We start from the raw sequence: 55105 nt of genomic DNA, 5'->3' as shown, positions 1-55105 counted from the left end.
CCCTTTTTAAGGGGGATTTAGGGGGATCTGATCTCGGCTGTAATCACGGGTTTTCGGCTTAAGTTGACACCGATATAAGGGAAGTCCCCGCAACCAATCTGGGTTAAAAATTATTAATAACAGGGCTTAGTTTTGAGCGGGAGGAATCTGTTTAATTTCTTCAAAATTAGCGGGTTTAATACTTGATTTTGCTTCTAAATTTTTAACTTGGTTGGATTTTAGTCCTTCTAGCCAATTGACTAAAATCGATTCTACATCATCAATAACTTGTTCTTTCCTTAATTCAATGCGTAATTGATCTACAAACTTCTGAGTTAATTGTTTTTGTAATTGCATCGCTATAAAGTCTGGCGGTTTATTTTTACCTGCTTCTAGGGATTTTTTGGGGTTTTCTGAAATTGCGATCGCAATTTTTTTAGCCACACTATTAGCAACTTGTTGGGGAAGATGACGAACACCAGGAATTTTACTTAATCCTTTATAAATAGGAGATTGATAAATTGATTGAGTAACTTGATAATGTAAATAAGCTTCTAATTCAGCATGAATTGTGGGTAAAACCTGAGTAATTGTCAGTTCAATAATGCGATTAGGAATTCCTGGCGGTGCTTGCGATTCCTGAATCAGGTCTACAAGATCGAGGGATTGATAGGAGGAGGAAGGATTGACAATTAGCTTTTTAATCGTTCCTTTTTTAACAAAAGATTGAACTTGATTAAGCCCTTGATTCACCAAAACTTGAATTAATTCTTGAGCAAAGCTATAAATAAATTTTAATTTTAAATAATCAATTGTTGGTTGCAAACTAGGGAAATTAGCTCGATTCAAATGATAAATTGCTGAAATAAATCTTAAAAACAATAATTTAGGAATTAACAAAAAGAAATAATACCATAATTTTAAAATAGCTTCCTTTAGGGTTAACCCAGGTTGACGACGGCGAAGGGCGTATATTTCCATTAAAAATATCAAGAAAAATAAGGTAATCCAAGGTAAATCAATTAACCAAAATCGATTAACAAATCGGCCATCTATACCTAACTGTCGAAAATAAAATGATTCCATTAAATCTTGAATTTGATCTTCAAAAAATTGAAATTCTGCTTCCCATCCATATTGTTTTAAATTTTCAGAACTCCAAAAAGTATAGAAAGCTTGTTTAGAGGATCGATCCGACCAAATTAACTCCGGGGCTAAAAAATTTAAGAGTCTAATTTTATATAAAAATTTGAGGGTCGGTGTGAGTCGAGTTGTGAATTTTGGATCTCGACTATAAATATGATCAATAACTCGATATTTAATTTCTGTTAAGCTTCCTAGATTATGTTGTAATTGTAAGAAATAATTTCGATCAATCATATTAGCACTTAATTGTCGAAGTTCTTTCAATAAAGCCTGGGCTTTGGGTGTATCTAAATCGTTCTCTTTTAAATAAAGTTTTAATTCTATAACTTTGATTAAATAATTTTGAGTCAGTCTATCCGGTTCAATTCCTTTAATAATATCGTAGGTTAAACTCGGTTCATGAAATAAAATTAAAAACCGAATATCTTGATTAAAAAAATCTAACTCTTGTTTCCAATTTTTGGGATTAAAAGAATCAGGACTCCAAAAGGTTTCTAAAGCTTGCTGAAAATTATTGGTTTTGAGATGACCTTGAAACCGCTTTTGAATTTCTGCTAAAGTTCCATAGGGATTGAGAACGCGAAACGGAGGATTTTCAATCAAGAGATCTAAACTAGATTTCTGAATATTATCTAATGCTATTTTAACTTGCTGAGACTCAATTCCAAATTGATTAATAGTTTGTTCAAGTTGATCAACTTGCTGGATATATTGATTTTTAGGTGTATTTGGAGATTGCTTTTGATGTTGGCTGAATTCTAAATAATATGGACGATTTCTTATATAAGTTAAATCAAAGATCACCAAACAAAAATTAGCAGTAACCACGAGAGCTAAAATTCGAGCGGTGAGCAGAGATAAGCCAGAGTTTTGAGCAGATAATGAACTTTTGTATTTTACCATTATAATCACCTAAAATCAATGATATTATCGCTGTTTTTTAAGTTCATGAATTCCCAGTAATAAGGTTGCAATAATCAGGGGAAGCAGGTAGTAAACGGCGCGATAGGCTAATAAAGCGGCTAAAACCTCTGCCGGATTTGCTTCTGGGGAAACTAAGGTTAAAACAACGGTTTCAAAAACCCCTAAACCTCCGGGAATATTACTAATCATACTGGCTGTCATTGCCAATAAATAAATACTAAAACAACTTAAATAAGAGGAGGTGCTCCCTGCGGGTAACAACAAATATAAAACGCCTCCAGCCGCCCCCCAATCTACGGAAGCAAAAGCAATTAAAGCCAGGGAAAGACCAACAGTAGGAAAATTTAATTCCCATTCTCCAACTTTCAACGGTTGATGATTGAAACTACTCCAGAATAGATAAGCAGCAATCGCCAGGAGAAAGATAATTCCTACTGGACGCACAGACACAAAGGGTAAATCTAAAATACTCGGAATTTGTAACGGTGTTAAGATAAAAACTAACCCACAGACTCCAAATAATCCTAACCAAAAGGTTAAGTTAGCAAAGGCAATCACTTGAGCAATTACACCCGGAGGAACCCGCCATCCTGAATATAACCGATAGCGAACTGCACTCCCGGTTAATAGCGACAAACCGACATTATTACTAATGGCATAACTAATAAAAGCACCCAAGGCTACTTTGCCATAATGAAGTGGAAAACCAATATAACTAAATGCTAGAATGTCATAACCTGTTGTCATTAAATAACTCATCAACATCAGGAAAATTGCCCCGGATTGATGACTTTTAGGAATATTAGATAAACTGATTAAAACATCATCAATAGAATAGCGTTCTAGTTTTTGGCTAATTGCCCAAATCGAGATAGCAAACAGCAGAAAACCCAGAACAGAAGGCCCTATCTTACGCATTCGATTCATCTGGAAATTTAACCCTGAACTGGTGGACATCAATTGTTAACCTCGTGGAAAGCTGTTGACTGGTACGGGCGAGGTGACCTCGCCCCTACGACTGTTAATGTTAAAATCAAATTGGGTGTAAGTTGTGTCTATTTTGGGAAAAAGATATAGCAATCCGTGTAGGATTTATGAAAAAGTTTTGTAGGGGTGGCGTCCCTCCAAACCCAGGTACAAAGAGGGTTTGGAGACCAAACCCCTACGATAAAATATTACAACCTATTTAGGAATGCTATATATAACCCTAGAACCAAAAATACTGTTTAGCTCTAGGGATGGAATTGAAACTCAAACCTTACTTAATTTCAGCCAAATAGTTTTGAAAGTCTTGAACTCTTTGTTGAGTTACTTTCGTTAAACACTGGGTTAAAAATAAAGGTTCTGCTGACCCTCCTAAAACTTCACTGGCTTCAAAACGACAGGTTTTGTCTCGAAAGGAAATCCAAGCTCGTTGAGCTTCAATTAATCGTTGTTTGCGTTCTGGGGATAATTGACCAATGAGTTTTTGATAAGTCTGATTGAGTTTTTTATCCGCGATCGCATACTCATCGGCGGCACATTTTCTCATTTCTAAAGTTGTGCCATCAGGCTTACATTGAATATTTTGAGTAATGACAGTTTGGGCGACCGCATGACTGGGAGATCCAAAAACTGTAAAATTAGCTAGTACAAAACCCAGGAAAAAGACTTGTAATAATCGCTGCATATATTTTAAAAAAACTCTAACTTAAGAACAAAAAACATCAAATCTATTCAATACACCCTACAATGATCAACGGTTAAATTTTTTAAAATTTAATCCTCTGTCGGTGGTTCGCTACCGATTGTACAATGCCAATGGCAATCCAATTACTCAGTAATGCAGAGCGACCATAACTCAAGAAAGGTAAAGGAATTCCGGTGACGGGTGCTAAACCAATATTCATGCCAATATTAACAAACACCTGAAATAACAGCATACACAATACCCCAATGACAATTAAAGACCCAAAAGAATCTTTAGCAGTTTGGGCAATGATCACTAAGCGTAAACAGATAAACCAAAACAGGGCTAATACTGCAATACAACCGATAAAACCCAATTCTTCCCCAACGGCTGAAAAAATAAAGTCTGTATGTTGTTCAGGAATAAAATTCAATTGAGTTTGAGTTCCTTGATAGAGTCCCCGACCATATAATTGTCCCGAACCAATTGCAATTCGAGACTGAATTAAATGATAACCACTACCTAAAGGATCTTGTTCAGGATTCAAAAATCCAATTAACCGTTGCTTTTGATAATCTTGCAATACATTCCATAAAATATGGCTTAATTGTCCGGCTCCTAAATTTGCTAATAGAGCTAGAGGGCCAGTTAACCATCGTAAGGGAAGACTCCACCACCCGACAAAACCCATCAAGATCGCCCAGACAATTCCCGCCGGGAGAGACACATTAAAAACAATCGCCGTGATTACCGGAGAAACCAACAAAATTAACCATCCCGGATGAATATTACCCCAATACATCATGCCAACGGTAATCGCACCAAACACTAAGGAAGTTCCTAAATTTGGCTCAATAAACACTAATCCCCAAGGAACCGCAGCGATCGCTAAAATCCGAATCATATCCCCCAAATTTGGGGATCTTAACTCTTGAAGTAACGCCGCCAGGGTAATAATAATTCCGACTTTGGCAAATTCCGAGGGTTGAACATGAAACCCGGCAATATTAATCCAGCGTTGTGCTCCTAATGCGGTTGTTCCAATAATTTGTACTGCAATCAAAGATAGATTGGTAACGCCATAAATTACCCATTTCCACTTGACCAGACGTTCATAACGACAACGGGAAAAAATCAGGGCTAAGATTAAACCCACGGCTCCTGTAACCCAATGTTGCCACCAATCCGTTAATCCTTGATTTAATTCCACACTGCGGATCATAATTCCCGCAAATAAGGTTAGGCTAATACAGCTAACCATTAACCACCAATCCACCTCAGCCCAAGCATAAAATAGCGAACTCCGGCGATTTACCAGTCGGATTTTTTGAAACATAGTTTTTCAGAATTGATCAGAGCCAAAAGTTATTTCTGTTAAAACTTTCTGCACTCAGGTACTGGGTTCATACAGATATTCAAAGCCATTTCCGTCAGGATCACGACCATAAAAAGAAGCCGTACCATCCCGATGTTCATGAAGGTCACTCACGGGAACACCTTGAGCTTTTAAGGCTTGATAGGCGCTTTCCATCTCGCTGCGATCGCTAAAAACAAAACCAAAATGGGGGCCAGCTTGATCGTAACCCGGACTCAGTAAAGCCAATCCATCCTCACCCGCTTTTAAATACGCCCAGTCCGCATCCTTCCAGACCAAGTTCATGCCTAAGTTTTGATAAAACACTGCTGATGAGTCAATATCATTCACACAAATGGCAACATGGCCTAAACGCTTCAGGTTCATCATTACAAAAATTAAGGTTTTTACTCCTTTCTATTGTAGGAAATTAGTTACTCGATTCTGGAGTAGATGGCTGAGGTTTAGGAAGCTCTGTCGCGGGTGCGGATTCTGTTTGGGTATTATTCGGAGAAACAGGTTCACCCGACTTAGCCGGAGCAATACTACCACCTGCTTGTTTTTGAATTTGATCTTTATAAACCGCCGGAGCTAAATCAACAGCTTGAGCAAATAAAGCTTCAGCTTCTTCTGAATTCCCTTGTTGTTTGAGAATCAAAGCTTTTGCATAAACAGGGCGAAAATCTTGGTCGTTATTTTTAATGGCTTCATCGTAAATCGCCATCGCTTCCTCATAACGTTTGTCTTCGGCGTAAACTTGACCTAAAATCAACTGCACTGACATTTCATCAATCGTACCCGGTACGGTTTGATTGGCATTCGCAGCCGATTTGAGCGTATCCTGTAATAATCCAATTGCTGCTTCAGGACGTTTTTGTTCTAAAAAGAGATTCACTAAACCTTGTAACGCTTGAATATCTCCCGGTTTACTCGCTAAAACCGTGCGATAGGTTTGGGCTGCTCCCTCTTGATCTCCGGTATACGCTTTCGCTTGTGCCAACAGCACACTGTAGCGCGTATCTTCAGGATGTTTTTTCGCCAGTTTCTCTAAGGGTTCGATCACATCCTTAATCTCGGCTTGTTTAAACCGAATCAGTTCTAACTTAGCTTGCAATAAACCCTTCAAGGCGGTTTCATTATCGGGTTCTCGCTGCAACACCAACTCATAACCGCGAGCTTGAGCTTGTAAATCCGATTGCTGACTTGTTTGAGCCGATTGCGTCGGTGTTGGAGCGGGTTGTCGTTTCGACTGATTGTTTTCCACAATCCCACTAATCAGTGGCCCCATAGAAAATCCCACAAAGGCGATTACAGCTAACACCAACACCACACCAATAAATCCACGACGTTTATCTACCATGAAACCCAATCCTGCCCTAATGAGGCCAATTTCCTTGCAGCTTATATGTTAACAGAACCCGTACAGACTCAGTATGTTTAGTTCTGTCCAGGTTAATTACCCGAACAATAACAGTTGATGTAGAAAGCCTACGGATTTGCCTGTTCTGCATTGGGATTCAGTAGAATAGGCTGTGATGGCAGCTTAAGCACTCAAATCTGGATCACAACATTTTCTGACATCATTGAACAATAAGCTACGGTTTCTAAGTAGGGGCAAATTTATCCAGGTTGTTTGTAAGAACACTCTCGGTAAATGCGCCCGTACAGCTTCCTCTTCCTTAAGAAGGGGTGCAAATCTTGAAATGTCCTGATAGTGTTGATCCGTGACTTAAGTTTAGTGTTAAGCCTTCACCTTTCCTAAATTTTAGGAAAAAAGGGTTTTTACTAGCCATGTCCTCGCTCCCTATAGGGATGTGTCTCCGCTAAGAGGTGTTATGAGTCCTTCTCCCAATCGATCCAAAGCATCAAAACGTTCTTCCCGCTCAACTCCAGCCAACTCGCTGGCCGTGAATATGTCTAAAGATGTCCCCCTAGATTCACCGAACGAAAGTGAAAGTGTAATCTTAGAAACGCCAGAAACGCCAAAAACACCAGAAACGCTAGAAACACCAGAAACGCCAGAAGCACCACCAGAACCAGAGAGTGCTTCAGAAACGCCTCCTGTTCCCCCTAGTGACGATCAGACATCTCCTGATGTCTCTGGTCAGACTGAGATGGCTGAAACCGTAGAATTAGAGGCGGAATCCTCTGAATCTGTAGAGCGGCTTTGGCAACATCCGATTCCGCCCCCCAGTGAAGCCCGTCAGTATCGAGCAATTGGATTAGTTCATGGCCGATACATCGCCTCTGCGGATCAATTTACCCAAGGAACATTAGTCACCAGTGAAGGAAAACTTCTGGATGCGGTGTTATTAGGTCGAGTCATGAGTTTAGTGAAAAAACATATTGACTTAGATCAAGATCATCTTTGGGTGGTTTATCCGCGTACACGTCAAGAAGAGGGTAATTTACACGTTCAAATTATGGGGGTTTGGGAACCCGAAACCCTCAGATCTGATGAATCCGAAACCGATAGTGAATCCTCACCCGATACTGAAGATTCTACTCCCGTTGCTTCCGAACCTAAATTAGCAGAATCATGGGATAAAACTGAAGCGTTACCGAAAGTTCAGCAGGGCTATTTTTCGATTCGGGGTGAGGTTGTTTATCAATCTCAAGAGGCTGAGAAATATGTCATTGTTAAAATTCGCCAAGCTCCGCGTAAAGATAATGACAAACCCAAGTTTTTTAAACTGAAACTGATAGGAATTGCTGGGATGAGATCCGTCGGTCATTTCTGGGATTTACACGTTCAGTTGCAAGAAGATTATTTGGTAATTCAGGAAAGTCATGATATTGGCATGATCCCCAATAAAAGACGGAAACCCCCGTTCCAAAAAGGTGGCCCCAGAAGACAACCGGGTCAGGGTTACTCTAACACGGGATCTCGTCCTCCCTATAAACCCAAATTCCAATCGGATCAGGCTCCGCCCCCTCCCCGTCGAGAACCCATTGCTAAACCGTTAAAACGGAAATCTTCAACAGAAGAAAGCTAATTAATTACGAATTACGAATTACGAATTACGAATTACAAGGGAATATTCGTAATTTTTAATTCGTAATTCAAAGACAGTTTCAATCTAAACTTATTTGAGAACCCCAAACATTTTGGGGAAGAAAAGATCGATCTTGGGGAAGGCTGGCAACGGGTTCTGTCAGGGTAAAAGTACCCGATTCAATCCATTTTTTTAACTCTTGGGCAATTTCACGGGAACGAGAAATACTGACTAAAGGTGCAGTTCTCACCATTTTTCCTTCGATGGAAATTTTGCCTTTTTTCAGTTGACTGTAGGTCACTAAACCAAAGGTAGGGCGAACCCGTCGAGGAATGGAAAAATCAATCACAGGAGCGACAATATCTTGATCGGAAACTGCACAATGAGTAATGACATCTTCATTTAAAACAGGTAAAGGAATTCCCACCCCTAACATTAATGAAGGGCCATAATTTTTAAAATAACAACCCCGTACCCAATAGGAATTCATTTGTTTCGCATCTCCAATTAAGGCTAAAGTCGCCGCAGGGCCGATAGGAGTGCGATTTTCTAACCGTTTTTGCAGGGGAAAATGTTGGGTTCCTTCCCAAGTAATATAGCCAATTCCTCCCCCCATAAAAATTTTAGTACCAATTCCAATCAGTTGTAAATCAGGATCATTAAATAACGGGCCGATAGCACCGGGATTAGAATAAACGGCATTTCCTAAATAGGGTTGTAGAGGGCCCAGATAAGTATAAAGCGGGTGATCGCCTCCATTGACTCCAACAATAAAATTTTGATAGAGATTTCGAGGATTAAATAAGTAAAATTGGTTAATCGTATCACGGGTAATTGTGGTTTCAAAGGAACTCCGAGGATAGCAGTCAGAAACAACTCCTGATGCTTTGAGATTAATCGATTTTCCGGCGATTAAATCTTCAATGACATGACCTCCACCGCGTTCACAGGGCTCTTCCGAGTCTTCAATCATTTGAGTCGCACCCAGATAAAGATCAACAGCCCCAAATCCACTATAGGCGGGAACCCCATCTAACCAACAGGTTTTAATATTAATTGGGGGATCGGTATGACCTAAGTTAATCACAGCGCCGGAGGCTTCCATCGGTTCAAAGGTTCCGGTGGTAATTACATCGATCTCTTGAGCCAGTTGGGGGATATTGTCGGGGGTGACTTTGGATTTTAATTCTTCTACCGTCCAAACAACTGCACGATTTTGAAGAATTTTATCGTTAATTTCAGCAATGGTTTTCATCAGTTTTTAACAAGCGGTTTTAGAATATTTTCTGTATTTTTTACCCTTTCTAAATTGTAGAGACTTATTGTTCCCAACGATCAAGAATATCTCGAATTAATATTTCTTGGACTAGGACTTGTCCCACAACGGTTAAAGGTAAAGCTAAAAGTAAACCTAAAAACCCGAAAAAGGTGAGGAAAAATCCTTGAGACAGTAATGTAATTGCGGGTAACAGGGAAACCTGTTGCGCCATTAAATAAGGCATTAAAAAATTGCTCTCGGCTTGTTGAATTAGAAAATATAAGATAAAAACAAACCCCGCTTTCCAAGGATCTTCTAATAAAGCAATTGCCATCGGCGGAATCACACTTAAGGTGGGGCCAATATTGGGAATAAGGTTGAGAAATCCGGCTAATATGGCATTCGCAAAGGCTAAAGGAACTTGTAAGACTAAAAGCCCCGTTAAACTACAAACTGCCACAACACTCATATCAATTAATGCCCCAACAACCCATAGGCCTAACGCCACTTCACATTGATCTAAAATCCCCGTCATTCGTTGACGGTAAAATGAAGGAATAAGTTGAATAAAGGCTCTGCGGTAAGCCGGAGGATCAGCTAATAACATGATCGTTAAAACTAGAACTAATAAAAAGCTGAGAAGTCCGCCTAATGTATTTCCTACAAAAGCCCCAACGCCTCCAATTAAAGGATTTCCTATGCGTTGTAATTGTTGAATTAGGGAGTTAATTTGTAAATCAACTTGAAATAAATCTTGCCAAAACTCACCTGGAAGATTAGTTTTTAAGTAATTAATCCAGAGATTTAGCCGTTGTAATCCTCGTTCTAACCCTCTAGGAACTCGTGTAGCAAGTTCTTGTAATTGGTCAAATAAAGGAGGAACAACTAAGAAGAACACTGTTACAAATACTAGAATCAGTAAACTAAAAGAAAACAATACAGCCCAAGAGCGTTTAATTCCAAAACGTTGTATCCATCGAGCTAATTTATTCAGGGCAGTTGCTAAAACAATTGCAGCAAAGACAAGTAACAAGGCTTGTCGAACTTGCCAGAGAATATAGATGGCACAGAGAATTGTGCTAAAGCCGAACCATTGACCTAGTGTCACAGGATAAGTACCGATGAGATTGAGCTCTGATCAATTATGATCGATTTAAGTCAAATTGAAGTCTCAGGAATATTAATAACCTGTTGAAGTTGAGCGATCGCATCCTTTAAAATTTAAGATGCGATCGCTTTAAATTTTAGGTTTAGATGGGGGTGTAATCTTGAATTTATTTAAAATATCATCAATTTCTAATAATAACTCAAAGTCTTCTTGAGGCAATAAATTATTATTACTATTTTTTTCTAAAAAATTAAACGCCTGCCGAAATTGGTTCGGTGTTGCCCTAATTGGGGAATCAAAATGACAAGGAATAATCCGGTTAAAATCCCATTCAGATACTTGATTTGCCCAAATTAATGTTTCTTCGGGAGCGCGATTTAAAATTAAAGTTTGTAAAATGGGGGCGACAAATAACCGTCCATTTCCCCTTAACGCCTCAAAAGATTGTTGCCAATTCGGTTTCCATTTAAACGGATAAATCCCAAAATAAGCTTTTTTAGAACGGTCGGGTGCTTGCCAAGATTCTCGAAACGCATCACGCAATTCTACGGTATCTAATACACTGGGACGAAAATAAAAGGAAAATAACGAGATTCTGTGCCATCCTCGGCGACGGGTGGTTTCATTATTTTCTACTTTATGAAAAGTATCATCTTTCGCATGAAATAGTAACGGATAGGGATCGAGTTGTACAATAGTTGGAGGAGTGTCAGGAATAGAAACAATAGTATCGGTTACTAATAGCGTTTGCGATCGCCGATGGAAAAAAGCCACTTCTGCAAACCGTCCAACTCCTAACGCTAACGGCCCTAAAATTCGATAGTCAAATTCATCAGCAAAGGGCGTTTTTTGACTATTCTGGGGCAGAATATAAGTCCGTTTTAACGGTAAACCTAACCAACTTAGAGGTAAATTAATCGGAAAACTCCACTGTCCGGGGGCTACAAAAACTTGAGCTTGGGGAAATTTTCGAGCAAAGGGGCCAACAAAAACCTTATGTTCAATTCCTGAAATAGTTGGCAGAATAATATATTTTATATCCCCATATTCAGCAATTAATTCTCTCATTAAACGAAGGCATTCTGCGGTAGGAGCAACGGGAGCATAAACCAACAAACCCCCCTGGTCAAGTTTCACCACCGTCATCCGAATGGGAACCACAACATACAGAATTCCCTGTACTTGCTCAAATGTCCAAATAGTATTGGGAACAACTTCTGTGCGGAGGGTTCGCCGTTGACCGTAGGGATAAATGGGGACAACGGGCCAAAAGGGCCATGAACACTCCCGAAACGAAAGATTTTGAACAGGTTCTTCTTGGGTTTTCCGATGATATTCCACTGTTTCCTAACTCCTGTTTTTTGTAGCAATCCTAAATCAATTGTATAATTTTTAGTCCTCTTGACCCCACCCTAGCCCTCCCCTTACTAAGGGGAGGGTTGGGAGGGGTTCTATATTTTGAACAAATCATTTATTTAGGATATCTGAATTTGTTCTAAACTTTCATATTCATCTAAAATCCCTTTGGGGGCTTGCTCTCGATGCACTAAAATTCCGCGTATTCCTAGAGCTTTTGACCCTTGATAATCGGCTTTTAAACTATCACCAATATGCCAAGCTTCTTCCGGTGAACATTGATGTTTATTTAAAGCAATTTTAAAGATTTCAGAACTGGGTTTTGCGGCTCCTACTTCTGTGGAAATTGTCACAGTTTGGAAAAAATCAGCTAAATTTAAGGCTTCTAAAACCGGATATAATCGAGAATCAAAGTTGGATAATACCCCTAATTCTATTCCTTGTTCTTGCCAATATTTTAATTGCGGTGGAACATCAGGATAAACAAACCAAGGTTTTTCGGTTTCAAAATAACTGTATAAGGCTTGAAAAAAAGCGGAAAAGTCTGTAAAATTATCATAGAGTCCAACAATTTTAAAGGTTTGTTCAGCGATCGCTTTCCACCACTCAAATTCTAATTGTGGAATTTCACCCGGATCGGCTCCTGGAAATGCCATACTCGGAGAAGCTAAAAAACATTGAAAAAAGACTTGATCTAAAATTTTGGCTTCGGCTTTTACCCCAAATTGATCAGCAATAATTCGGTAAGCTTCCCCTACACTATGGCGGACTCCAAATAACGTACCAACAGCATCTAAAAAAATAACACGGGGTTTTTCCATTGTAGAATTCTGCGAATTAGTCATATTTAGGATTGCTATAAGCTCTACTGCTAGGATTGCTATATTTATTATTTAATCATGGAATAGCGATCGCGTATTATCAAAAATTCTGATGGAAAACATTCAACGATTTGAAATTTCACCCTTGGAAGCTCCCGAAACTATTTAGATTGAGTTATAATGGAATTCGGTTTGGTGGTATTTTAATTATGATTGTTAATCCTTCTGATTATAAAATTTCCCATGAAGATTATCTCGAAGGCGAAAAAATTAGCCCGATTCGCCATGAATATATTCGGGGAGAAGTCTATGCAATGGTGGGGGGAAGTGATGCTCATGATACGATTTCTGGGAATTTGATTGCTTTATTTAAAAATCACTTACGCGGTCAAGGATGTCGTGTTTATACGGGAAATATGAAAGTTCATATTAAAACTGCCGATAGTTATTATTATCCTGATGTTATGGTAACTTGCGACTCCCGCGATCGAAATAATGGTTATTTTAAACAATATCCCAGTTTAATTATTGAGGTATTATCTCCGTCAACGGAAGCATTTAATCGGGGGGATAAATTTGCCGACTATCGACAGATTGAAACCTTACAAGAATATGTATTAATTAGTCAAAATAAAATTAATATAGAATGTTTTAGACAAAATCAAGAGGGGCGTTGGGTATTGTTTACCTATCAACAAAATGAGCAAATACAATTAGAAAGTATTAATTTCACTTGTCAGGTATCAGAAATTTATGAAGATGTTTTAGATTTCAATCACCCGTAGGGTTAGGCGAAATATTAATAACACTCATATTCAGTGAAAATACTGATGCAATTCTGGAACGGTTGAGTTAGAATAATCCTTAATAAAGGATTCGACCATCACGGATTAATAATTATGGCACTGACCAGGGGTTTTGATTCACTCGCCCATCTATTAACCGGAAGCGCTACCGTTGCGGCTATTGTTATTAGTCAAAGCGTGGCGGTTCATGCTAAAACGGGTGAGGAAGTTTACCAAATTGCTGTTCCCGTTACCGTCCAAATTAATAGTGATAGCGGTGGCGGAACTGGGGTAATTATTGCGAAAGATGGCAATACCTACACGGTTTTAACCAATCATCATGTCGTTTGTGGGCGCGAAACTTTTGTTAACAATTGCAATACTAACCGATCTTATAATATTACCACCTCTCAACGCAAAACCTATACCGCTAACTTTGTCCAACCCTTCCAAACTAACGAGAGTAGCCCGGATTTAGCAATTCTAACCTTTACCACTTCTGATAACTATTCCGCCGCTATTTTAGGCGACTCTAATCAACTTATCGAGGGAACATTTATCTGGGTTTATGGATTTCCGGGGTTAGGTGGACGTTCAGGAGTCGAACGAGAACCCCAATTTACCCAAGGGGCAATTACCAGTATACCCCAACGCAAACCCGGCGGCTACACCATCAATTATAGCGCCTTAACATGGTCTGGGATGAGTGGTGGCCCTGTATTTGATAGTGAAGGGCGAGTGATTGGAATTCATGGACGGGGGAATCCAGAACCGAGTCCGGTTTATGATAGTAATGGTCAACCTACGGGACAATTTATTTACGTCAAAACGGGGATTAATTCTGCAATTCCGATTAATACTTTTATCGCCCTCAAACCCCAAATCCGTCAAGGAAATACAACGGTTACGGTTAATAATACGGCTAAGAGCCGAGTTGCTAACCTGAATAATCCTAGCACGGCTGATGATTACTATGCTAGAGGTGCTGCTAATTTTAGTCAAGGCAATTATCGCGCTGCTCTTGATGATTTTACTAAGGTTATCAACGTTAATTCTGATAACGCAAATGCTTATGTTTATCGGGGTCTTGTTCGCGATAATTTAAAAGACTATCAAGGGGCGATATCTGATTACGATAAAGCTCTTAAAATTGCTCCTAATTATGCTATTGCTTACGTCAATCGGGCTGCTGTTCGGTATGATTTAAAAGACTATCAAGGGGCGATATCCGATTACGATAAAGCTCTTAAAATTGATCCTAATTATGCTAATGCTTACTACGGTCGGGGTCTTGTTCGCAGTAATTTAAAAGACTATCAAGGGGCGATATCTGATTACAATAAGGCTCTTAAAATTGATCCTAATAATGCTTATGCTTACGTCAGTCGGGGTCTTATTCGCTATAATTTAAAAGATTATCAAGGGGCGATATCTGATTACGATAAAGCTCTTAAAATTGATCCTAATAATGCTCTTGCTTACGTCAGTCGGGGTGTTGTTCGGTATGATTTAAAAGACTATCAAGGTGCGATATCTGATCACGATAAAGCTCTTAAAATTGATCCTAATAATGCTCATTATTACATCAATCGGGCTCGTATTCGCAATTATTTAAAAGACTATCAAGGGGCGATATCTGATTACGATAAGGCTCTTAAAATTGATCCTAATAATGCTTATGCTTACACAGGTCGGGCTGGTATTCGCTCTGATTTAAAAGACTATCAAGGGGCGATATCTGATTACGATAAGGCTCTTAAACTTGATCCTACTAATGCCAATTATTACGTCAATCGGGGTATTGTTCGCGTTCATTTAAAAGACTATCAAGGGGCGATATCTGATTACAATAAGGCTCTTAAAATTGATCCTAATAATGCTCTTGCTTATATTCATCGGGGTAGTGCTCGCTATAATTTAAAAGACTATCAAGGGGCGATATCTGATTACGATAAGGCTGTTAAAATTGATCCTAATAATGCTTATGCTTACACAGGTCGGGGTAATGCTTTCTATATGGTTGGAGATAAACGAAAAGCGAGGGGAGACTGGGAAAAATCGGCGCAACTGTTTCGACAACAAGGTAATGAGGATGGGTATAAAAGCGCAATGGATAATATTAGAAACTATAAGTAGGATAAGTAAGCAACGCGCACGCACCAAACCCATTTTTAAAAGGGTAAATACTCAACCGTATTTATCCAAGCTTCAGATTCACCAAACAAGGGCAATTAATTCTAATGCGTTAACAGAATTAGAGAAGTTTTTAGCTCAGGAAAAAGAAGTTGTCACTCAAAGTTAATTAGGGGTAAGCCGGGTTTATTATTGACGCAGCCGAAAACCATGCAGCTTTAGCTCATGGATGAAGGCAAGCAGCGCTTTTAAGCGCCTGTGTGTTAATGCGTATTGTGATGAGGATCGTTAATATATTCCATAATAACTTTAGAGCTAACACTACCAGCAGTAGTATGAAAATATGAGCGAGTCCATAGACTAGGAAGTTTTAACAAATGAGGAAATTCTCTTCTTAAATAACGTGATGATCTCCCTTTAAAAGCTTGCACAATCTGACTAATGGCGTAATCAGGTTGATGGCAGATAAACAAGTGAATATGATCAGGAGCTATTTCTAATGCTTTAATTTCCCATTCTTTCTCAATTGCCAATTCATAAAATATCTCCCGACAGCGTGTTGCTACATCTCCAATTAGCACACGCTTTCTTCTTTTTGGAATCCAGACGATATGAACACAAGCCAATCCGACTGAATGGTTGTAATGCTTGTAATCTATAGCCTTTAGCTTCATTTTTGGTTGTTTCCTTGTTTTAATCGACAAAATCAGTTTACTGTGTTAAGGTTGATAGTAGCAAGCAAACAACCCATTGAGAGGTCGAATCAATGATAGTTCTCGAATACAAAGTTAAAGCAAAGCCCCATCAGTGCAGAGCGATTGATGAAGCGATTAAAACGGTACAGTTCATCAGAAACAAGTCAATTCGTTACTGGATGGACGCACCTAAAGATACCAAAATTGATCGATTTGCTTTAAATAAGTATTCTACAGAACTTCGTTCGGAGTTCACTTTTGTCAAAGACCTAAACTCAATGGCAGTACAAGCTGCTGCGGAACGAGCATGGTTGGCAATTTCTCGTTTTTACGAAAATTGTAAATCCAAAAAAACTGGAAAGAAAGGATATCCTCGTTTCCAGAAAGATTGCCGTTCTGTTGAATATAAAACGTCGGGTTGGGTGCTTAATCCAACTAAAAGACGAATCACGATAACTGACAAAAAAGGGATTAGTGAGCTTAAACTTCTGGGAAAATGGGATATCCATCAATACCCAGTTAAGTCTATTAAACGAGTTAGACTTCTCCGTCGTGCTGATGGATATTACTGCCAGTTCTGTCTTAATATTGCCGTCACCGATGTTCAACCGAAAACTGGAAAGGAAATTGGACTTGATGTTGGCATAGAATCTTTCTATACAGATTCTAACGGGTATCAAGAACCCAATCCTAAGTTTCACCAGAAAGCAGAAAACTCTATTAAAAAATCTCAGAGAGAAATTTACAAAAAGGTTAAAGGTTCATCGGGAAGACGGAAAGCCAGAAAAATTTACGCCAAAAAACACTTAAAAGTAAGTAGACAACGGAATGAACACGCCAAGAGAATTGCGCGTAACGTATGCACATCAAACGATGTAGTCGTCTACGAAGATTTAAGTGTTAGAAATCTGGTTAAAAACCACTGTTTAGCTAAGTCAATTAGTGATGCAGGATGGTATTTGTTTCGACAATGGATAGAATATTTTGCGGCTAAATTTGATAAATTAGCGATTGCTGTTCCACCCCATTACACTTCGCAAAAATGCAGTAATTGTGGGGTAATCGTTAAAAAATCTCTATCAACTCGCACCCATATTTGTCGTTGCGGGTGCGAACTTCATAGAGATATAAACGCTGCTAAAAATATTTTGAATTCAGCTAAAAATAGGGAAGGGCATTCCCGAATTAACGCTACAGGAGTTGGAGTCTCTACTCTAATTGGTGAAAACCTGTTAGAGCAAATTCTGACGTAGAATGTAGAATCCCTGCCGCTTCAGCGCAGGGAGTGTCAAATAAACCCGGTTTGTTGGTGTAGAATATTAAATTTAAGATGCGCTCAAGCGCAACAACGGAATATGAGTTATTCTCTATCTCCCATTTTTTGATCCATTGAAATTAATAAATCCTGTAACGGTCGCGTGATCCAATTAACCGCAACTCGAATTTGATGATCTAAGGTTGGGAAACGATATAAATACATTAACCGTCGGGCTAAATGGGCAAATTGACCGTCTAATTTAATCCCTAAACCTGTTAAGGTGGCGTTATCAATTCCTAATGTCATCATTTCCCCTAAATTAATATATCGGAAGGGTAATAACGGTCTTTTTGTTAATAATGCCCACAGATTCCACCCGGTATAATCTGCTTGTTGAAAAGCGGCTTGGGCTGTTGTTGGAATGGTTTGACCTTCTGCATCTTTACAATCTGCTAAATCACCTAATGCAAAAATTTCAGGATGATCAATCACTTGTAAGGTTGATGTGGTGACAATTTGACCCCGTTGATTTTGTTTGAGAGGAAGCGATCGCACCACAGGAGAAACTTTTGTTCCTACCGTCCACAATACAATATCAACCGGAATCTGATCAATTTGACCTCGATATTCCAGAGAAATATTATTCTCTTCAATTGCTGCTACAGTGGTTTCTAAATCAATCCAAACTTGGTGATCAGACAAGGCATTTTGAGCCGCTTCTCGATTAAATTCGGGAGAGGTTTTTAAGATTTCCTCCGCTTGTTCAATAATTCTAATCCGGGCTTTTGTTCCTAAGCGATCAGCTAATTTACAAGCTAATTCTACGCCACTATAACCCCCTCCAACAATTGCTACCCGAATTTTATCTTGATCCGAGGTTTCTAACCGTCGCAACTGTTCTTCTAAACGATAAGCATCCGCAATAGTTCGGAAGGGAATTGCATAGTCTTTGGCTCCAGAAACTTGATCTAAAGGCGTTTCTCCCCCCATAGCCAAAACTAAATAATCATAAGAGATGGGCGGATTATTTTGCAGTTTAACCTGTCTAGTTTCAATATCAATTTCACTGACAACACCTTGACAAAACCGCACATTTGTATCTTTTAACAGATCTTCAAAAGCTGGAGAAATTTCCCAAGCTTGCAATTCATCCGTTAGCAGTTCATACAACAGAGGTAAAAATAAAAAATGGTCATTCTGATCCACCAGAACAATTTCCGGTTGTTGCGATTTTTCCCAAGGAAGTTGACTCAAACGTAAGGCGGTGTAGAGTCCACCAAAGCCTCCACCAAGGATACAGATGCGGGTTTGCTGTTCAGTCATATTAAAATCTATGGTTTCTCGGAGTCGGGCCGTTTCTTTAAACTAGGATAGCAATTTTAATCAGAAAATGTTAAGTATTGCTACAAGGATGAAAATGAATTCCCGTTGTTTGGTACAACATCTTAGCTATAACGATTAATTTCCATTGGCTACAGTTTAAAAAACTTTAGGAGATATTTCCATGATGCTTTTAGCCGCCGCTACTAACACTCCCGTTACTCACGCCTGGAGTCCCACTATCGCCATTGTAATGATTTTGTGCAATATTGTAGCGATCGCCATTGGTAAATTCTCCATCCAACAGCCTAATGCTGGCCCTCAATTACCCTCATCGAATATGTTCGGTGGGTTTGGCTTACCTGCGGTTTTAGCAACCACAAGTTTTGGTCATATTTTAGGGGCGGGTGTGATTTTAGGATTATCCAGTTTGGGAGTCATTTAACCCCTTTTAAATGTAGGGTGCGTAAGCAAAGCGCACGCACCTTAAACTTGATTAAATAACTGTTCCCTGTTCCCTGTTCCCTGTTCCCTTGCGCGTAGCACTATAACAATGTTGGTTTGATTAAATAACAATATTGATGGTGCGTGCGCTGATCGCTTACGCACCCTACAATAATTGGTTTGGTGTGTTTAATCATAATCCTGTCCTGACCCATATTGCCAAGCTTCTAACCAACGATCATAATAGTATTGAGAAGAAGGTGGTAATTTTTGGAACGCAGGTTTTAGGGTTTTTGCAAACGGATATAAACCTGTATAAATCCCTAAATTCCAGTAGTGAATTGTCCAATCAATTAAACTAATTAATCCCACTTGGGGAATAATTTTAAAAATTAAACCGGGATGATTAATCGCCGTTTTGGATAAGGTTTGAGTTAAGGCGGAAAACCTCACCACATCTTGCAAGAAAGGCTTTAAAATCGGTTCTCCCAATTGTTCCATTTCTTGGAATACCGTTGCTAATAACTGATTAATTTGTTCCGGGTTAATGGTTTGTTCAACCCCCACACTCATCGACCGTTGAAATAACCAAGTTACCGATAAACTCGGTTGATAGGGTTGTAATAAAGATAAAGCATTTTGACTTAATTGATCCGTTGTTAACGCTTGATCAATACCATTCGTTAACCGTTGTAAATGACGCACCATCGCCCCAAATCCGCCAAAACTTAACGGAGATTGATTTCCGCTACTATCTCCAATGGCAAAAACACGATTCCAAGGCATTTTTAACGGGCTATTTTTATAACAAGGAAAAAACCCAAATAACGCCCGTTTAAAGGTTAATTGATTCAGTTGAATCTGTTGATATTGGGGTAACAGTTTAAAATAATCTTCAAACAAACATTCTAAACTAAATCGTTGCGGGTCAGCATCTAAATAGGTAAATAAATAAGTTGTTCTCCCGTCTCTGGCGGGAAAGGCTTCCCAGAAATATTGACATTGATTTTCTAAAGGAGTGAAGGAGGCAAAAATATCGCCAGTTTTATTATTAGGATAACCCGTTGCACAGGTTCCCACTACTAAACACACTGCATCGGGTTTTTGTCCTTGTCTGGCTTGTCGAACTATGGGAGAAAAATGACCCATTGCATCCATTAATAAACGGGTTCTTAAGATGTTTGACCTCTCCCCTAACCCCTCTCCTGTAAGGCGAGGGGAATGAATTTCGGTTACATTTACCGCCACGCCATCAGGATGAATAATAGCCGATTTATAAGCGGTATTTTCTAATAAAATTCCTCCAGCTTCTAAAAACCGATTTTTGAGGGTTTCTAATAAATAAACGGGATCAACCCCAATATTAAGAACATCTTTAACCCAAATATCATCAGCATTCTGAATGCTCAAACGGGCGGGGTTATATTCCGTTGCGATCGCTGTTTTTAATTCTACTTCAGAGAGTAAATTTAAGTCAATAAAAATCTCTAATTCCTTCCGAGAAATATTCCATTCTTGTTCCCGTCCTCGCAGTTTACCGCGTTCTAATACTGCTACTCGCCACCCTTTCATCGCTAAGGTTGTACCGATTAAAATGCCTAGAGTTCCCCCACAAATAAGAACATCATAATCCACCGTTTCCAACTGTTGAAAGTCTTGTTTAACGGTATTGGGAAGGGGAAGACTATTATTTTTTAACCCCGTCCACAGTTCATCCGCTTTTCGCAGACTGTTGAAAGGGTTTCCAGGGATTTGAGATAAATTTTTTTCAGTTATAGACATAACAGTAAAAACTGGAATAGGGAACAATACTATCTCAAACATAGCTGAATTTGGAAAGAGAAAAAGTGATTTTAGAATTTATCCCCAAAATCAGCATGAAATGATTAATTTAATCAGGGCTGTTGAAATCTGAATTTAATCATTGTGGAATCAGAATTCTTCCGTCCTCTGCTTCTCGTGCCACATATATTAGCTTATGTTATTTATTTATACAAATAATAAACAATATATTATCTAAAACCCCTAGACAAACTCTAAAGAGCAAAGTAATATAACTATATGGTTGTAAAACCAAGCAACCATATATCGAACCTCGACAAATACATACGCAATACATAACTCCGATGACAACTACGATTCAACGTCAGTCACAAGGAAACTTCTGGGAACGGTTGTGTAACTGGATCACCAGTACCGAAAACCGCTTATATGTAGGCTGGTTTGGCGTTCTGATGATTCCAACCCTACTAACTGCCACCATCTGTTTCATTCTCGCGATCATTGCCGCACCTCCGGTTGATATCGACGGTATCCGCGAACCTGTTTCCGGTTCACTGCTATACGGGAATAACATCATCACGGCGGCGGTTGTGCCTAGTTCCAATGCGATTGGTCTGCACTTCTATCCTATTTGGGAAGCCGCTAACTTGAATGAATGGCTTTATAACGGTGGCCCTTACCAACTGATCGTCTTCCATTTCCTGATCGGTATCTTCTGCTACATGGGTCGGGAATGGGAACTCTCCTACCGTTTAGGGATGAGACCTTGGATTGCTGTTGCCTACAGTGCTCCTGTGGCGGCTGCTACTGCGGTGTTGCTGGTTTATTCCATCGGTCAAGGTTCTTTCTCGGACGGTTTACCCCTGGGAATTTCCGGCACTTTCAACTTTATGATCGTCCTGCAAGCCGAACATAACGTTTTAATGCACCCCCTACATATGTTGGGTGTGGTCGGTATTTTTGGTGGCGCTTTGTTCTCTGCGATGCACGGCTCGTTAGTGACTTCTTCTTTAGTTCGTGAAACGACCGAAAACGAATCTTTAAACTGCGGTTACAAATTCGGTCAAGAAGGAGAAACCTACAATATCGTTGCGGCTCATGGTTACTTTGGACGTTTAATCTTCCAATACGCCAGCTTCAACAATAGCCGTAGCTTGCACTTCCTCTTAGGTGCTTGGCCCGTGGTCGGCATCTGGTGTGCATCCCTAGCGGTGGCTTGCTTCGCTTTCAACCTGAACGGTTTTAACTTCAACCAATCCTTACTGGATGCAGAGGGTCGAGTGATTAATACCTGGGCTGATATGATCAATCGCGCCAACTTAGGGATTGAGGCAATGCACGAACGCAACGTCCACAACTTCCCGTTAGATTTAGCTTCGGGTGAATCTATTCCTGTAGCTTTAGTTGCTCCTAAAGTTAACGCTTAGTTCTTGACTTAAATGATTAAAACGCTCTCCAAAAGGAGGGCGTTTTTTTGTGTTTTCATTATTGCCTATTGCCTATTGCCTATTGCCTATTGCCTATTGCCTATTGCCTATTGCCTATTACCTGTTCCCTGCTATAAATACTTAAATAGAAAAATAGTAAAGCCCTTAATTATCAAGGGAAAAATCCACATATTTAAACTTGGGTTATAATAAATTAGATAGTTAGGCTAAGTTCTATTCATAAGTATTCTAATTTATATTATGACTCAAACAATCACTCAAGCAGAAGCCATTATCGAGATGATTAAAACCTTATCACTTCAACAACAGGAGGAAGTGATTAGTTTTATTGAATTTTTGCATTTTAAAGCCCAAAAACAAGAAATTCAACATCCAGAAGAAGAACAACAACCGATTTCAGCCTATGAAGCTGCTCAAGAGTTTGCAGGTTGTTTAGAAGGTGGCCATTCTGACCTTTCTACCAATAAAAAGTATTTACAGGGGAATTGGTAAAAAATGAGAAATAAGATCTTATTGGATACAGGGCCATTAGTATCTTATCTAAAACGCCAAGATCAATATCATAGTTGGGCAGTGGCTGAAATCTAAATTTAATCATTTTGTTGAGTTTCGTTTTTTAACACAACTAATAGCGATCGCATTTTCACCAAAAAGACTATAAATACTTAAATTGATGATTAAGAATTAACTGTCTAATTCCCTCAGTATCTAAAGGACGAGAAAAGAAATATCCCTGTCCATAATGACAGCCTAATTGCTTTAATTCTAAGATTTGTTCCAAGGTTTCCACCCCTTCAGCAACCACACTCATTTTCAAATTCACCGCTAAATTAATAATTGTTTCTACAATTTCTCGATTTTCAACTTTACTTCCTAATGGACTAACAAAAGAGCGATCAATTTTTAAAATATCAATGGGAAATTGTTGTAACCGACTTAAGGAAGAATATCCTGTACCAAAATCATCAATCGATAATTGAATCCCTAAATCTCGCAATTCTTGTAACTGAGTAGTTGCTGATTCAAAATGCTCCATAATCACCCCTTCAGTAATTTCTAATCGCAAATTTTTAGCCTCTAAACCTGTTTCCTCTAAAACTTCTTGAATCATATTAACGAGTTTGAGTTGAGAAAATTGTCGGCCAGCGACATTCACACTCATGGTTACAGTATTATTAATTAAATGCTCAAGTTGCCACTGACGCATTTGTTCACAGGCAGTTTTTAAAACCCATTCTCCAATAGGAACAATTAACCCCGTTTCTTCAGCTAAAGGAATAAATTGTACGGGAGAAACTAAACCCCGTTGCGGATGATTCCAACGGGCTAATGCTTCAAATCCGGCAATTTCTCCCGTTACTAATGAAACAATTAATTGATAATTTAATAATAATTCTTTCCGTTCAATTGCCCGTCTTAAATCCGTTTCTAATTGCAATCGACTGCGGAAATTTTTCTGCATTCGTTGATCAAAAAGTTGAGGAGATCCCTGTCCTAAATATTTGGCATGACGCATCGCTGTATCGGCATCTCGCAGTAATTCTTCAGCAGATTCATAGAGGCGTCCGGTACTTTGAAAATTAAACGTAATCCCAATACTAGCACTGGTAAAAACTTCCTGTTGTTCCAGTTGAAAGGGTTGGGCTAATATCATTGAAATGCGTTCAGCAATTTGAGTAGCGTCTTGAACATCTTGAATATCTTCAACTAAAACCGCAAATTCATCTCCATTTAAACGGGCGACCGTATCCCCGTCTCGGACTGTATTCATCAGTCGTTGACCTAACTCGACTAAGAGTTGATTACCAACGGCGTGCCCTAAACTATCATTGATCACTTTAAACCGATCTAAATCAATATATAAAACAGCAAATAAAGCATCAGAACGGCGTTGAGCATGGGCTAAAGATTGTTGTAACCGATCAATAAATAAAGATCGATTAGGTAAGGTCGTGAGTTCATCATAAAAGGCATTATAAAGTAACTTTTCTTCGGCTTGTTTCCGTTGGGTAATATCTTCTATCGTTCCTTCATAATATAAAATATTGCCGTGATTATCATAGACAGAATGACTATTTTCAGAAATCCAAATTACCTCCCCATCTTTGTGATAAACTTGATATTGAAATCCCGAAATTTGACCTTGTTCTGTCATGATTTTGCAAAATTCTTCCCGTTGTTTCGGATCAACATATAATTGTTCTGAGATGTTCGTAAGCTGTTGGATTAATTCTTCGGGAGAATCATAACCATAGATTCTTGCTAAGGCTGGATTAGCACTGAGATAATAACCATCGGGTGTAGTTTGAAAAATACCTTCAATTGCATTTTCAAAAATACTTCTATATTTAGCTTCTGCTTGTTTTTGAGCTTCTTCTGCTTGTTTTCGTTCTAATTCTGCCGCCACCCGTCCGGCAAAAATATGAATCATAGATTGAGTTCGGGCTTCATTTTTGATCGGTTGATCATGGAGTAAACATAAATGACCGATAATTTTGTCAGAACGTCCAAACAGAGGTAATCCGATATAGGCAACAACATTCAATTCTGCTAAAGATAAAATATGGGGAAATATTTCTTGAACTCGGTCAGGATAAAACGTCAAGGATCGAGTTTGATAAACCTGTGTACACAGGGTTTGATCAAGATCATATTCGGCATTTTCTAAAAAGCGATCGCCTCCCCAAAAAGCTAAAGTTCGGACTCGTCCCGGTAATTCTGGAATAACTTCTGTGACAATCACATAGCGAACTCCTAAAGCCAGAGATAACTGTCGAGCTAAGGCGGGAAAAAATTCGACTCCGGTTACGGATGCAGTCTCTAAGATTAAACTTTGTAAAGCAGTCTCCGCTTGTTGACGTTCTTGATTTTCTTGATCTAATAAAGCGTTGATTTCTGCTAGTTCTAATAATCGTTGTCTTAACTCACTTTGAGTTGTTTTTAAAGTCAAAATTAAGCGATTATTTTTATCTGTTGTCCTTCCCAATAAAATAGCCGTGATAAAAATCAATAAAATCACGAAACTAAGCTGAATGGGTTCCAGAATTAAAATAGTAGGAAACTGTTGCGCCCAAGCTGCATAAATAATATAAATAGAAATAACACCAGCACAGGTTAATCCGTTGTTTAATCCCCCTAAATTAGCACATAACATCACCGTTAAACCCAAGAATAAAAAGGGAACAGGAACCCGGAAACCCCAATGTTTTAAAACTTCGATTGTACCCACAATCAACAGTCCCATTAATCCACCCGTCCAGAACGGAGCTTGATATAAAATTTTACGGATACGATATCGCATAAACCTCAATTCCACTTTAATCTCCCGGTTAGACTACCCATTTTATCTGTAAACAACTCCTGTTTTCCTAACTAGATTTTTAAGAGGATAAAACATCGTTGCATAGTGTTTAATAATAATAGCGTGTTAAACAGTATCCTTCGACAAAAGTAAAAGTTGTGATTCAATAGGGTGAATATGGATAAATTTTTACAACGATATCAACAGTTTGGCATTCATTTAGGTTTACAACGCATCCAACAACTCCTCGAACGCTTAGGAAATCCTCACCTGGATGTTCCTATCATCCATATTGCAGGCACAAATGGCAAGGGCTCAGTCTGTGCTTACTTGTCTTCTATTTTGACACAGGCGGGTTATCGTGTTGGACGCTACATTTCTCCTCACTTAATAGATTGGACGGAACGCTTATGTATTAATGAACACCCGATTTCAAAAATCGATTTTTTACAAGTTTTACAACAAGTCGAAAACGCAATTTCACCCGATGAACTTCCCCCAACTCTGTTTGAAGTGGTAACGATTGCAGCTTGGTTATATTTTGCCCAAAAAAAAGTAGATATTGCTGTGATTGAAGTGGGATTAGGAGGACGTTTAGATGCCACAAATGTTTGTGATTATCCTTTAGTGAGTGTGATCACTTCCATTAGTTTAGATCATCAAGAATATTTGGGTTCAACCCTTGCAGAAATCGCCTTTGAAAAAGCCGGAATTCTTAAACCTAGATGTCCGGTTGTGGTGGGTATTTTACCACCTGATGCAGAAAAAATTGTTCAACAACAGGCGACGGAATTTAACTGTCCGGTGACTTGGGTTAAACCTGCGATTTGGACAAAAAATCAAAACAGTCTCCAACAAGTGGCTAAGTATCAAGGTTTAGAATATCCTTTACCGCTATTGGGCGAAATACAATTAATCAATTCTGCGATCGCGATCGCAACATTACAAATTCTCCGTCAACAGGATTGGAAAATTTCACAGGAGGCGATCGCTAGAGGGATGGAAAAGGCTCAATGGCCCGGACGATTACAATGGATAACCTGGCAAAATCAGCGCTTATTAATTGATGGCGCCCATAATCCAGCAGCCGCCGTTGCCTTACGTCAATATGTCGATAGTTTATCGGAAAATAGGGTAAGTTGGGTGATGGGAATGTTATCAACTAAAGATCATACTAATATTTTAAAAGCTGTATTAAGACCCGGTGATCGATTATATTTAGTCCCCATTCCCGATCATCCTTATGCCGATCCAGAACAGTTAGCTACCCTGGCAAAAACGTTGTGTCCTAATTTAAACCATTGTCAAGTTTATCTATCATTAATCCCCGCCTTAGAAGCTGTTACAGGAGAGAAAAATACCTTACCTGTTCTCTGTGGGTCATTATATTTATTAGGTTATTTTTTTCAACTTCTTGAGAACAATTGAATTTTTTCTAACTTCTTTGTGTCTTTGTGCCTTTGTGGTTAAATAATATAAAGAGACGCGCCCTAGCACGTCTCTACTAACTATTTGCGGCACATAATTAACGTATTAGCCGAGATAAATCCTTCCAGAGGTTCACTAATTTCTACCCAATCTCGTTTTTCGCCATTAGTATCAGGAATTAGCTTATAATTCTCCACCAATCTTACTCGCCCTCCTGAGACAACACCCCCAACCCGTTCAGAGAATCGAGAGGGTTTTTCTCGCACCACAACCCCTCTGGGTGCAGCATATAAATCAACTTGACGACAAAGACTCGCGGGTGTTGGTTTAGGATTTTCAGCTTGATCACCACAGTCTAATAAATTTCCCGTTGCATCAGGAAAACCATTAGAAATATAACCCTTTACAGGGGCAGTAATTTCAATCCAATTTCGACCATCGGGGCCGCGAGTGCCTGTAGAATTATTGGCTAAGGTGACTTCCGTTTTAAAACCCACTCCACCGATAACCGGAGAAGTCGGAGTTGGTCGAGCATGAACGGCTAACCCCTGGGGTTCACCAATTCGACGGCACAAACTGGAACGACTTTGAGCCATTTGTGCTTCCGAATTCGAGGTCTGAGGTTTCGTTTGAATATTAGCTAAAGTGGGTAATTGACTTCCCATTACCGCTAATACAACTAACGTCAAAACCCGAAAAGATTGACTCCTTAATCCCAAATTATTCATGAATTTCACTCCTCATTAAATCCCACACAATTTTAACCATTAGAACTGACGTAAAAAGCGTAAATCGCTGGCATAAACTCGCCGAATATCATCAATTTGATGCAGAACCATCGCAAACCGTTCTACTCCAAAACCCGCCGCAAATCCCGTATATTTTTCGGGGTCATATCCCGCCGCTTTTAAAACATTAGGATCAACCATGCCACATCCTAACACTTCTAGCCATTTTCCTTGCCATTGTAAATCTACTTCCGCCGAGGGTTCGGTAAAGGGGAAATAACTTGCTCGGAAGCGCACAGGTAAATCCCCAAACATTTGTCGCAAAAATTCTTTAATAGTTCCTTTTAAATCCGTAAACCGTAAGCCTTCTTCAATGGCTAATAGTTCAATTTGATGGAACACCGCCGCATGGGTCGCATCAACAGTATCCCGACGATAAACCCGACCGGGCGCCACAATACGGATAGGGGGTTGATGTTGTTCCATGTAGCGAATTTGTACCGATGAGGTATGGGTTCTTAATAAATTACCATCGGGTAAATAAAACGTATCCTGCATATCCCGTGCGGGATGGTCAGGAGGGGTATTTAACGCTTCAAAATTATAATAGTCCGTTTCCATTTCTGGGCCAGAAGCAACGGTATAGCCCAACCCCACAAAAATATCTAAAGCCCGATCAATAATGCCATTCAGGGGATGAATTCGACCTTGGGAATGATAAACTCCTGGCATGGTCACATCCAGGGTTTCAGACTGAAGTTGAGCTTCAAGTTGAGCCAGTTGCAGGGCGGTGCGTTTTTCCTCTAAACCTGTTTCTAAGGCTTTTTTGACGTCGTTGGCTAACGCTCCAATAGCGGGCCGTTCACTGGGGTCAAGTTTTCCCATTCCCCCTAGAACAACTGAAACTTTGCCTTTTTTGCCTAAATAGTTAATTCGCAACTGTTCTAATTCATCTAAGGTTTGACAAGTTGCGATCGCCGTTGTTCCTGCGGCGCGTAAGTCTTCCAGTTGAGTTTCTAATTCACTAAGTTGAGTTGCCATATTAGGATTGAGAATAGACCGCTTAAGTCGGGTAGGGGGATGAAATTTGTCCTGCCTTTGCTGAGTTTAGCGTAATTTGCTCCCCTTCTGAGATCAGGCTTTTGTTAAAAAAGCGGTTCAAAAAATAGAAAATTATCTTCAACTTTTATTTTTTGCCTAATGATACTGACAATAATTTTGAAAAAATCCCTTAAACAAAGGGGATTAAAACTACGGCTTTAGGTCGGATTTTAGCTTGATATTTCTCTAATTCCTACAATTGCTAGAAGCAGAATTTTGAGAAGGAGATAGAGTTACTTCCCATCCCGATTGATTCCACCAATTTATTCGTTTATTCGGCTCTATCCAAAAATCCAGTTGTTTGATTAAACCATTTTCAAATACAAGTTTTGGCAACATTGGATAACTACTATCTTCAGTTTCGTTATAGTTTCGTCCTAAAAAATTCATGCAAACTGTTAATCCTTGATTTACCCCCAATTCTTCGACCCCACTCCCTGTTAATGAGGAATCATCATAACTAAAAGTACCATTAAATGATTTACCCGTCAACGATCCAGCCCTTACATTTACAGTAAAATCATAGGTCATGGTAGAAGCTTTGGCTTCACCACTAAAAATGGTACTCCCAATCAAAACTGAGCCGATTAAAAATTGCTTAAGCATGGCAAGATTTACATTGAATAATAAATATCGAAAATTAATTCATTGCTTCTATAGTAAGTCTAAATGGATTGTAACTCCAAATAATTCTGATATTAATTCTAACCACAAGGCGAGATTCCCCGGTCAGGGCGAGGAGACCTTGTTCCTACATTCAAAGGATTTATACCCATGATTTAGACTGGCTATATTTAACCCATTTTTAGGAGAAACTGCTATAATACTCAAAATTGTCAATCATAAATCCCATGAGTCAGGAACAAAACTTATTAGAAAAATAGCGTTCTTTACCTCTATATAAACAACAAGAGGTGATTAATTTTGTAGATTTTTTGACAACCAAAACTCATCCTATCAAAGCCTATTAAATTCTGGAATTATGGAACAAGTAGAAACGCCAAAAACCTTATCAGATTTAGGCATAAAATTACAAAAAATCCGAGAAAAAATTGTTGCTTCTGGTGTTATTTTGTTGAGTGCAGAAGACATTGAACTAGAAAAAGCCAAGCGACGAGGGGGATATCAAGAAGCCGAATGACTAAACTAACTTTTATTGATAAAATCTTAGAAACAGGTGATCAAATTGTCCCGAAAGTTCTTCTACCTTCTCTTAATTAATTTAACTCAATGAAACTGTTAATTAGCAATGATGATGGGGTTTTTGCCCAAGGAATTCGCAGTTTAGCCAACGGTTTAGCCCAAGTCGGTCATCAAGTGACAGTGGTTTGTCCCGATCAAGAACGCTCGGCAACGGGTCATGGTTTAACCTTACATCATCCGATTCGGGCTGAACAAGTAGAGGATATTTTTGCACCGTCGGTAACTGCTTGGGCCTGTTCGGGAACTCCGGCGGACTCTGTAAAAGTGGGACTGTTTGGGGTGATGGACAGTCCTCCCGATCTCGTGTTAGCTGGAATTAATCATGGGCCGAATGTGGCAACGGATATTCTTTACTCCGGGACAGTCTCGGCAGCTATGGAAGGGTTGATCCAGGGAATTCCCAGTATTGCTTTTAGTTTAGGCAGTTATGCGTCTCGTGAGTTTCAAGGGACGGTTGAATTTGCTCAACAGTTAATTCACACCCTAGAAAAAAATCCCTTACCCGAAGCTATGTTACTTAATGTTAATGTTCCCGCCCTTCCCCCCGAAGAAATTCAAGGGGTAATGATCACTCGTCAAGGTATTCGTCGTTATCTGGATATTTTGGAAAAACGCCTTGATCCGAGAGGAAAAACCTATTATTGGCTTGCCGGAGAATTAATGGAGGATGTAGAACTTTTAAATGCACCCTCAGAATTAGATGAGTTTATGACTGATGTTCATGCGTTACGTCAAGATTTCATCACGATTACCCCCCTCCAATATAATCTCACCCAGGTTACGGAATTACAAAAGTTACAAACCTGGTCACAGACGTTAAAAATTAAAATCTAAGCATGGGAAGTTAAGACAGTTGTTGATGGGTGCGAACTTCATGCCTAAGAGGTTCTGCTCTACAAATGTTAACGTTTCTCAACGATAAACTCTCTCTCCTTAGAGGTAGACTAGAAGTAATAGAAAGCAGAAACACGTCCCCCTGCCCAAGCTCTTGCAATCTTCCTCAATTTCGATGAACCCTTAGTTTTCTACGTTTGAGTCCAGCCGTTATGAACGCAGATACCTTTAATACTCATTCTGTTACTTGCCCAATTTGCCATCATACTAGCATTTTGCCCGCCGTCGGAATGTTAGGTGGACTCTTTACCTGTCCTCACTGTCATACCCATTTTGTCATGAGTCGAAGTGGTCATTATGTGCGAGATCCCTTTTGTCTTCAGCAGTGTGCCGTTGCCCAAATGCTTCGACGCCAAAGCCATCCTTTTGCCCGAATTCGACGAGATTTAAGCTTAACTAAAGGATTACCGCTTTTAGCTGTTATTAGTAGTCTTTTATTTCTAGGAATCGCCGTTACAATTAATGATAAATTAAACTTAAATAATCAAACTTTTGAGCATCAAGTCGAATCTTTGCCCAAGCCTTCTTTATCTTCTCCTGATCAATAATTACTCTAACAACTATTTTTAAGATCGGTTGACTGTCAACTGTTAACAGTTGACAGTCAACAGCTAACCGTTAACAGTTATAGCAGTCGCGCCTGGGGTGTTAGGACATAGACTGATGCTAAAACCGTGCGCTGTACACCCCTCTTTTCCTGCCTGTTCCCTGTTCCCTGTTCCCTGTTCCCTCCCATAACATTAAAAACTAATCGTTAAATAACCGTTTTGGAATTTAGCCCCAGTAACAGGTTTTCCAGTTAAGGCAGGGGGGAGGAAGATATTTCGCCGTTGATCTCCGGCTTCTATTGTGACTTCTGGGCCGTATTGCGTGAGCTTGACTTGTGTTTTATCAAAACTGGGCAGAAACAGGCTAACCTTTCGTTGTTCCACATTAATATTAATCGGTTTGGGAGCTAATTGAGCCTGGGTAAAATCAGGTAAAGCTTCAATGACAGGTTGCCAGTTTTGACCTGAATATTGAGGAATAACACTGACCTCTAAAGGAACAAATGCTTCTGCGATCGCTTCTGTCAGTAAGCTTTGGTTTAGCAATACGCCGCCAACGGTTAACCCGACCTGTTGAGCGCTACCCCATAAATAGCGGGTGGTGGCGATCGCTAATTCATCCTGGGTTGTGACTAAATAAGCCGCGACTCGGTTAGGATCAGACACTGCGGCTTTCCCTTGATCCAAGATATTATTCATCTCTTGAGTCGGTTGAGCAAAGGTATCCCCAGAAATATCAATATTGAGAATACTACTGGCGATCGGTTGCACAAAGGGAGATAAAGTTTTCCCTAAGTCCGACTCCATAAACACATTACGAAAACGGCGAAGATACCAGCTTAAAATTTCTGGCATTCCCAACATTCTCAGGGTATCTTGACTGGCTAACCCGTCATAAATAATCACATCATAATCACCACTAGCATCATATTGACGAATGGCATTTAAAGCTAGAGCGCTGTCCATCCCCGGTAAAACCCCCAATTCCTGACCATAAACGTTCCTAAAAAAGGGGGTACGAACATATTGGTTTTCTAGCTTTTTCACCTCTTCCCAACTGCGTTCGAGTAAAACCGCACTTTTGAGTTGAACCGCTTTTAAATGGGGGGTGATAGTCGTAGGATCACAACCCACTTCCGTTTCTAGCAAAAGGTTACAGGCGGGACTACTATCTTGTCCCACTAACAACACCCGCTTACCACTGGCCGCCAATTGTTTAGCGGCTGCGATCGCCAGTGTTGTCCGACCTGTACCACCTTTACCTAAAAATGTTAATGTCAGAGCCATTTATTATAAGAAAAGTCTGGGAGATTGAAAACTCAGTGGCTTTAGCCCTGAGATGAAAAGCGACACTTCGGCAAGCTCAGTGACCGCTCAGGGGAATTTATTCCCCGTGAATATTCTCATGATTTATGTTAACACAGTATTAGGTCGAAAAAAGGAGATTTTTATGATAGTTCTGGAATACAAGTGTAAAGGCAAACCCAATCAATATAAAGCGATTGACGAAGCAATTCGCACCACCCAATTCATTCGCAATAAAGCGATTCGGTATTGGATGGATAATTCAAGAGAATCAAAAATTGATAAATTTGCATTAAATAAGTATTCTACAACTCTCAGAAATCAATTCCCCTTTGTTGCCGACTTAAATTCAATGGCAGTCCAATCCGCCGCCGAGCGAGGATGGACTGCCATCAGTCGTTTTTACGACAATTGTAAGAAAAAGATTTCTGGCAAAAAAGGATATCCCCGATTCCAAAAAGATTGTCGTTCCGTTGAATATAAAACATCGGGATGGAAACTACACCCCACTAAAAGACAAATTACCTTAACCGATAAAAACGGGATTGGTAAACTCAAATTATTGGGTAAATGGGATATCCAAACCTACCATGTTAAAGACATAAAACGGGTGCGTTTAATTCGTCGTGCCGATGGATATTATGTACAGTTTTGTCTGAATATTACCGTCACCGATATTCAACCCAAAACCGGAAAGGAAATAGGACTTGATGTTGGTATTGAGTCGTTTTACACAGACTCCAATGGATATCAAGAAGTTAATCCTAAGTTTTTCAGAAAAGCGGAGCAATCCATTAAAAAGTCTCAGAAACAAATCTATAAAAAAGTTAAGGGTTCATCGGGGAGACGGAAAGCCAGAAAAGTTTACGCTAAAAAACACTTAAAAGTAAGTAGACAACGGATTGAACACGCCAAGAGAATTGCGCGTAACGTATGCACATCAAACGATGTAGTCGTTTACGAAGATTTAAGTGTTAAAAATCTAGTTAAAAATCACTGTTTAGCTAAATCAATTAGTGATGTTAGCTGGTATTTGTTGAGAAAATGGATAGAATATTTTGCAGCTAAATTTGATAAATTAGCTATTCCGGTTGCACCCCATTACACTTCACAAAAATGTAGTAATTGTGGGGTAATAGTGAAAAAATCTCTATCAACCCGCACCCATATTTGTAATTGTGGATGTGAATTGCATAGAGATACAAATGCTGCAATTAATATTCTAAATTTTGGTAAACAAACTAGGGGAGGGCATCCCCAAAGTAACGCTAATGGACTGGAAACCTCTACTCTGCTTGGGGAAACCCTGGTTGAGCAAGTATCCAGGTTGAAGTTAGAATCTCAGTGTCTTCAGACCTGAGAGTGTCAATACTTCCTAATCTCGCTCAGGGAAACATAACTTTTTTGAAAATTGACACTGACCCCAGGAATGATCAGCAACAAAAGACTTAAGAGGGTGAGCCGCAACAGCTTTCAGTTACACTTGCGAATCATCCCCTTAGAATTGTCCCGCAATGCGGAAGAGTCTTAAAGAGAGGCTTCTAGTTCATCTTCAAAGAACCAGGTTGATGCTTTGTTATCGAGTTGGACAATAAAGCCAACTCCATTCCCATCAACCACTTTAAAGTCTTTGACAGTTCCATAAGGATTTTGCTTTAACTGATTGACGATATTGTCAGGTACCTGCTGTTTGATTCCGCGAATCTTGACTCGTTGACCAATTTCGATTTCCACGTCCGGTGTTCTCCTTGGGCTGATTAACCTATTTATTTAGTTTAATATGTTGTTGCTCCACATCAAACACCCCGATCTATTTGTTAGATCAGGGTGTTTACAGAATCTCAAATTTGAAAAACCGAATTAACCTTAAGGGGGAGATTCCGAGGAAGGATCAATCTCTTTGAGCCCAGACAAGTTAATATGAATCTCTGGCGCGGCTCTTTCCAAGTTGGAGTTGACTCTATTTTTTTTTGAGAGATCGGCTAATGACCACGTTAAACTTAAGATGGCCAGTTTAGCGATCGCATCTAATTGTTTGTCTTGAGATTCTTTGATCGGTTGGGCTTTAGGATCTGAGTTATTGGTATTCATAAAATTGTATTGTTTAGAGAACCTATTACAAGTATTCCAGATCTAGCCCAAGCTTTCCGCAATGTTGATCAATTTTTTTTGTGATAATCCTTACTAATTTATGTGATTAATCTCACAATATTTTCTGAACAGTGCTAAATGCCGAAAATTAAATCCATGACGGAAACCACATCCGTATTTTCCATTGTAGAGGGGACAAAGGCAGACCCAAATATAGCGGCATCCAATACAAAAAACCGAATAAAACCAGGAAAATAATCGTACCTCCGAGCCACCGAAATCGAGTTTGCTGGCTATATAACCAGCGTTCTAACCACCAAGCTAAGGCCATACAGCTAAATACAAATCCCGTCATGTAGTGGTAAATAAATAAACAGCGAGTGACTTTAACCCAAGGTAATAAATTAGCCAACCAATTCAAGGTGAGAAATAGCGTTAACCACAGTTCTGGTGTCGGTGGAAATTGTAGGGATAATTGGGGTTTTAACTGGGGAAATCGCAGCGATAAATCCATCCAAACTCGTTGAATTAACATCCAACATAATAAGAGACTAGCTAAGGTTGATAACCACCATAAAAACGGATTTCCCATCGCATGAACAGCATAAATTATCGGGAGTTGATCAGGATGATGTAAAGGTAAAATCGGATTAGGTGGGGTTGTGCTATCTACTTTTGTGTAAAAATAAGCAATCGGTCTTAACATCAAAATCCAACTGTACCATTTTGAACAGTAGGGATGAACTTTCGCGCCATCTCCTAAGTCGTGATGATAAGCCCACATTTTGGCTTGAAGTCCCCAAAGTCCCGGAGTCGGATTTTGTTGTAAATGGGGAAGCCAAGCTATACAATAAACCAGAATCGGAATCAGAATTAAACTAACTAAAATTAAAATAGGGGTGAGTTGATTCAGGTTTTGTAGGGGAGATTTAAAGGATGTTTCTGGGGTTAATTGTTCAGAGTTAGAGGTAAAATATTGAATAATTCCATTAACAATTAATATTAAATAAATTCCTAATAAAAATCCTAGTCCATTCCATTTTGTAACAACGGCTCCCCCTAATCCTATCCCGGCTAAAATCAACCAAAACCAACGGTTAACGCCTTTTTTTTGTAACGCTGTTAAAAAGAAAAGTTGTCCTAATAATCCAAAAAATACAATATAAATATTACTCAGCGCATAGCGAGATTCAACGATAAATAATCCATCTATTGCTATTAAAAAGGTAGCAATTAAGGTATAGCTGCGGCGGTGAGTAAGTTGATAAGCGATCGCACCAATAATTAAAGGAATAAACGAACCGAATAAAGCATTAAACCATCGATAACTCCAGGTTGATAGGCTAGAACCTGTTAAATTATTAACGGTTTCTTGTCCGAAGGGGAGTTGAGATCCTAACCAAATTCCGAACGCAATTAAATATTGACTGAGGGGAGGATGGGAATTAAAAAAAGGAGTATGAGTTAAATAATTATTCCCAAATTTAGCATAATAAACTTCATCAAATACTAAAGTATTAAATCGGCTTAACCCCCAGAATCTTAAGATAACAGACCCTATAAATATTGCGATCATCCCCAAGGTAAAACCAGAGATTTTGAATAAAGATCGAGATTGTCTATGCTTCATAATTGTTAGCGAGAAGTCCTATAGCAATTCGTGTAGGATTTGTGATCACAACCTGTAGGGGTTGGGTCTTCCAACCCTCTTAACACCTGGGTTGGAAGGGACGCCACCCCTACTATAAAATAGTACAACCTATTTAGAATGGCTATATCAGTTTTAAAAACTTATTCTATAATATTTTTTATGATCTATAGCAAGATTGCTTATTTTATAATTAAATCCCTAACTCTTTACAAATAGGAATTTCTATAATAAACTCAGAGCCTTCTCCTAATATTGATTGACATAATAATCGCCCTTTATGGGTATCTTCTATAATCTTTCGACTAATAGATAATCCTAGTCCCGTTCCTTTTCCGACAGGCTTAGTTGTGAATAAATAATCAAAGGCAGATTTTTTAGTATCCTCCGACATTCCCGTCCCATTATCCTTAACAGAAATAGCAACAGCCCGACTATTAGAAACTAAATAAGTAGAAATTGTAATTTGATTAGGACGTTGAAGTAACTCCTGATAGGATTTAGTTTGGCTGGATTCATTTAAAGCATCAATAGCATTAGTAATTAAATTCATAAAAACTTGATTTAATTGCCCTGGATAACACTCCACTAAAGGCATTTGTCCATATTTTTTAATAATTTTAATTTCAGGACGATGATCCGTTGCTTGTAATAAATGTTTAAGAATTAACAGGGTACTTTCTAAACCTTCATGAATATTAAAAGCAACTTGAACTTTAGTATCACTTCGAGAAAAAGTTCGTAAACTGGTACTAATATTAGAAATTCGATCCGTTCCTAATTTCATAGAAGAAATCAGTTTAGGAAGATCTTCAATTAAATAATCTAAATCAATTGAATCTGCATGATCAATTAAAGAAGGATCGGGATGAGGATAATAGTTTTGGTACAGTTTTAAATGCTGAATTAAATCATTAATATAAATAGTGGCGTGATTCAAATTGCCAGCAATAAAGTTAATCGGATTATTAATTTCATGGGCAACTCCTGCAATTAAATGCCCTAAAGTTGACATTTTTTCGCTTTGTACCAGTTGCATCTGAGACTGTTTTAAATCTTCTAAAACTTGAGACAATTCAGCAGTTCGTTCCAAAACTCGTTGTTCTAATTCTTGATTTTTTTCTAATAATTGTTGAGTCAGAGAGTTAATTTTTAAATGAATTTTAATTCGAGCAACAACTTCTTCAGCTTGAAACGGTTTAGTAATATAATCAACGGCCCCAATAGATAAGCCCCGAACCTTTTCCAACTTATCCGTCACGGCGGTCATAAAAATGATCGGAATATCATGGGTTGGCGGGTAATTTTTCAGGTATTTACAAGTTTCAAAACCATCAATTCCCGGCATCATTACATCTAACAAAATTAAATCAGGTTGCTCAATTTCAGCTATTTCAATCGCTTGATAACTATGAGTTGCAATTAAAAATTTCCAGCCACAATGCTCAATGAAACCCGACAATAAATTAAGGTTTGTTGGGCTATCATCAACAATTAATATGGTCGTTTTTTTAAATGAGTTAGAGTTCATATCGAGTGGGATCTATGATTTATGGATCAATCAGGATTGTTCCAGCAGAAATAAAATTCCTATCTCAACTCAACCCTAGTATAAATGTTAACGACCATTGATAAACGGATTGATTTTGAAGGCTTCCAACAAAGGAAACAAAAACCACAAGACTTCAATAATAATTTTGTTCACGATTTTTATAGCCGCTATGGGACTTAACTCATTCTATGGGGCATCATCACAATTTGACAGTGATACCTATCACAAATAATAAGGAACGCGCAAAAAAAATACCCCATGATGGGGCAGGTATTCCCGGCATTTTTAAAATATTAACCCAGCTAAACCCGCCCGCATCAGCTATCAATGCACCGACAAAGAACTAGCGTAATTTCAGAATTTGAGCCGTCAGACTCAGACTTTCTTCATAAAGAACATCCCGTCCCCAACGTTGTAACTGTTGAGACATCAAAGACTCCGCTTTTTGATCTGTAGCCGCAATCACTTGTTCAGTCCGACAAGATTGGGCACTTCCTCCGGCTTCCATCCGCATACATCCGGTGGTTTCTGAACATAAAATTGTGCAGCAGTTGGCGTTAGGATTTCCCGAAGTTAATCGTAACCCGACTAAATCCCCTGGAATTTCACCATAATCTGCTGTTGGAATTGCTGCCAATTCCGCCAAAATTTCTTGATCATTCGGCCCGATAAACTTGATATGTTTGATATCATAATCCCCATCTTGATCAATAAAAGAAACGGGTTTCCATTCTAAACGACTTGCAAACCATCCCAAGAACATTAACGCTTGAGCGGCGTTGCCTTTTTCATAATCAAGGGTGATATTGTCAATTTCAATTAAGGAAGTTCGACGTTCAGGGGGATCAAAAGCCGAGGCGGTTAATTCTTGCCAAGGGGAAAGTCGATGCCAATTTAAGTCCGCAATATAGGTTTCCTGTTCAATTAAATTGTGCATTTTCAACAATTCCGATTCAGGATCGCTAAAATAAGAGGAATCCACAATCACACAATTAGAACAACAGGATAATTGTTTAAACAATTCTTGCTCAGGATTGGGCGTTGCTTTCCACCACACAAATTTAGGTAAATCGGGAATCATTAAGGAGGAAACCACATTTCCTGCCCGTTCTAAAGCGGCTTTTGTACCTCGCAGGGTAATATATTCACAACAGACTAACCCTTCTTCATGTTTTTTCTGAATCGGGCAATAGGCAGACACTTGAGCCGTTACTCCCGTATCCTCTCCCGTAATCGGACACAGGGTTATAATCCGACAGGGATTTTGAGCAGCAATAGTTTCACTAATACTAAATCCCCGTGCATCTAAATTAGGAATAGCTTGTTCTGATGGGGGAAGTTTAGCGAATTCTTGGCGTAATTTGACTAAGGTATCGGGGTCAACTCGTCCGGTAATTGGTAAGCCATAAATTCTTTGAGCTTCTTTAATCGCATCACGGGTTGTTGTACCATGAATGCCATCAATACTGCCCATATAGAACCCTAACGCTCCTAACAATTGTTGGAATTCTTCGGGTTCATAAACTACCATACTAAAGGTAGCCGCACGAGTAGCAATGGCGGTGGTTTTGCCATTTCCAATATTCTGACTTAGCCAAATACTCCCTAACTCAGCTTCAATTTGGCTGAGAGAAATATCTTTGGGTTTCTGTAAAGCAACAAGCGGTGTATTCATAACAGTTATAGCAGGGAACAGGGAACAGGGAACAGGGAACAGGCAGGAAAAGAGTTCTCTGTACTGATTAAAGTCGCCGCCAACGACGGCCATCTCGGTTGAGAAGCAGTTCAGATTCTACTGGCCCCCAAGTGCCCGCTTCATAGAAGGGGATAGACTCACCCGGAGCCGGAGTATCCCAAACTTCTAGGACGGGGGTTAAGACTTGCCAAGAAGCTTCGACTTCATCGCCCCGTGTAAATAGGGTTTGATCGGCTAACATACAGTCAATCAATAAACGAGCATAAGCATCTGTATTCGGTTTACCAAAAGCAGTATCGTAGCGAAAATCCATGTCAACGGAACGAGTCCGCAGAGAGTTTCCGGGGGTTTTGACTTCAAAGCGCATGGAAATCCCCTCATTGGGTTGAATTCTCAACACTAAAACGTTAGGGTTAGCCTGTTTTGCTGCGGACTGAAACATTAAAAACGGAACTTCTTTAAACTGAATGGCGATTTCCGTGACTTTTTTCGGCATTCGTTTTCCGGTTCGCAGATAGAACGGGACGCCTTTCCAGCGCCAGTTATCAATATAAAATTTTAACGCAGCATAAGTTGGAGTGGTGGTATCGGGGGCGGCTCCTTCTTCTGAGCGATACCCCGGAACCTGTTGACCGTTCATCCAACCGGGGGTATATTGTCCCCGTACCGCAGAATAGTTTAAATCACTAATATCGGCAAGGTGGGTGGCTTGAACCACCTTAACTTTCTCGTTGCGAACACTATCGGCATCGAGGGAGTTGGGGGGTTCCATTGCCGTTAGGGAAAATAACTGCATCAGGTGGTTTTGTACCATATCCCGCAGTGCCCCAGAGGTTTCATAGTAGCCCGCCCGTCCTTCTAAACCCACCGTTTCAGCAACAGTAATTTGGACGTGATCAACAAATTGACGGTTCCACAAAGGTTCAAAAATGGCATTAGCGAAGCGAAATACCATCAGATTTTGGACGGTTTCTTTACCCAAATAATGGTCAATGCGATAGACTTGTTCTTCAGAACAAACTTGACGAACCACGCGGTTTAAAACTTGGGCTGAACCTAAATCTCGACCAAAGGGTTTTTCAATTACTAAACGCTGCTTTTTCGGGTCGGTGAGCATGGATGCTCCACCCAATTGTTGAATAGCTTCAGCAAAGAAACGAGGTGCTACAGACAGATAAAAAACTCGGTTGCCTCTGGTTCGCCGCAGTTCATCAAGTTCCGCTAAAAAGGCTTTAAGTTTTTGATAACTTTCGGGTTCATCCATATTTCCCGAACAATAAAAAATTCCTTGGGCGAAGTCTTCCCACAAAGCTTGGGAGTATAAACCGCCCCCAAATTCTTCAATTCCTTCACGCAAATGTTCACGGAAAAAGTCATGGCTCCACTCCCGACGAGCTACCCCAACAATTGTTAATTCGGGGGGTAGTTTGCGCTCTAATTTCATTTGATAGAGGGCAGGAACTAATTTTCGTTGGGTTAAATCTCCCGATGCACCAAAAATAACTAAAATCTGAGGTTCGGGAATTCGATCTTGTTGCAGTCCTACCCGCAAGGGATTTTCAATAAGTGTAACCATTTAGATTCCTTTTGCGATCGATTAATAATCTTTTTCAGGACTAATCAGGATCAGCGAGCATAAAGTTGACTACAGAGAGCCTTTAACAGCAGTTTCCCTATTTATAGGGTTTGGCTTAGATTATCAATGATTTTTACAGATGATAGTCTTTCTCCCTTTAAAACTTTGGTTTAATTTAAGATTAGCTCCCTGAAAATAGCTGAGGACAACCCGCCAGGAACCTGGTTTCTGACCTGTTAAAAATAAGAGGTCTTTAAGCAATCTAAATCCTCGCTCCTGACTGACAAAAGAGCGATTGGGTGCAGAGGACGACCGTACCCGTGCCATCAACTGCACTCTGATTAAAACTGACTGTCAAGATTGAGTGGGGGGTGTGGGGAATCCCGCACGATTAAATTGTGATCAGGAGCAGCTTACAGAGATTATCTGTGCAGAGGGGACGTATTTCTGTGCGGTTCGCTTGCTCGTGAGATGACTGAATCACCTGAAAACAGCTTGTTTAGAGATTTGCAAGACCCCTTCACCCTAAAAAGTGGGTGATTGCAAAAGACCTCTTGCAATCCCTAAGCAAGCTTGCAATAATAAAAAACAGAAAGGCACATTACGAGGGTTTCAAGGAGCTGGAAGTGATGTGTTTATGGGAGCACAATACTTCCAGCGTTCTTGCTTTTTTTCACTGAAACCCGCCAAAGTTGACCTGCCATTAGCACATTTAGTAGATTAAAGTGTGCATTTATCAAGAACACACCCGATCAAAATTATACACAAAAATAGTCGAACAGGCTACATTGTTCTTCAAAAAACATTACAATCGCTACATTTATTACCCTGAATAGGGACTTGCTCTGCAAGTCCTGTAGCTTAGTTTTGAATTGCAGATTTTAGAGCTTGACAAAATTGACCAATATCTGCTAGGGATTGTTCCGGCGTTCCTTCCGCTAAGCGTTTTACGAAAGCACTCCCGACAATTACCGCATCAGCACCCCAATCTCGCATTTGGGTGGCGTGTTCGGGTTGAGAAATCCCAAACCCAACTCCAATGGGTTTATCCGTGAGGCTTCGCATTTCCTTGAGAATATCTTCAACCCGGGTTTGGACTTGGGTACGCATCCCCGTGACCCCGGTAACACTGACTAAATAAATAAACCCTTGAGATTGACGGGCGATTAATTCAATTCGTTCTTTAGGACTCGTCGGTGCGACCAGTAACGTGACTTCTATGCCAATTTCACGGGCGGGTTGTAGTAACGTTTCCGCTTCTTCTAAGGGTAAATCTGGGACAACTAAACCCCTAGCTCCGGCTTGATAAATCTGTTCTAAAAAGGGTTTAATCCCTCGATGTAAAATCGGATTATAGTAAGTAAATAAAATAATCGGAGCCTTCAAGGTGGGGCTAACATTTGCCACCATTTCCAATACTTGATCTAAACGAGTTCCCTTTTGCAGAGCGCGAGTGGCTGCGGCTTGAATTACAGGGCCATCTGCCAAGGGATCAGAATAAGGAACCCCCAATTCAATGATATCGGCTCCATTTTGATCCAGAACTTGTAAGGCTTTTGCTGTTGTTTCTAAGTTCGGATCACCTGCCGTAATAAACGGAATTAAAGCACAGTTTTTTTTGTCCGAAACTCGTAAAGATTCAAAGCATTGAGAAACAGAAATCATTAAAATTAAACTCAAATAGACTAATTGATTATCCAATCATTGCAGATCAAGAGCAGAAAAAAATAGTAAAATTTTTACTTATTTTTCTCGGCTTCGACTTCAGCTTGAAGTTGAGCCAGTTCTTCTGGAGTCATTTCTTCCAGTCGTTTTTGTAAAACCGCATCTTCATAGTTTTTCAGTTGTTGGTTATAGGTCATCTTTTGACTTCCTACTCGTAATAAATAGGTGAGTAACCAAATTACTAAACCCCCAACTAAAATAGCTTGACTCCAGATTCCGGCATCGACGCTATCAAAACCTACCCATTGGAAAATTAGGTAGATCAATCCACCTGTTAGAAAGACAAGAATTGTAATGACAATTACATCAATTCGTCGCATTAGCTGGCAATTTTTCGGGGTTGAGGACGTAAATTTATAAAAGGAGCCAGAAGAATTAATCCAGGGAAAAAGAAGAAGACTAAAAAGTACATAAAGGCTCGTTCAAAGGAACTGGCTACATACCAACGAGCATTCATATAGGCATATAAGGCAGCCGGAAGCACTAATAAATAAGCACCAGCTAGAGCAGCATAGAGTAATAGGGTAATCAGTAGCATAATTGCAGGTTTAAAAATAAACAGCAGCTAACGTTAGACAATTTTAAACTATAGCACCCACTGGAGGGAATAGGGACAGAGGTATTTGATTTTCTCCCAAAACGGGTGTAACCTCTCCCCCGACCCGTCTCCAATATGACTATATTTGAGTTCAGGGGGTAATCTATTTAATTATAGTAAATTTGATTATCCTCAATCTTCCGGTGTAGGGGCGAGGCGCGCCTCGCCCCTAAGGATGTGAATACTTTCAACTTCAACCTCGAATGTAGATTATCTATTTTTATCATCAAAAAAATATGCCCTATAATCCACAAATTCATCATCGGCGTTCTATTCGTTTAAAAGGATACGATTATACTCAACCTGGGGGATATTTTGTTACAATTTGCACGAAAGAAAAACAATGTTTATTTGGAGATATTGTTCAAAGGGAAATGCGATTTAATTCTTTAGGCGCGATCGCTTTTAATACCTGGCAACAAATTGCTGAAAAATTCTCTCATGTTGAATTAGACTATTTTATCATCATGCCGAATCATATTCATGGGATTTTAATCTTTAATGAAATCATTGCCGATCCTCAATCCCCCGTAGGGGCGAGGCGCGCCTCGCCCCTACACAAAACGTCATTATCAGAACAAGAAATATCTTCAAAATTAACACAAAAACCTCATGGTACTGCTCCAAAATCCTTGGGTGCTGTTGTTGGTTGGTATAAATCTTTCGTGTCTAAATCTATTAATAGAATTTGTAACAATTCCGGTCAAGGATTAATTTGGCAACGAGATTATTATGAAGAAATTATCAGAGATGAAACCGCTTTAAATGCAATTAGAAAATACATTATTGAAAATCCCTTACGTTGGGAAGATGATCCAGAACATCCGCCTTTAAATAAAATTAAAAGTGAATTACTGATTGATCTTCCCTTTTAAATTTTGATCATCCCGAATTATATTGATGGGGTTTTAATCTTTTATGAAACTATTGCTGATCCTCCATTCCCCGTAGGGGCGAGGCGCGCCTCGCCCCTACACCGGACATGATTATTACTCAACTTTCGATTAAGACTTTCATCTTTTTTATTATCACCCACCCTACTTTCTCTGAATTAGCGAGGTGAAACATTCACTCGAAGATCATAGTTAGTCGCTGCATCATTAGAAACTTGGATGTAATAAGTACCTGCTTCTAATGCTTTGGTAATTTCTCCATTAGAACTAGAGTATCCATAAGCAGCATCTAAAATATCTCCATCTCCACTATTAATCTGACCATTGTTGTTATAATCTTTAATAAGATCAAGCTTAGTCTGTTGATTTACAGCACCAACAATCATTTCAACATCACTATTGCGATTAAGAGTAAAGCGATAAATATCTACTGGATCACTTTTACCAACAAAGTCTGTAAAGTTTATATTTTGACTCAAGCTACCCAAGTCTAAAGCTGTATTTAATGTATTTCCTGGGTTGGATGGAGTTGTTGCTGGTTTTGAAGCGGCTTCAAACCTTAAATCATAGTTAGTTCCAGAATCATTAGAAACTTGAACATAATAAGTACCTGCTTCTAATGCTCGGTTAATTTCTGCATTAGAACTAGAGTAGGCATAAGCAGCATCTAAAATATCTCCATCTCCACTATTAACCTGATTATTGTTGTTAAAATCCTTAATCAGATTAACTTTAGTCTGATTACTCACGGCTCCTAAAACTAGACTAAAATCACTGTTATTTTGGACGGTAAAACGATAAAAGTCATTGGGATCATCTTTTCCGACAAACTGACTATAATTAAGTAGATCAGGAAGCACTCCTAAATCAAGGGCTGTAGCAATATTACTACCCGGTTCTCCTTGGGGTACTGGAGGTGACGAACCTCCAACAAAATCAGCAGCAGTAATAGCAGCAGGTTGAATAGTATCTAGTCGGGCTAATTCTTCACCTGTGGTTGTTAAAGCAATAACCGTTTGATTACCTGATGTTGTAACTCGAAGATTACTAAAGGTTAATCCTGCGGGTAATTGCATTAAATCAGCACTATCTTGAAAATCGGTAATTACATCTGCACCGCCTCCACCAATTCCTAATACAAAAATATCGCTTCCTCCACCTCCTGTTAAAGCATCAATTCCGAAATCTCCAGACAGGATATCGTTACCTAAATCACCTGACAAATTATCATTATCTTTGCCTCCAAATAGATTATCGTTCCCATCTCCACCAGTAATAATATCTGCCCCTAAATTACCAAACAGAATATCATCTCCTACACCACCATCAATGATATCACCATCTTGTCCTCCAAATAGGGTATCATTACCACCGCCCCCAGAAATTTGATCAATACCTTGATTGCCATTTATTACTTCACCATCAACTGAACCTTGTACGGTATCGTTACCGCCTAAAAATAATACTCCTTGAGGGAAACCTGCTAATTGTCCTGGTATTAACGAGATCAATTCTGAAGATTCATCACCGACAATAGCACCTAAAGCTGAATTTGGAATTAATACCATAATTTCACGTTCTCCTAATTTTACAATTAAATATTTCACTGCATTATTATTGAGTATTTTTATGATTTTAGAAAGGCGCAAAATGTAGTAATTTGTAGGATATGTGTTAAGGTTTATTCGGAGTAAAACTTAAAATGAGTACGATTTTGTAGGAAAGAGTTGCAAAAAATCGGAAAATGTGGGATAATAGTTAATCATTTGTAATATTTAAGTCAGATGGACTTTGATGAAATGCTGACATGGGCTGACCAAGTGGTATTTGAAAAAACTGGGAAACATCTAAGTAGTCTGCAAGAAGCAATATTAATGGGGGTTTGGGATAGTCAAAAATACGGAGATATTGCTAACCAATACAACTGTACTGAACCTCATGTGAGAAAAGCTGCATCGGAATTATGGCAAGTGATATCAGAGGAAGTTGGAGAAGTTGTTAATAAATCTAATCTACGCTCTACATTAGGAAGAATACAATTAAATAACAGTAATTATTCATTCTGGAAGGATGTGAAAATCGGAAAAATTAGTTTTTGTGGAGACTCAACAAAACCCCCAGAAGCTAAACAAAACGCCCCACCAACATCAACAGAAAATCAACAATATTCTATCATAAAACCGCAAATTGATTTAAGAGATGCACCTGAACTCACAACATTTTATAATCGCACGTCTGAACTCAATACTCTAAAACAATTAATCCTAGAAAAACAATGTCGCATGATTGCTATTTTAGGAATAAGCGGAATCGGAAAAAGTGCGATCGCCCGTCATCTAGTTGAACTGATCAAAACAGAATTTGATTGTATTATTTGGCGGAGTCTTCGTAGCTTTTCTTGTTTAGAAATAATGTTAAAAGAGTTGATTCAATTTTTATCAAACCAAACGGAGTTAAATTTTCCTGATGATCTGGATGGTCAATTAGCAATTTTATTAGAATGTTTACGCGATCGCCGTTGTTTAATTATATTAGATGATGTTCAGTATCTATTTAAAGACCGTCAACTGGTTGGTCATTATCAACCCGAATATCAAAACTATAGTAAATTCTTTAAACTCATTGGAGAATTAACCCATAATAGTTGTTTACTATTCAATAGTTGGGAACCTCCCTTAGAAGTTGTTACATTGAGTGGAGAGAGTGGTTTAACTCAAATTTTCTCCTTAACAGGTTTAGGAGAAAAAGCAACCGAACTATTAATAAATCAGGGATTACAGGATCAGGAAAATTATCCAGAATTAATTGATCTATTTCGAGGAAATCCGCTTTATTTAAAATTAGCCAATCAATTCATTCAGCAATTATTTGGAGGTAAAATTAATAAATATATCAGTTATAAACCCGTGTGTTTAGGAGATGAATTAAGCCAAATTTTACAACAACAGTATCAGCGATTATCGGAATTAGAAAAAGAGGCGATCGCTTTTCTGTCTTCCCACCCTCAACCTCTACCACTATCACAATTATTAGAACAATTTTCTGATCCTCCAAATCAACTGTTTAAAGTGCTGCTTTCTTTAGAAAGACGAGGATTAATTGAAAAACAAAATTTAGACAATGAGATGGTTTTTACAGTTTATCCTGTGATGCAAAATTATATTTTATCTGGCGGTGATTAAAATATTAAAATTATCCCCAAATGTAGGGGCGGGTTCGCGTCAATCTTTGACATCCCACCAATAACCTCTCTAAACCCGCCCATCTTTCCCCAAATCTGTTAATAGAAAGAGGGCGGGTTTATTCAGATTTAGGGTGGGGTTTGTTAGATTTATTAGAACCCGCCCCTACCGTCTAAAACCGGGCGGGTTTATTAAAATTTAGGGTGGGGTTTGTTAGATTTATTAGAACCCGCCCCTACGGTCTAAAAGAGGGCGGACTTATTAAAATTCAGGGTAAGATTTCTTAGAAATATTATAGCAATGAGTAGGTTAGTCTTTACAACTTCTTTGTGTCTTTGTGCCTTTGTGGTTAAATTAAAGCTTAACCCTTGTAAAAATATCCACAAGAACTGCTTACCCTCCTACGGTTGAAAAGAGGGCGGGTTTATTAAAATTTAGTGTGGGATTTTTTAGATTTATTAGAACCCGCCCCTACGGTCTAAAAGAGGGCGGGTTTATTAAAATTTAGGAGGATCAACCTAACAGATGTAATCACCTGTTTTCGACTGAAATTGACCAGTCAACAGTCAACACCCCTAAGTTAAGGCGAAAACAGAGACTTTTCCGGCGATGCGTTGGGCGATCGCAGTTAATTCTAAAGCCGCTGCGGAGTTAGGATCAGAGATGACAATAGGAACCCCTGCGTCTCCACCTTCTCGGACGGGCATTTCTAAAGGAATAGCACCTAGCAGAGGAACATCTAGCTCTTGGGCCGTTTTTGCGCCTCCCCCGGAACCAAAAATATCGTATTTTTTTTCAGGAGCATCGGGAGGGATAAAATAACTCATATTTTCCACAATTCCCAACACCGAAACCCCCAACTGTTGAAACATTTTTAACCCTTTGCGGGAGTCGAGGAGGGAGACTAATTGAGGCGTTGTCACAATAACGACCCCAGACATAGGAACAGCTTGGGCGAGGGTGAGTTGAGCATCTCCCGTGCCGGGGGGCATATCCACCAGTAGATAGTCTAATTCACCCCAATTGACTTGATAGAGAAATTGACGAATAATCCCATTTAACATCGGGCCACGCCAAATCACAGGCTGATCTTTATCGATCAGAAACGCCATCGAAACCAACTTCACCCCATAGTTAAACGCAGGTTCTAGGATTTCTCCTTGGGGACTTTGCTGCACCATAACTTGAACATCAGCTAACCCTAACATGGTGGGATCATTAGGGCCATAAATATCAGCATCAATTAACCCGACTTTCGCACCCATTTGAGCTAAAGCAACGGCCACATTCACCGCAACGGTACTTTTTCCGACGCCTCCTTTTCCGCTAGAAATTGCCAGAATATTTTTAACGCCTGCAATGCCTTGACGGTCAGGTAAGGCTTTTTGTTGAGGGGTTTCGGCGGTGACATCAACAACAACCGTTTCCACTCCGGGAAGTTGTTTAACGGCTTTCTGACAATCTTCGACGATAAATTCCCGCAAAGGACAAGCGGGCGTGGTCAGGACTAAGGTAAAGCTAACCTCACCCCCTTGAATTTTCAGGTTACGAATCATGTTTAATTCCACCAAACTTTTTTGGAGTTCAGGGTCTTGTACAGGTCGTAACACTTCTAATACTGTGTTGACATCAAGCATATTGAATATGGTGTTCCCAGATTAAGCGATGGACAAACGGCTATTGTCGGGAGTAGAAAGTCTATCCCTCCTCTATTATTCAAGAATTGGGGAATTCAAACTGTCGTAATATTTTGATCTTGACACTCTAGGAGTTTTCAGGTTCGAGGGTGCCGATTAAAAGCCGCTTCACAACCGCCCACCTTGGGGATTTCAACCCTCTCTATCTTAATCCCAAGCCAATGCTCAAAGCACGGGGTTTTAGACCCAAATTCTCGATAAGTCTTAAAAACCCTTAAGTTAACTTCAAGTTAAAGTAAAGAAGATTTACAGTCTCAGGGTTTCAGGGCAGAAGATCCCCTTAGCCACTTGACTCCAGGGACACAATACGGACATGATCATAACGCTTGGCGAGATTACAACAAATTGTTCGCCAAGTGATGATAGGTTAAAAAAAATTATGACAGCTTCTCAGGTATCGGAAATTACTACGCCCCAGTTGATCCCTCCGACTGACTCTCAAACCCGTGTCAGTCAGTTTATGAAACAAATCCAGGATGAAATTTGTCAAGGCCTGGAACAGCTTGATGGTATTGGCAAGTTTAAAGAAGACGCTTGGGAACGTCCAGAAGGGGGCGGGGGTCGAACTCGTGTAATCAGCGAAGGGGATGTGTTTGAACAAGGGGGAGTTAATTTCTCCGAAGTTTGGGGCGAAACACTGCCTCCTTCGATTTTAGCTCAACGTCCAGAGGCAGCCGGGTACGGGTTTTATGCCACAGGAACCTCAATGGTGTTACATCCTCGAAATCCCTATATTCCAACGGTACATCTTAATTATCGCTATTTTCAAGCTGGGCCAGTCTGGTGGTTTGGGGGCGGTATTGATTTAACCCCTTATTATCCTTTTGCTGAAGATGCTCACCATTTTCATCAAACCTTAAAACAAGCTTGCGATCGCCACCATCAAGAGTATTATCCTGTATTCAAACACTGGTGTGATGAATATTTTTATCTCAAACATCGACAAGAGATGCGGGGTGTAGGCGGGATCTTCTTTGACTATCAAGATCCACAAAGCCAACTCTATAAAGGCCCTGATCCGAAAGGAGCGGCAGCCTTGTATAGTGATAAAGTGGGAACCCCTGAGCCGAGAGATTGGGAATCTTTGTTCAGTTTTGTGCAAGACTGTGGACAGGCTTTTATTCCGGCTTACGGGCCAATTGTAGAGCGGAGACGTTCCCATGACTATGGAGATCGAGAACGGCAGTTCCAATTATATCGGCGGGGTCGATATGTGGAATTTAACTTGGTTTATGATCGAGGGACGATTTTTGGCTTACAAACCAATGGTCGCACCGAGTCCATTCTCATGTCTTTACCGCCTCTGGTACGATGGGAATATGGCTATCAGCCGGAACCTGGAACTCCAGAAGCAGAACTGTCTGAGACTTTCTTGAAGCCTCAAGATTGGGCAAACTGGACTGCTCCCAACTCACCAGTCTAAGTTAAACTACTGTCAGATAAGCAACCAACGCAATATCAAAAATTCCGAGGGGACGGTCAGTGATTCATATCGATCAAAAAGAACATACGACCCAGGATGGCACAAAGGTCATTGTCTTGGCACCAACAGGACGCCTAGACATCACAACAGCTTGGCAATTCCGCCTCAAGTTGCAGGAATGTATATCTAAATTGAGTCGCCATGTCGTGGTAAATCTAGGTCAAGTGAACTTTATTGATAGTTCGGGTCTGACTTCACTGGTTGCTGGAATGCGAGATGCTGACAAAGTGAAGGGTAGCTTCCGAATTTGTAATGTTCATCCAGAAGCCAAGCTGGTATTTGAAGTGACCATGATGGATTCTGTATTTGAAATTTTTGAGACGGAAGATGAAGCTCTTGAAGGCGGGGTAAGAGCCGGTTGAAGTCAATCTATGATTCCAAACCCTATTCGCTTTCTGTTGACAATAGAGACGTGCCTAGGTGCGTCTCTACACCGAAGGCTGATCTGAAAGTTTGTGCAGCTTGGGTTTAGGTTAAAGGCAGTTCAGAAGCGAAACAACAGCGTTTCTGAAATTGAAATTGCCCTAACAAAGCTCCCCATAATGCTTTTCCGGTCGTAGGGTCAATTCCTTTGTCATAGCTCAAAAATTCATCGGCTGTGGCTGCAAAGCCTAATTCGACTTGATAGGTTTTGTTTTGTTGACACTCCCCAGCCTAAAGGCGTGGGGATTCTTGGTTCAACGAAACCACTTAATCAAAGTGCCTTGCAGTGCTTCAACCAGAGGTGGGATTCTCCCCAAGCGTAAATTCGGGTATGCCCTACCCTATTCGCATTCCTGCGAGTTCTTTTTTGACTTGAAACAAATTTGTTTCAAAAACTGGTGGCCTAGCTCCCATGAATCTTTTACCCACTGCTGGGGGAAACTAGAACTGTGCAGCAGAACCGCATAGATTCAATTGTCAAGGTTCAGTGTTCTGCCGTTAAGCAACTAGGTTTTTAGACAGGTTGTTTACCTTTTCCTGTTACTGGAAATAGTACCAGGATCAGATGTCAATAGACAACCCACCAATATAAAGCCGTCCTCCGCTATCGCTAAAGAGCTTGCCCTGAGCCTGTCGAAGGGACGGGGTTTTAAACCCAATTTTTCGATAACTGAAACAACAAATCTGGTTTTCCTTTAGAGTGGCTTGGAAGCGATAATGATTGGGACTTAAGGATTGAGAGGTGATCTTTAAGGTACAACCGGGCAGAAGTTGTAAATCCTCTGGAGTCAGATGTCGCAACCGTTCGGGATCTTGGCCAGCCCCTTGCACCGCAGCAATATTTTGGGGCATATAATATTGGGCTTCTAAACTAGACTCAGAATTACAGGACTGGCGCAACTGAATAAACCGAGGACGATAGGGTTGATTCAGGTTAACAATATTGGCTTGTTCGGCAAATAGTACCAAACTGGGTTCGGGAAACAAGAATACGGGAACCGGACGTTGCCATAGGCGCAGATGGACGTACCACACGGGATCAGCTAAGGCTTGAGCTTGATTATCGAACTCTCCCGCCATATATTCGGCTAAAGCTCGCAGTTGAGGAGATAAGATCATTGGGATTCTGAGTCGTTTTGGAATTTGTAAACTTCAAAATCTGGGACACCCAAAAAATTAACGATTCGGAGCCAGAAGTTCAACACAATCTTCCCTATTTCTGTTGGGATCAATGGCGACTCCAACCCCCAATTCTATGATACAATCAAGCAATCTTGTATAATGTCACCCTAAGCGAAAACTAAGCTGAGTGGGCAGTGTAGCAGAAAAAAATGGGTCTTGGGAACCCGGACTCCTGCTGGTGGTGGGAATGTCAGACCAAAAGAACTACGGAGTTTTTGAGGCAATTCCCTGTGAAGTCACCAAGCCCACTCCATCAGCGTAGCGTTGGAGATTGGGTAGTTCACAATGATATTTAGTCCCTTTTAAGATTGGCTTGTGAATAACATCCGCACGGTTTCAGATACAAAGCGTACTTTTTACAGTCTACACACTCGCCCCATCAATTCGATCTATCGTCGTGTGATTGAGGAGTTGATGGTGGAAATGCACTTACTCTCGGTCAATGTTGATTTTAGCTATGACCCCATTTATGCCTTGGGTGTGGTCACAGCTTTTGATCGCTTTATGCAAGGGTATCTTCCCGAATCTGATCAAGAATCGATTTTTAATGCCCTGATCAAAGCTGAACAAGACGACCCCCAACGGTATCGGGGTGAGGCTCAACACTTACAAGAATTAGCCAAAAATCTATCGGTTAAAGATTTAATTGCTAGTTTAAAGTCTCCTGCTGAGGGGACGGCGACTGAGTGGTTAGGAGATTTGCAGGCGATCGCAATTAATCCTAAATTAAAATACAGTCGTTTGTTTGCCATTGGATTATTTACCCTCTTAGAACAAGCTGATCCAAGTGGGATTCAAGACAAAGCCACAAGAGAACAAATCTTATCTCAACTGGCTGAAGCTTTACACCTACCTCAAGACAAACTGCTCAAGGATTTAGATCTCTATCGCAGCAATCTTGAAAAAGTTGCACAAGCTCGGCTCATGATTGAAGAAATGACCCAAGCGGAACGGAAAAAACGGGAACAACGAGCGAATGAAGCCGTTGGAGCCTCCGCACCGGATACGTCTAATTAGATTCCGAGAACAGAAGCCCGGTTTCGGTGAACTCCCCACACTGACCTAGGGATCTAGGGGTACAGTGTGGGCTTCCGAATTCATAGAGAGATTAATTTTGAGCCATTCCCCTAACTGATGGTGCGTTCATAATTTTGGGCATAGGTTTGTAATAAAGCACTAACTTGGGACAATACGGTATCGCCACTGGCTTTACCCAGAACAGTTTGATTTTGGGCTGCGCGGTTGAGGTTGCGTTCAATCGCCGCTTTGATCTGATTAGAAATCAATATTTGTAGTTCTTCTTTCGCTCTTGATCGTTGAAATTGGGCTCCTTCCTCCGTTGTGGCATAAAGGGGAGGAAGACGATTTAACGCATAGGCGGCAATATCTCCCACATCTAGGCTTTGTTCGCTATTTTCTTCAATTTCTGCAACCCTAGCGATGGCTTCACTGAGGACTAACTCCTCCATGACATTAATAAATTGTTTCCGGGGTAAAACAACAACTTCACCCGTTAACAAAGCTCCCATCAACCGATCCAGAGCCATATATTCTTCAATAGACAGTTCTGATGCGGTGTTACAAATTCGTCCAACCTCTGCCTCCATCGAGGGGGTTAGATAACCATCTCCCAATGCTTGCTCAACAATCTTTTCAATACTCATAATGCTTTTACACTTGGCATCATTGTTATTTTTTTAACTGAATCTTGCCTAAATATTCCCTAAAAAAGGCTTTTTGATTTCTTCGCTGCTGCAATCGAGACAGAAAGAGGGGAAACGAGAGTTACCTGAATTGTCAAATAGGAATTAGGATACTCAGGGAATTAGGCTGAACTGAGCCATAATTAGCTTTCTGTTTTTTCAACATTGGCTAAGAATATCATCTTTCTTCCCCCTTGAAGACCCCCATTGAAGAATAACTCAGGTCAGTGGTGGGTTGTTGACATTCACCCTATGGCTACTTCTTCTAGGATACCATTGCCAAGTTGATGCCCATTTAACCTGAGTGATCCCAAAAAATCTGACTTCAATCCATCGCTGCATATCGCCAGGGAACCGGATCAACCGCTTGACCCTGCACATAAAGTCCCCAATGGAGATGGGGGCCTGTTGAAGCCCCAGATGATCCTACCGCACCAATGACTTGACCCGCTTGCACAAAATCCCCCTCCTTAACATCAATCCGGCTGAGGTGCATCAAAATACTCGCCACCCCTTGACCGTGATCCAGACCAATAACATTGCCATGAATTTCAAATCCCTGGGATTCTCGCCCTACCAGGGCCACTCGTCCAGCCGCTGGTGCAACCACAGGCGATCCCATACCCCCAGCATAATCTACCCCACGATGATAATAGTCCTCGGCAAAATCCC

General features: G+C 39.9%; 50 protein-coding genes and 2 pseudogenes (1 of these 52 cut by a window edge). 18 read left to right on the top strand and 34 right to left on the bottom strand.

Annotated features, from left to right (window positions below; translation table 11 throughout):
* Positions 1 to 126 precede the first annotated feature (126 nt).
* The 6 genes from PL8927_RS06575 to PL8927_RS06550 all read right to left on the bottom strand — a co-directional run bounded on the left by PL8927_RS06575 (position 127) and on the right by PL8927_RS06550 (position 6432).
* Positions 127 to 2028: a polysaccharide deacetylase family protein gene (locus PL8927_RS06575; protein WP_083618802.1), complete on the bottom strand. Its 1902-nt coding sequence runs from the start codon at positions 2026 to 2028 to the stop codon at positions 127 to 129.
* A 24-nt stretch (positions 2029 to 2052) separates the two neighbouring features.
* Positions 2053 to 2967 carry a lysylphosphatidylglycerol synthase domain-containing protein gene (locus PL8927_RS06570; protein WP_231505934.1) on the bottom strand — a complete coding sequence of 305 codons (915 nt, stop codon included), beginning with the start codon at positions 2965 to 2967 and terminating at the stop codon, positions 2053 to 2055.
* A gap of 340 nt (positions 2968 to 3307) precedes the next feature.
* Complete coding sequence (locus PL8927_RS06565; protein WP_083618800.1) at positions 3308 to 3718, bottom strand: lysozyme inhibitor LprI family protein; 411 nt, start codon at positions 3716 to 3718, stop codon at positions 3308 to 3310.
* 82 nt (positions 3719 to 3800) lie between these two features.
* Positions 3801 to 5054: a rod shape-determining protein RodA gene (gene rodA, locus PL8927_RS06560; protein WP_083618798.1), complete on the bottom strand. Its 1254-nt coding sequence runs from the start codon at positions 5052 to 5054 to the stop codon at positions 3801 to 3803.
* Between the two features lie 54 nt (positions 5055 to 5108).
* Complete coding sequence (locus PL8927_RS06555) at positions 5109 to 5459, bottom strand: VOC family protein (protein ID WP_083618796.1); 351 nt, start codon at positions 5457 to 5459, stop codon at positions 5109 to 5111.
* Between the two features lie 43 nt (positions 5460 to 5502).
* Positions 5503 to 6432, bottom strand: a complete 930-nt coding sequence (locus PL8927_RS06550; RefSeq protein ID WP_083618794.1) for a tetratricopeptide repeat protein — start codon at positions 6430 to 6432, stop codon at positions 5503 to 5505.
* 553 nt (positions 6433 to 6985) lie between these two features.
* Here PL8927_RS06550 and PL8927_RS06545 point away from each other — a divergent pair.
* On the top strand, positions 6986 to 8068 hold the full coding sequence (locus tag PL8927_RS06545; RefSeq protein WP_331281801.1) for a hypothetical protein: 1083 nt from the start codon (positions 6986 to 6988) through the stop codon (positions 8066 to 8068).
* A 79-nt stretch (positions 8069 to 8147) separates the two neighbouring features.
* On the opposite strand, the gene PL8927_RS06540 is transcribed toward PL8927_RS06545, so the two are convergent.
* The 4 genes from PL8927_RS06540 to PL8927_RS06525 form a co-directional block, all read right to left on the bottom strand.
* Complete coding sequence (locus PL8927_RS06540) at positions 8148 to 9323, bottom strand: homocysteine biosynthesis protein (protein ID WP_083618790.1); 1176 nt, start codon at positions 9321 to 9323, stop codon at positions 8148 to 8150.
* A gap of 64 nt (positions 9324 to 9387) precedes the next feature.
* Positions 9388 to 10434 carry an AI-2E family transporter gene (locus PL8927_RS06535; RefSeq protein ID WP_083618788.1) on the bottom strand — a complete coding sequence of 349 codons (1047 nt, stop codon included), beginning with the start codon at positions 10432 to 10434 and terminating at the stop codon, positions 9388 to 9390.
* Between the two features lie 129 nt (positions 10435 to 10563).
* Positions 10564 to 11775 carry a DUF4336 domain-containing protein gene (locus PL8927_RS06530; protein ID WP_083618787.1) on the bottom strand — a complete coding sequence of 404 codons (1212 nt, stop codon included), beginning with the start codon at positions 11773 to 11775 and terminating at the stop codon, positions 10564 to 10566.
* Between the two features lie 134 nt (positions 11776 to 11909).
* Positions 11910 to 12635, bottom strand: coding sequence for an HAD-IA family hydrolase (locus tag PL8927_RS06525; protein ID WP_231505933.1), 726 nt, complete (start codon positions 12633 to 12635; stop codon positions 11910 to 11912).
* Between the two features lie 185 nt (positions 12636 to 12820).
* Here PL8927_RS06525 and PL8927_RS06520 point away from each other — a divergent pair, with 185 nt between their 5' ends.
* Positions 12821 to 13396: a Uma2 family endonuclease gene (locus PL8927_RS06520; RefSeq protein WP_083618844.1), complete on the top strand. Its 576-nt coding sequence runs from the start codon at positions 12821 to 12823 to the stop codon at positions 13394 to 13396.
* A gap of 114 nt (positions 13397 to 13510) precedes the next feature.
* Positions 13511 to 15532, top strand: a complete 2022-nt coding sequence (locus PL8927_RS06515) for a tetratricopeptide repeat protein (RefSeq protein ID WP_083618783.1) — start codon at positions 13511 to 13513, stop codon at positions 15530 to 15532.
* 260 nt (positions 15533 to 15792) lie between these two features.
* Here PL8927_RS06515 and tnpA read toward each other — a convergent pair whose 3' ends face one another.
* The gene (gene tnpA, locus PL8927_RS06510; RefSeq protein WP_083618782.1) at positions 15793 to 16203 is read right to left on the bottom strand and encodes an IS200/IS605 family transposase; all 411 of its coding nucleotides are present in this window, start codon (positions 16201 to 16203) and stop codon (positions 15793 to 15795) included.
* Positions 16204 to 16295: 92 nt separating this feature from the next.
* On the opposite strand from tnpA, the gene PL8927_RS06505 reads away from it, so the two are divergent.
* Positions 16296 to 17477 (top strand): RNA-guided endonuclease InsQ/TnpB family protein, encoded by a 1182-nt coding sequence (locus PL8927_RS06505; RefSeq protein ID WP_083618780.1) that lies wholly within the window; start codon positions 16296 to 16298, stop codon positions 17475 to 17477.
* 107 nt (positions 17478 to 17584) lie between these two features.
* On the opposite strand, the gene PL8927_RS06500 is transcribed toward PL8927_RS06505, so the two are convergent.
* Entirely contained in the window at positions 17585 to 18805 is a 1221-nt protein-coding gene (locus tag PL8927_RS06500) for an NAD(P)/FAD-dependent oxidoreductase (RefSeq protein WP_083618779.1), read from the bottom strand.
* A gap of 181 nt (positions 18806 to 18986) precedes the next feature.
* Between PL8927_RS06500 and psaK the strand changes: the two genes are divergently transcribed.
* Complete coding sequence (psaK, locus tag PL8927_RS06495) at positions 18987 to 19247, top strand: photosystem I reaction center subunit PsaK (protein WP_083618777.1); 261 nt, start codon at positions 18987 to 18989, stop codon at positions 19245 to 19247.
* 188 nt (positions 19248 to 19435) lie between these two features.
* On the opposite strand, the gene PL8927_RS06490 is transcribed toward psaK, so the two are convergent.
* On the bottom strand, positions 19436 to 21028 hold the full coding sequence (locus PL8927_RS06490) for an FAD-dependent monooxygenase family protein (protein WP_083618775.1): 1593 nt from the start codon (positions 21026 to 21028) through the stop codon (positions 19436 to 19438).
* 344 nt (positions 21029 to 21372) lie between these two features.
* Between PL8927_RS06490 and psbA the strand changes: the two genes are divergently transcribed.
* Both psbA and PL8927_RS06480 read left to right on the top strand, forming a co-directional pair.
* Positions 21373 to 22455, top strand: a complete 1083-nt coding sequence (psbA, locus tag PL8927_RS06485; RefSeq protein ID WP_083618773.1) for a photosystem II q(b) protein — start codon at positions 21373 to 21375, stop codon at positions 22453 to 22455.
* Positions 22456 to 22716: 261 nt separating this feature from the next.
* The gene (locus tag PL8927_RS06480; RefSeq protein ID WP_083618769.1) at positions 22717 to 22968 is read left to right on the top strand and encodes a hypothetical protein; all 252 of its coding nucleotides are present in this window, start codon (positions 22717 to 22719) and stop codon (positions 22966 to 22968) included.
* A gap of 163 nt (positions 22969 to 23131) precedes the next feature.
* Here the strand turns inward: PL8927_RS06480 and PL8927_RS06475 are convergent, their stop codons facing one another.
* Positions 23132 to 25777 (bottom strand): putative bifunctional diguanylate cyclase/phosphodiesterase, encoded by a 2646-nt coding sequence (locus PL8927_RS06475; protein ID WP_083618767.1) that lies wholly within the window; start codon positions 25775 to 25777, stop codon positions 23132 to 23134.
* Positions 25778 to 25948: 171 nt separating this feature from the next.
* Here PL8927_RS06475 and PL8927_RS06470 point away from each other — a divergent pair, with 171 nt between their 5' ends.
* Positions 25949 to 27205, top strand: coding sequence for a bifunctional folylpolyglutamate synthase/dihydrofolate synthase (locus PL8927_RS06470; protein ID WP_083618766.1), 1257 nt, complete (start codon positions 25949 to 25951; stop codon positions 27203 to 27205).
* Between the two features lie 80 nt (positions 27206 to 27285).
* On the opposite strand, the gene PL8927_RS06465 is transcribed toward PL8927_RS06470, so the two are convergent.
* The 3 genes from PL8927_RS06465 to PL8927_RS06455 form a co-directional block, all read right to left on the bottom strand.
* A complete protein-coding gene (locus tag PL8927_RS06465; RefSeq protein ID WP_083618764.1) occupies positions 27286 to 27933 on the bottom strand; it encodes a hypothetical protein in 648 nt (215 codons plus the stop codon).
* A gap of 39 nt (positions 27934 to 27972) precedes the next feature.
* On the bottom strand, positions 27973 to 28974 hold the full coding sequence (pheS, locus tag PL8927_RS06460) for a phenylalanine--tRNA ligase subunit alpha (protein WP_083618760.1): 1002 nt from the start codon (positions 28972 to 28974) through the stop codon (positions 27973 to 27975).
* A gap of 246 nt (positions 28975 to 29220) precedes the next feature.
* Positions 29221 to 29640: a hypothetical protein gene (locus PL8927_RS06455; RefSeq protein ID WP_083618758.1), complete on the bottom strand. Its 420-nt coding sequence runs from the start codon at positions 29638 to 29640 to the stop codon at positions 29221 to 29223.
* 376 nt (positions 29641 to 30016) lie between these two features.
* Between PL8927_RS06455 and PL8927_RS27955 the strand changes: the two genes are divergently transcribed.
* The 3 genes from PL8927_RS27955 to PL8927_RS06440 all read left to right on the top strand — a co-directional run bounded on the left by PL8927_RS27955 (position 30017) and on the right by PL8927_RS06440 (position 31679).
* A complete protein-coding gene (locus PL8927_RS27955) occupies positions 30017 to 30175 on the top strand; it encodes a hypothetical protein (protein ID WP_197047329.1) in 159 nt (52 codons plus the stop codon).
* Positions 30176 to 30264: 89 nt separating this feature from the next.
* The gene (gene surE, locus PL8927_RS06445; RefSeq protein ID WP_083618756.1) at positions 30265 to 31071 is read left to right on the top strand and encodes a 5'/3'-nucleotidase SurE; all 807 of its coding nucleotides are present in this window, start codon (positions 30265 to 30267) and stop codon (positions 31069 to 31071) included.
* Between the two features lie 212 nt (positions 31072 to 31283).
* Positions 31284 to 31679: a hypothetical protein gene (locus tag PL8927_RS06440; protein ID WP_083618754.1), complete on the top strand. Its 396-nt coding sequence runs from the start codon at positions 31284 to 31286 to the stop codon at positions 31677 to 31679.
* Between the two features lie 192 nt (positions 31680 to 31871).
* Here PL8927_RS06440 and PL8927_RS06435 read toward each other — a convergent pair whose 3' ends face one another.
* Positions 31872 to 32966, bottom strand: coding sequence for a Get3/ArsA fold putative tail anchor-mediating ATPase NosAFP (locus PL8927_RS06435; RefSeq protein ID WP_083618752.1), 1095 nt, complete (start codon positions 32964 to 32966; stop codon positions 31872 to 31874).
* Positions 32967 to 33129: 163 nt separating this feature from the next.
* Here PL8927_RS06435 and PL8927_RS06430 point away from each other — a divergent pair, with 163 nt between their 5' ends.
* Positions 33130 to 34344 carry an RNA-guided endonuclease InsQ/TnpB family protein gene (locus PL8927_RS06430; RefSeq protein ID WP_083618842.1) on the top strand — a complete coding sequence of 405 codons (1215 nt, stop codon included), beginning with the start codon at positions 33130 to 33132 and terminating at the stop codon, positions 34342 to 34344.
* A 167-nt stretch (positions 34345 to 34511) separates the two neighbouring features.
* On the opposite strand, the gene petP is transcribed toward PL8927_RS06430, so the two are convergent.
* The 10 genes and pseudogenes from petP to ndhL form a co-directional block, all read right to left on the bottom strand.
* Positions 34512 to 34718: a cytochrome b6f subunit PetP gene (gene petP / locus PL8927_RS06425; protein ID WP_083618750.1), complete on the bottom strand. Its 207-nt coding sequence runs from the start codon at positions 34716 to 34718 to the stop codon at positions 34512 to 34514.
* A gap of 132 nt (positions 34719 to 34850) precedes the next feature.
* Positions 34851 to 35075 carry a hypothetical protein gene (locus PL8927_RS06420; RefSeq protein ID WP_083618748.1) on the bottom strand — a complete coding sequence of 75 codons (225 nt, stop codon included), beginning with the start codon at positions 35073 to 35075 and terminating at the stop codon, positions 34851 to 34853.
* A 148-nt stretch (positions 35076 to 35223) separates the two neighbouring features.
* Positions 35224 to 36705, bottom strand: coding sequence for a dolichyl-phosphate-mannose--protein mannosyltransferase (locus PL8927_RS06415; protein ID WP_231505932.1), 1482 nt, complete (start codon positions 36703 to 36705; stop codon positions 35224 to 35226).
* Positions 36706 to 36916: 211 nt separating this feature from the next.
* Positions 36917 to 37798 carry a sensor histidine kinase gene (locus PL8927_RS06410; protein WP_407947378.1) on the bottom strand — a complete coding sequence of 294 codons (882 nt, stop codon included), beginning with the start codon at positions 37796 to 37798 and terminating at the stop codon, positions 36917 to 36919.
* A 75-nt stretch (positions 37799 to 37873) separates the two neighbouring features.
* Positions 37874 to 38254: pseudogene (locus PL8927_RS29095) on the bottom strand (response regulator); the annotation flags it as partial.
* 364 nt (positions 38255 to 38618) lie between these two features.
* Positions 38619 to 39950, bottom strand: a complete 1332-nt coding sequence (gene opcA / locus PL8927_RS06405; RefSeq protein ID WP_083618742.1) for a glucose-6-phosphate dehydrogenase assembly protein OpcA — start codon at positions 39948 to 39950, stop codon at positions 38619 to 38621.
* 67 nt (positions 39951 to 40017) lie between these two features.
* Positions 40018 to 41547: a glucose-6-phosphate dehydrogenase gene (gene zwf / locus PL8927_RS06400; protein WP_083618740.1), complete on the bottom strand. Its 1530-nt coding sequence runs from the start codon at positions 41545 to 41547 to the stop codon at positions 40018 to 40020.
* 861 nt (positions 41548 to 42408) lie between these two features.
* Positions 42409 to 43212 carry a tryptophan synthase subunit alpha gene (gene trpA, locus PL8927_RS06395; protein WP_083618840.1) on the bottom strand — a complete coding sequence of 268 codons (804 nt, stop codon included), beginning with the start codon at positions 43210 to 43212 and terminating at the stop codon, positions 42409 to 42411.
* A gap of 74 nt (positions 43213 to 43286) precedes the next feature.
* Positions 43287 to 43592: a DUF3007 family protein gene (locus PL8927_RS06390; RefSeq protein WP_083618739.1), complete on the bottom strand. Its 306-nt coding sequence runs from the start codon at positions 43590 to 43592 to the stop codon at positions 43287 to 43289.
* Positions 43592 to 43810, bottom strand: coding sequence for an NAD(P)H-quinone oxidoreductase subunit L (ndhL, locus tag PL8927_RS06385; RefSeq protein ID WP_156093109.1), 219 nt, complete (start codon positions 43808 to 43810; stop codon positions 43592 to 43594). The genes PL8927_RS06390 and ndhL overlap by 1 nt, the downstream gene beginning before the upstream one ends.
* A 296-nt stretch (positions 43811 to 44106) precedes the next feature.
* Between ndhL and PL8927_RS06380 the strand changes: the two genes are divergently transcribed.
* On the top strand, positions 44107 to 44745 hold the full coding sequence (locus PL8927_RS06380) for a transposase (protein WP_083618737.1): 639 nt from the start codon (positions 44107 to 44109) through the stop codon (positions 44743 to 44745).
* A gap of 176 nt (positions 44746 to 44921) precedes the next feature.
* Here the strand turns inward: PL8927_RS06380 and PL8927_RS06375 are convergent, their stop codons facing one another.
* On the bottom strand, positions 44922 to 46331 hold the full coding sequence (locus tag PL8927_RS06375) for a pre-peptidase C-terminal domain-containing protein (RefSeq protein WP_156093108.1): 1410 nt from the start codon (positions 46329 to 46331) through the stop codon (positions 44922 to 44924).
* Between the two features lie 216 nt (positions 46332 to 46547).
* On the opposite strand from PL8927_RS06375, the gene PL8927_RS06370 reads away from it, so the two are divergent.
* Positions 46548 to 47945, top strand: coding sequence for an NB-ARC domain-containing protein (locus PL8927_RS06370; protein WP_083618731.1), 1398 nt, complete (start codon positions 46548 to 46550; stop codon positions 47943 to 47945).
* Positions 47946 to 48520: 575 nt separating this feature from the next.
* Here PL8927_RS06370 and PL8927_RS06365 read toward each other — a convergent pair.
* The gene (locus PL8927_RS06365) at positions 48521 to 49582 is read right to left on the bottom strand and encodes an Mrp/NBP35 family ATP-binding protein (RefSeq protein ID WP_407947375.1); all 1062 of its coding nucleotides are present in this window, start codon (positions 49580 to 49582) and stop codon (positions 48521 to 48523) included.
* 439 nt (positions 49583 to 50021) lie between these two features.
* Between PL8927_RS06365 and hemF the strand changes: the two genes are divergently transcribed.
* Complete coding sequence (hemF, locus tag PL8927_RS06360) at positions 50022 to 51065, top strand: oxygen-dependent coproporphyrinogen oxidase (RefSeq protein WP_083618726.1); 1044 nt, start codon at positions 50022 to 50024, stop codon at positions 51063 to 51065.
* 59 nt (positions 51066 to 51124) lie between these two features.
* The gene (locus tag PL8927_RS06355) at positions 51125 to 51487 is read left to right on the top strand and encodes an STAS domain-containing protein (RefSeq protein ID WP_083618724.1); all 363 of its coding nucleotides are present in this window, start codon (positions 51125 to 51127) and stop codon (positions 51485 to 51487) included.
* Positions 51488 to 51593: 106 nt separating this feature from the next.
* Here the strand turns inward: PL8927_RS06355 and PL8927_RS06350 are convergent.
* Positions 51594 to 51752: pseudogene (locus PL8927_RS06350) on the bottom strand (CpcT/CpeT family chromophore lyase); the annotation flags it as partial.
* A 357-nt stretch (positions 51753 to 52109) separates the two neighbouring features.
* Positions 52110 to 52667 (bottom strand): chromophore lyase CpcT/CpeT, encoded by a 558-nt coding sequence (locus PL8927_RS06345; RefSeq protein ID WP_083618722.1) that lies wholly within the window; start codon positions 52665 to 52667, stop codon positions 52110 to 52112.
* A gap of 190 nt (positions 52668 to 52857) precedes the next feature.
* On the opposite strand from PL8927_RS06345, the gene PL8927_RS28810 reads away from it, so the two are divergent.
* Together PL8927_RS28810 and psb29 are read left to right on the top strand one after the other, a co-directional pair.
* Positions 52858 to 52992 (top strand): hypothetical protein, encoded by a 135-nt coding sequence (locus PL8927_RS28810; protein WP_269322006.1) that lies wholly within the window; start codon positions 52858 to 52860, stop codon positions 52990 to 52992.
* Positions 52993 to 53045: 53 nt separating this feature from the next.
* Positions 53046 to 53747 (top strand): photosystem II biogenesis protein Psp29, encoded by a 702-nt coding sequence (gene psb29 / locus PL8927_RS06340; protein WP_083618720.1) that lies wholly within the window; start codon positions 53046 to 53048, stop codon positions 53745 to 53747.
* Positions 53748 to 53857: 110 nt separating this feature from the next.
* Here psb29 and PL8927_RS06335 read toward each other — a convergent pair whose 3' ends face one another.
* Together PL8927_RS06335 and PL8927_RS06330 are read right to left on the bottom strand one after the other, a co-directional pair.
* Positions 53858 to 54394: a late competence development ComFB family protein gene (locus tag PL8927_RS06335; RefSeq protein WP_083618718.1), complete on the bottom strand. Its 537-nt coding sequence runs from the start codon at positions 54392 to 54394 to the stop codon at positions 53858 to 53860.
* 364 nt (positions 54395 to 54758) lie between these two features.
* Positions 54759 to 55105, bottom strand: partial view of a M23 family metallopeptidase gene (locus PL8927_RS06330; protein WP_083618716.1) — the 3' end only. The gene runs 523 nt beyond the window's last position; 347 of the gene's 870 nt are visible here — the last part of the coding sequence; its start codon lies off the right edge, out of view; it ends in the stop codon at positions 54759 to 54761.

Origin of the sequence: Planktothrix serta PCC 8927, from assembly GCF_900010725.2 — a bacterium.
GTDB classification, from domain to species: Bacteria; Cyanobacteriota; Cyanobacteriia; order Cyanobacteriales; family Microcoleaceae; genus Planktothrix; species Planktothrix serta.
The sequence above is the reverse complement of the archived record's forward strand: the minus strand, read 5'-3'. Positions and strand labels throughout refer to the sequence as shown.

Bases quoted from the DNA above. Each gene is read 5' to 3' on its own strand.
- PL8927_RS06550 (WP_083618794.1), bottom strand. From the start codon at position 6,432: ATGGTAGATAAACGTCGTGGATTTATTGGTGTGGTGTTGGTGTTAGCT.
- PL8927_RS06380 (WP_083618737.1), top strand. From the start codon at position 44,107: ATGCCCTATAATCCACAAATTCATCATCGGCGTTCTATTCGTTTAAAA.
- PL8927_RS06575 (WP_083618802.1), bottom strand. From the start codon at position 2,028: ATGGTAAAATACAAAAGTTCATTATCTGCTCAAAACTCTGGCTTATCT.
- PL8927_RS06430 (WP_083618842.1), top strand. From the start codon at position 33,130: ATGATAGTTCTGGAATACAAGTGTAAAGGCAAACCCAATCAATATAAA.
- surE (WP_083618756.1), top strand. From the start codon at position 30,265: ATGAAACTGTTAATTAGCAATGATGATGGGGTTTTTGCCCAAGGAATT.
- PL8927_RS06555 (WP_083618796.1), bottom strand. From the start codon at position 5,459: ATGAACCTGAAGCGTTTAGGCCATGTTGCCATTTGTGTGAATGATATT.
- PL8927_RS06515 (WP_083618783.1), top strand. From the start codon at position 13,511: ATGGCACTGACCAGGGGTTTTGATTCACTCGCCCATCTATTAACCGGA.
- PL8927_RS06390 (WP_083618739.1), bottom strand. From the start codon at position 43,592: ATGCGACGAATTGATGTAATTGTCATTACAATTCTTGTCTTTCTAACA.
- PL8927_RS06545 (WP_331281801.1), top strand. From the start codon at position 6,986: ATGTCTAAAGATGTCCCCCTAGATTCACCGAACGAAAGTGAAAGTGTA.
- PL8927_RS06500 (WP_083618779.1), bottom strand. From the start codon at position 18,805: ATGACTGAACAGCAAACCCGCATCTGTATCCTTGGTGGAGGCTTTGGT.
- PL8927_RS06455 (WP_083618758.1), bottom strand. From the start codon at position 29,640: ATGCTTAAGCAATTTTTAATCGGCTCAGTTTTGATTGGGAGTACCATT.
- PL8927_RS06505 (WP_083618780.1), top strand. From the start codon at position 16,296: ATGATAGTTCTCGAATACAAAGTTAAAGCAAAGCCCCATCAGTGCAGA.
- PL8927_RS06335 (WP_083618718.1), bottom strand. From the start codon at position 54,394: ATGAGTATTGAAAAGATTGTTGAGCAAGCATTGGGAGATGGTTATCTA.
- PL8927_RS06435 (WP_083618752.1), bottom strand. From the start codon at position 32,966: ATGGCTCTGACATTAACATTTTTAGGTAAAGGTGGTACAGGTCGGACA.
- PL8927_RS06540 (WP_083618790.1), bottom strand. From the start codon at position 9,323: ATGAAAACCATTGCTGAAATTAACGATAAAATTCTTCAAAATCGTGCA.
- PL8927_RS06375 (WP_156093108.1), bottom strand. From the start codon at position 46,331: ATGGTATTAATTCCAAATTCAGCTTTAGGTGCTATTGTCGGTGATGAA.
- PL8927_RS06420 (WP_083618748.1), bottom strand. From the start codon at position 35,075: ATGAATACCAATAACTCAGATCCTAAAGCCCAACCGATCAAAGAATCT.
- PL8927_RS06480 (WP_083618769.1), top strand. From the start codon at position 22,717: ATGACTCAAACAATCACTCAAGCAGAAGCCATTATCGAGATGATTAAA.
- PL8927_RS06415 (WP_231505932.1), bottom strand. From the start codon at position 36,705: ATGAAGCATAGACAATCTCGATCTTTATTCAAAATCTCTGGTTTTACC.
- PL8927_RS06370 (WP_083618731.1), top strand. From the start codon at position 46,548: ATGGACTTTGATGAAATGCTGACATGGGCTGACCAAGTGGTATTTGAA.
- PL8927_RS06490 (WP_083618775.1), bottom strand. From the start codon at position 21,028: ATGTCTATAACTGAAAAAAATTTATCTCAAATCCCTGGAAACCCTTTC.
- PL8927_RS06565 (WP_083618800.1), bottom strand. From the start codon at position 3,718: ATGCAGCGATTATTACAAGTCTTTTTCCTGGGTTTTGTACTAGCTAAT.
- trpA (WP_083618840.1), bottom strand. From the start codon at position 43,212: ATGATTTCTGTTTCTCAATGCTTTGAATCTTTACGAGTTTCGGACAAA.
- tnpA (WP_083618782.1), bottom strand. From the start codon at position 16,203: ATGAAGCTAAAGGCTATAGATTACAAGCATTACAACCATTCAGTCGGA.
- PL8927_RS27955 (WP_197047329.1), top strand. From the start codon at position 30,017: ATGGAACAAGTAGAAACGCCAAAAACCTTATCAGATTTAGGCATAAAA.
- PL8927_RS06570 (WP_231505934.1), bottom strand. From the start codon at position 2,967: ATGCGTAAGATAGGGCCTTCTGTTCTGGGTTTTCTGCTGTTTGCTATC.
- hemF (WP_083618726.1), top strand. From the start codon at position 50,022: ATGACAGCTTCTCAGGTATCGGAAATTACTACGCCCCAGTTGATCCCT.
- PL8927_RS06475 (WP_083618767.1), bottom strand. From the start codon at position 25,777: ATGCGATATCGTATCCGTAAAATTTTATATCAAGCTCCGTTCTGGACG.
- zwf (WP_083618740.1), bottom strand. From the start codon at position 41,547: ATGGTTACACTTATTGAAAATCCCTTGCGGGTAGGACTGCAACAAGAT.
- PL8927_RS06345 (WP_083618722.1), bottom strand. From the start codon at position 52,667: ATGATCTTATCTCCTCAACTGCGAGCTTTAGCCGAATATATGGCGGGA.
- pheS (WP_083618760.1), bottom strand. From the start codon at position 28,974: ATGGCAACTCAACTTAGTGAATTAGAAACTCAACTGGAAGACTTACGC.
- ndhL (WP_156093109.1), bottom strand. From the start codon at position 43,810: ATGCTACTGATTACCCTATTACTCTATGCTGCTCTAGCTGGTGCTTAT.
- psbA (WP_083618773.1), top strand. From the start codon at position 21,373: ATGACAACTACGATTCAACGTCAGTCACAAGGAAACTTCTGGGAACGG.
- opcA (WP_083618742.1), bottom strand. From the start codon at position 39,950: ATGAATACACCGCTTGTTGCTTTACAGAAACCCAAAGATATTTCTCTC.
- PL8927_RS06465 (WP_083618764.1), bottom strand. From the start codon at position 27,933: ATGAATAATTTGGGATTAAGGAGTCAATCTTTTCGGGTTTTGACGTTA.
- PL8927_RS06520 (WP_083618844.1), top strand. From the start codon at position 12,821: ATGATTGTTAATCCTTCTGATTATAAAATTTCCCATGAAGATTATCTC.
- PL8927_RS06440 (WP_083618754.1), top strand. From the start codon at position 31,284: ATGAACGCAGATACCTTTAATACTCATTCTGTTACTTGCCCAATTTGC.
- psaK (WP_083618777.1), top strand. From the start codon at position 18,987: ATGATGCTTTTAGCCGCCGCTACTAACACTCCCGTTACTCACGCCTGG.
- rodA (WP_083618798.1), bottom strand. From the start codon at position 5,054: ATGTTTCAAAAAATCCGACTGGTAAATCGCCGGAGTTCGCTATTTTAT.
- PL8927_RS06365 (WP_407947375.1), bottom strand. From the start codon at position 49,582: ATGCTTGATGTCAACACAGTATTAGAAGTGTTACGACCTGTACAAGAC.
- PL8927_RS06525 (WP_231505933.1), bottom strand. From the start codon at position 12,635: ATGACTAATTCGCAGAATTCTACAATGGAAAAACCCCGTGTTATTTTT.